The organism is Streptomyces sp. NPDC048182, from assembly GCF_043202555.1.
Lineage (GTDB): Bacteria > Actinomycetota > Actinomycetes > Streptomycetales > Streptomycetaceae > Streptomyces.
Map to the genome: position 1 here is coordinate 1 of NZ_JBIDAQ010000009.1, position 57671 is coordinate 57671.

Genomic DNA, 57671 nt, shown 5'->3' on the forward strand with positions numbered 1-57671 from the left:
TCAAGGAACGGTCGCTTCCTTTGTACTCACCCTCTCGGGCTTTCCTCCGGGCTTCCCTTCGGTCTTGCGTTTCCGACTCTATCAGATCTTTCCGACCCGATTTCCTCGGTGCTTTCCAGGTTCTCGCTTTCGCGTTTCCCTTTCCGGCGGTTCCGACTTTATCAGAGATTCTGAGTCGGATTTCCCGCCCCCTGGGCGACTCCGACCCACGAAGTGATCGGGTGCCCTGCCGAGCGCAGTTGCAAACCTACTGGAGCGGGCCGCCCCGATGCAAATCGGGGCGGCCCGCTCCTCGTTGACGCCGACTCGGGAGCCGACGGGTCGTCAGACCTCCACGACGACCGGCAGGATCATCGGCCGGCGTCGGTAGGTGTCCGACACCCACTTGCCGAGGGTCCGGCGGATCAGCTGCTGGAGCTGGTGCGGCTCCACCACGCCGTCCTGCGCCGAACGCTCCAGCGCCTCCGTGACCTTCGGCAGCACCGCGGTGAACGCCGAGTCCTCGATGCCGGAGCCTCGGGCCTGGACATGCGGGCCACCGGTGATCTTGCCGGTGGAGGAGTCGATGACGACGAAGACCGAGATGATGCCCTCGTCCCCAAGGATCTTGCGGTCCTTCAGGGCCGGCTCGCCCACGTCGCCGACCGAGAGGCCGTCCACGTAGACGTAGCCCGCCTGGACCTTGCCGACGATCTTCGCCTTGCCGCCGACCAGGTCCACGACCACGCCGTCCTCGGCGATGACGATGCGGTCGTGCGGGACGCCGGTGAGGGCGCCCAGTTCGGCGTTGGCGCGCAGGTGGCGCCATTCGCCGTGCACCGGCATCAGGTTGCGCGGGCGGCAGATGTTGTAGAAGTACAGCAGCTCGCCGGCCGACGCGTGGCCCGAGACGTGGACCTTGGCGTTGCCCTTGTGGACGACGTTGGCGCCCCAGCGGGTGAGGCCGTTGATCACGCGGTAGACCGCGTTCTCGTTGCCCGGGATGAGGGACGAGGCCAGGATCACCGTGTCGCCGTCGACGATGCGGATCTGGTGGTCGCGGTTGGCCATGCGGGACAGGGCGGCCATCGGTTCGCCCTGGGAGCCCGTGCAGACCAGGACGACCTCACTGTCCGGGAGGTCGTCGAGGGTCTTGACGTCCACCACCAGGCCCGGCGGGACCTTCAGGTAGCCGAGGTCACGGGCGATGCCCATGTTCCGGACCATGGAACGGCCGACGAAGGCGACCCGGCGGCCGTATTCGTAGGCGGCGTCCAGGATCTGCTGGATGCGGTGGACGTGGCTGGCGAAGCTGGCCACGATGATCCGCTTGTTGGCATTGGCGAAGACCTGGCGCAGCACGTTGGAGATGTCGCGCTCGGGCGGGACGAAGCCCGGGACCTCGGCGTTCGTGGAGTCGGAGAGGAGGAGGTCGATGCCCTCCTCGCTCAGCCGGGCGAAGGCGTGCAGGTCGGTGAGGCGGCGGTCCAGCGGGAGCTGGTCCATCTTGAAGTCACCGGTGTGCACGACCATGCCGGCCGGCGTGCGGATGGCGACGGCCAGGGCGTCCGGGATGGAGTGGTTGACCGCGACGAACTCGCAGTCGAAGGGGCCGACGCGCTCGCGGTTCCCCTCCGCCACCTCGAGGGTGTACGGGCGGATGCGGTGTTCCTGGAGCTTGGCCTCGATGAGGGCCAGGGTCAGCTTGGAGCCGATCAGCGGAATGTCCGGCTTCTCGCGGAGCAGGAAGGGGACGCCGCCGATGTGGTCCTCGTGACCGTGGGTGAGGACGATGCCCTCGATGTCGTCGAGGCGGTCCCTGATGGACGTGAAGTCCGGCAGGATCAGGTCGATGCCGGGCTGCTCCTCTTCGGGGAAGAGCACGCCGCAGTCGACGATCAGCAGACGGCCGCCGTATTCGAAGACCGTCATGTTGCGGCCGATCTCGCCCAGGCCGCCGAGGGGAGTGACCCGGAGGCCGCCCTTGGGGAGCGCCGGGGGCCGGCCCAGTTCGGGGTGCGGATGACTCAAAAGACTCTCCTCACCACACGCGCCACGTACCGGTAGGGCACGTGGCGCGCGTGACGTTCGTGCAGAAGCAGTTGTCTGGGTGGGTGGTGCGGGCACCGGTGGCCCGCGTATTCAGTTGTGAAGTCCGTGCGCCGCGGTCGTGCTTCGTGCGGTGGTGCCAAGTCCGTTGTCAGAGCTGTACCCCGCCGGCGGCAAGATCGATCTTGAGCTGCTCGGTCTCCTCGTCGGTGAGGCCGATCATGGGCGCGCGCAGCGGGCCCGCGGGCAGTCCCTGGAGGGCGAGGGCGGCCTTGGTGGTCATGACGCCCTGGGTGCGGAACATGCCGGTGAAGACCGGGAGCAGCCGCTGGTGGATCTCCAGTGCCTTCTGTACGTCACCGGAGACGAAGGCGTCCACCATGGCGCGCAGGTCGGGGGTGACGACATGGCCGACGACGGAGACGAAGCCGACGGCGCCGACGGAGAGCAGGGGGAGGTTGAGCATGTCGTCGCCGGAGTACCAGGCGAGGCCGGAGCGGGCGATGGCCCAGCTGGCGCGGCCGAGGTCGCCCTTGGCGTCCTTGTTGGCGACGATGCGCGGGTGTTCGGCGAGCCGGACCAGGGTCTCGGTGTTGATCGGGACGCCGCTGCGGCCGGGGATGTCGTAGAGCATGACCGGCAGCTCGGAGGCGTCGGCGATGGCCCGGAAGTGCTGGTACAGGCCCTCCTGCGGGGGCTTGTTGTAGTACGGCGTGACCAGGAGCAGGCCGTGGGCGCCGGTGCGCTCGGCGGCGTGGGCCAGCTCGATGCTGTGCCGGGTGTTGTTCGTGCCGACGCCGGCGACGACGTGGGCCCGGTCGCCGACGGCCTCCAGGACGGCTCGTACGAGGTCCGCTTTCTCCGCGTCGCTGGTGGTCGGGGACTCGCCGGTGGTGCCGTTGACGATCAGGCCGTCGTTGCCCGCGTCCACCAGGTGGGTGGCGAGCCGCTGGGCGCCGTCGAGGTCGAGTGCGCCGTCCGCCGTGAACGGCGTGACCATGGCGGTGAGGACCCGCCCGAAGGGGGTCTGCGGAGTGGAGGTCGGAGCCATGGGTTACACGCTACTCGTTGCTCTGGGCGGGGTCTGCCCTCGGGGGAGGCCGCAGGTCGGGACAGAGGAGGAGGAGCCCGGCACTGCCTGCTCGGGGGTTCAAGCAGTGCCGGGTCCCTTTGATCAGGCTAGATGAACTTCTCGGAACGCCGCAATACGGACACTTCAGGCGGCTGATGCGCACATGCGTGCCCGCGCGGCGTCGGGGCGTGTCAGGGGGCGACGCGACCGTTGGCGTTGAACGCGGCGTAGGTGAGCGGCATGAGCCGGGCCCACTCGGCCTCCATCTTCTCGCCGACCATCTCGATCTCGCGCTGCGGGAAGGACGGCACCTTCGCCAGCTCGTGCTGGGTGCGCAGGCCGAGGAAGTGCATCAGCGAGCGCGCGTTGCAGGTGGCGTACATCGAGGAGAAGAGGCCCACGGGCAGCACGGCACGGGCGACCTCGCGGGCGACGCCGGCGGCGAGCATCTCCTGGTACGTCCGGTAGGCCTGGACGTAGGAGTCCTCCATGGCACGGCTGACCAGGTCGTGCTGCTCGGGGGTGCCCTCGACGAAGACGTACTTGCCGGGGCGGCCCTGCTGCACCAGCTTGCGGTCGGTGCCGGGGGCGTAGAAGACGGGCTGGAGCTCGCGGTAACGGCCCGACTCCTCGTTGTAGGAGTTGTGCACGACGATGCCGTTGGCCAGGAAATTGTGCCAGGGGCCCTCGACGGAGAGGTCGTAGGTCATCTCCTCCCCGTCGTCCTCGATGCCGAGGATCCGGTCCGCGACCGCCTTCGCGACCTTGCCGCCCCGCCGTGCCAACGCCTGCTCTCCAGCACTCTTGACCGCATGGCAGGGCTCACAGGCGGGAGCGAGGTTCTTCTCGTCGAGAGCCCGAGTCAGGTCACGTACCACGGGGACGACGTGGTCGAGAGCGAGCTGGTCGCGAGGGAAGTCCTGCCCGCAGAGATGACAGGCGTCGACCTCCTTGATCAGCTCCTTGCGCCGCATGGCGGTCCACACTCCGATGCCTCGCCGCAGGCTGGGCGGAACGAGGGCTTGCGACGGGCGCGGACCGGTGCCCGCGGCCATGACCGAGTCGCCGACGGTGAGCTCTCCCGCCTTGCACCATCCCTCGGGCGTGAGCACCGCGTGGTCCACCGTGCAGCGGAGAACCTTTCCCGAAGCAGTGGTAATCCTGATCAGCTGTTTGACGCCGGACTGGATGACGTCGACGATCCTGGCGCGCTGGGCGAGCATCGTCTCCTCGTCGTAGCAGCGCACGTGGTTGCGGCGGACGGACTCGAGCTTGCGCAGACGAGTGCTGGGGTGCAGCTCGCGGAATTCCGACACGGCCGATTCGGCCGCCTCGCGGCTTTCGTGGAGCCCCAGGTAGTGGTTGGTCTCGCCTCGCCTGACCTGCGCCATCCATTTACCGGCCCGGCCGTGCCAGGTGACCCCGCCGGCGGAGTGAGGCAGTCGGTCCTCGACTCCGGTGTGCCAGAGGCTGTACAGCTCCGCGATGGTGCGTCGGCGAAGGTTGCCGGCTTCACTCTCCAGTGTGATCTCGGTGTCACCGGCGATGCACCAGCCCACGCGGTGGCGCATGAATTCGCGGAAGACGAAGATCGGGGCGCTGATGAGGAAGGTCATCGAGTTGTGCTCGAAGGGGCTGCCGTGGCGGTCCCGCACCAGGTAGTTGATCAGGCCCTTGGAGCGCTCGGGGTCCTTGCTCAGCTCGTCCAGGGACTGTTCGCCCTGGGTGGAGACCCGGGCGGCGAAGAGCACGTCGGAGTCGGTGGCGCTGCTCTTGACCAGCTCGACGGTGACGTCGCTGCGCAGTTCGATCTTGTGGTCGTCGGCGGGGGTGTCGCTCACGGTGTGCGGGGCCTTCCATCGTCTCGCTCTGGGCGAAAGCCACTCTACGGCGGACCGGTGACAGCCCTTCGCCGCCCGGCCAAACGGGGCGATCGGTGCCGGTCCGCATGTAAGTCGGTGAAACAGGGCACCAGCGGGGGAGTTCGTTCGTCTGTATCAGTGACAGCGATCCTCGAACCCCCGATCCAGAAGGAGACGCACCTCCATGTTCCGCCGGCGCGAATCCGTCCCGTTTGCCTTCGTCGCCGAAGCCGACGCGTTCCGCAGTAACGTCGCTCCCCCGCCCCGCCAGAAGGGGTCCCGCGGCGAGCGTGCCGGGCGCTGGCTGTTCGGGCTGACCGTCACCGCCGGGCTGGCCGGCGCCCTGCTGATAGGGCTGCCCGCCATGTCCGCCGACCACCCGGGCTCGCACAAGGATCCGTCCCAGGCGTCTCGGACCTCCGACGGGCATTGACGCGGGCGCCACCCGGGCCCCGATGGTGGTGACCGGGGACACAGATCGGTAGCCTCACCGGGCACAGCACATGCCACGGAGCGAGTGAGGACCAGCCGTGCCCCTGCCCTTCCTGACGGCCGACCCTGCCTTCGAGGCGGCCGACGACGTCGCGCTGCCGTACGACGACCGCGACCAGTGGCGCCGGCCCTACCGGCCCGGCCCCTATCGGGTGGGGGCGGCGGCGGTGATGCTGCTGTTCGCCTCGTTCGTGCTGTTCGCGGCGGTCGTCATCGCGGTCACCGACTCGGTTTCCGGGGCCGTCGCCGTCTTCGGCTTCGCGCTGGTCGTCATCGCCGCTGCCCTGCGGCTGCTGCGCGTGGGCGTGTGGGTGAGCGCGCGCGGGCTGCGCCAGGTGGGTTTCCTCAGCACGCGTACCGTGGCCTGGCAGCAGGTGGGCGGCGTGCGCACCGTGCAGCAGCCGGTGCGCTGGCTGGGGCTGCCGCGCACGGTGCAGGGGCAGGCGCTGCTCCTTGACCGGCGGGGCGACCGGTCGGCCGAGGCCCGGCCCGCGCTGCTGACCTCGCACAACGCGGACTTCCTCGCGCGGGAGGACGCCTTCGACCGGGCCGCCGACGCCGTGGAGGCGTGGGCCGCGGAATACCGGCGGGGCTGAGCCCCGTACGAGGGTCGGTCAGGCGGGTTGGACCGGCTTGCCGTCGTGCAGGGCGATCGCCCGCTGCATGGCCTTGCGGGCGCGTGGGGTGTCCCGGGCGTCGTGGTAGGCGACGGCGAGGCGGAACCAGCTGCGCCAGTCGTCCGGGGCCGACTCCGTCTCGGCGCGGCGCCGGGCGAAGACCTCATCGGCCGAGTCCCGGTCGATGCGGCCGGCGGCGGTCCGCTTCAGCTCGTCGACGGGCAGCGCGCCCTCGGCGTCCAATTCGGCCGCCAGGGCGTTGGCCCGGCGTACGAACTGGGTGTTCTTCCACAGGAACCACAGGCCGATGAACGGCAGGATCAGCACCGCCACGCCGAAGGTGACGGTGACGGGCGCGCCGTCCTCGATGAGGAGCACGCCGCGGCTGCCGACCAGGACGAAGTAGAAGACCAGGACGGCGGCCGTGACTATGTAGGTGATCTTCGCGCGCATCTCAGACGTCAGTCTCGGTTCAGGTTTCTGATTCAGGTCTCTAGCTCAGGTCCAGGAAGTGTTCCAGGCCGAAGGTGAGGCCCGGGGTGCGCACCACGCGCCGTGCGCCCAGCAGGATGCCGGGCATGAAGCTGCTGTGGTGCAGGGAGTCGTGCCGCAGGGTGAGGGTCTCGCCGTCGCCGCCGAGGAGGACCTCCTGGTGGGCGAGGAGCCCGCGCAGCCGCACGGCGTGGACCGGGACGCCGTCGACGTCGGCGCCGCGTGCGCCGTCCAGGGCCGTCGCGGTGGCGTCCGGCGCCGGGGCGGAGCCGGCCTTGCGGCGGGCCTCGGCGATGAGCTGGGCGGTGCGGGTGGCGGTGCCGGACGGGGCGTCCACCTTCTTCGGGTGGTGCAGCTCGATGACCTCGACGGACTCGAAGTACGGGGCCGCGAGCTGCGCGAACCGCATGGTCAGCACGGCCCCGATGGAGAAGTTCGGCGCGATGAGCACGCCGGTCTCCGGGGAGGCTTCGAGCCAGCCGCGCAGCCGCGTGAGGCGGTCCTCGGTCCAGCCGGTGGTGCCGACGACGGCGTGGATGCCATGGCGGACGCAGAAGTCGAGGTTGTCCATCACCGAGTCGGGGGTGGTCAGCTCGACGGCGACCTGGGCGCCGGAGGCGGTGAGCGCCTCCAGGGAGTCGCCGCGGCCGAGGGCGGCGACCAGCTCCAGGTCCTCGGCGGCCTCCACGGCCCGCACGGCCTCGGAGCCGATCCGGCCCTTGGCGCCGAGGACGGCCACGCGCAGCTTGCTCATGTTCCTGCTTCCTGCTTCCTTGCCGATGGGTGTCAGGACCGACGGGTGTCAGGCGACGGCGTCGTGCAGCCGGGCAGCCTGCTTGTCCTTCAGCGGGCCGATCACCGACAGCGACGGCCGGCGCCCCAGGACGTCGCGGGCGACGGCGCGGATCTCGTCGGGCGTGACCGAGGCTATCCGGGCCAGCATCTCGTCCACCGACATCTGCTCGCCCCAGCACAGCTCGCTCTTGCCGATGCGGTTCATCAGCGCGCCGGTGTCCTCCAGGCCGAGGACCGTGGAGCCCTGGAGCTGGCCGACGGCGCGGCCGATCTCGTCGTCGGTCAGGCCGTGCTCGGCGACGTGGTCCAGTTCGTCGCGGCAGATCTTCAGCACGTCGTGCACCTGGGAGGGCCGGCAGCCGGCGTAGACGCCGAAGAGGCCACAGTCGGCGAAGCCGGAGGTGTAGGAGTACACGCTGTAGGCCAGGCCGCGCTTCTCGCGGACCTCCTGGAAGAGGCGGGAGGACATGCCGCCGCCCAGAGCGGTGTTCAGGACGCCGAGGGCCCAGCGGCGCTCGTCGGTGCGGGCGAGGCCCGGCATGCCGAGGATGACGTGCGCCTGCTCGGTCTTGCGGCCGACCAGCTCGACCCGCCCGGCGGCACGCAGGGTGCGCCGGCCGGCGCGCGGGGCGATGGGCGCGGCGACCGCCTCGCGGAAGGCGCCGGCCTTGTCGAAGGCGGCGCGGACCTGGCGTACCACCTTGTCGTGGTCGACGTTGCCCGCGCAGGCGACGACCAGGTGCGTGGGGTCGTAGTGCTTCTTGTAGAAGCGGCGGATGCGGTCGGCGGTGAGGGCGTTGACCGTGTCGACGGTGCCGAGGACGGGGCGGCCGAGGGCGTTGTCGCCGAACATGGTGTGCGCGAACAGGTCGTGCACCATGTCACCGGCGTCGTCCTCGGTCATGGCGATCTCTTCGAGGATGGCGCCGCGCTCGACGTCGACGTCCTCCTGGCGGATCAGCGAGCCGGTGAGCATGTCGCAGACCACGTCGATGGCGAGCGGCAGGTCGGTGTCGAGCACGCGCGCGTAGTAGCACGTGTACTCCTTGGCCGTGAACGCGTTCATCTCGCCACCGACCGCGTCGATCGCGGCGGAGATGTCGAGGGCGGAGCGGCGCGCGGTGCCCTTGAAGAGCAGGTGCTCCAGGTAGTGCGTGGCGCCGTTCAGGGCGGGCGTCTCGTCGCGGGAGCCGACGTGCGCCCAGATGCCGAAGGTGGCGGAGCGGACGGTGGGCAGGGTCTCGGTGACGATGCGCAGGCCGCCCGGGAGGGTGGTGCGGCGGACCGTGCCGGCGCCGTGCTCGCCCTTGATGAGGGTTTGGGTACGGGCGACGGCCCGCGCCTCCGAGGAGGTGCGGGCCGTCGCCTGGGAGCCACGGGACGTCACTGGTCGGCGTCGTCCTTCTTCTCGTCCGCGCCGTCCTCGCCCTCGACCACGGGGATCAGGGAGAGCTTGCCGCGGGAGTCGATCTCGGCGATCTCGACCTGGACCTTCTGGCCGACTCCGAGCACGTCCTCGACGTTCTCCACGCGCTTGCCGCCGGCGAGCTTGCGGATCTGCGAGATGTGCAGCAGGCCGTCCTTGCCCGGGAGCAGGGAGACGAACGCGCCGAAGGTGGTCGTCTTGACGACCGTGCCCAGGTAGCGCTCGCCGACCTCCGGCATGGTCGGGTTGGCGATGCCGTTGATCGTGGCGCGGGCGGCCTCGGCGGCCGGGCCGTCGGCGGCACCGATGTAGATGGTGCCGTCGTCCTCGATCGTGATGTCGGCGCCGGTGTCCTCCTGGATCTGGTTGATCATCTTGCCCTTGGGGCCGATGACCTCACCGATCTTGTCGACCGGGATCTTGACGGTGATGATCCGCGGCGCGTTCGGGGACATCTCGTCCGGCGTGTCGATCGCTTCCATCATCACGTCGAGGATGTGGAGGCGGGCGTCGCGGGCCTGCTTGAGGGCCGCGGCCAGGACGGAGGCGGGGATGCCGTCCAGCTTGGTGTCGAGCTGGAGGGCGGTCACGAACTCCTTGGTGCCGGCGACCTTGAAGTCCATGTCGCCGAAGGCGTCCTCCGCACCGAGGATGTCGGTGAGGGCGACGTAGTGCGTCTCGCCGCCGATCTCCTGGGAGATCAGACCCATGGCGATGCCGGCGACGGGGGCCTTGAGCGGCACACCGGCGTTCAGCAGGGACATGGTGGAGGCGCAGACCGAGCCCATGGACGTCGAGCCGTTGGAGCCGAGGGCCTCGGACACCTGGCGGATCGCATAGGGGAACTCCTCGCGGGTCGGCAGCACCGGCACGATGGCGCGCTCGGCGAGGGCGCCGTGGCCGATCTCGCGGCGCTTCGGGGAGCCGACGCGGCCGGTCTCGCCGACGGAGTACGGCGGGAAGTTGTAGTTGTGCATGTAGCGCTTGCGGGTCACCGGGGAGAGGGTGTCCAGCTGCTGCTCCATGCGGAGCATGTTCAGGGTGGTGACGCCCAGGATCTGGGTCTCGCCACGCTCGAACAGCGCCGAGCCGTGCACGCGCGGGATGGCCTCGACCTCGGCGGCCAGGGTGCGGATGTCGGTGACACCGCGGCCGTCGATGCGCTTCTTCTCCTTGATGACGCGCTCGCGCACCAGGGACTTGGTCAGCGCGCGGTACGCGGCGGAGATCTCCTTCTCGCGGCCCTCGAACTGCGGCAGCAGCTTCTCGGCGGCCAGACCCTTGACGCGGTCCAGCTCGGCCTCGCGATCCTGCTTGCCGGCGATGGTGAGCGCCTGCGTCAGCTCGGGGCGGACGGCGCCGGTGAGCGCGGTCAGGACGTCGTCCTGGTAGTCCAGGAAGACCGGGAACTCGCCGGTCGGCTTGGCGGCCTTGGCGGCGAGGTCGGCCTGGGCGCGGCACAGCACCTTGATGAAGGGCTTCGCGGCGTCGAGACCGGCGGCGACGACCTCCTCGGTGGGGGCCTCGGCGCCGCCCTCGACCAGCTTGATGGTCTTCTCGGTGGCCTCGGCCTCGACCATCATGATCGCGACGTCGCCGTCCTCCAGGGCGCGGCCCGCGACGACCATGTCGAAGACGGCGTCCTCGAGCTCGGTGTGCGTCGGGAAGGCCACCCACTGGCCGCGGATCAGCGCGACGCGGACGCCGCCGATCGGGCCGGAGAAGGGCAGGCCGGCCAGCTGCGTGGACGCGGAGGCGGCGTTGATCGCCACGACGTCGTACAGGTGGTCGGGGTTGAGGGCCATGATCGTGGCGACGACCTGGATCTCGTTGCGCAGGCCCTTCTTGAAGGACGGGCGCAGCGGGCGGTCGATCAGGCGGCAGGTGAGGACGGCGTCCTCGGAGGGGCGGCCCTCGCGGCGGAAGAAGCTGCCGGGGATCTTGCCGGCGGCGTACATCCGCTCCTCGACGTCCACCGTGAGGGGGAAGAAGTCGAGCTGGTCCTTGGGGTTCTTCGAGGCGCTGGTGGCCGACAGCACCATGGTGTCGTCGTCCAGGTACGCCACGGCGGAGCCGGCGGCCTGCTTGGCCAGGCGGCCCGTCTCGAAGCGGATGGTGCGGGTGCCGAAGGCGCCGTTGTCGATGACGGCCTCGGCGTAGTGGGTCTCGTTCTCCACCAGTGGGTTCTCCGTTACTTGTCTGCGTGTCGTCTTTTGTCCCGCTCGCCCGTGTGGCGGGGGACGGTGGCGGAGAAGCGCCTCGTTCGTGCGGGCCGGTCTTCGATCGAAGCCCTCGGGTCTCTCGCCCGGGGGCCACTACCGAGGACCGGCGGCGGCGAGGTGCGCTTCCCCTCGTACTGTGTGCTCTTCTCGTACTGCTTCTGCGTCGTACGTCGTGCGGTGTTCCGCTACCACATTACAAAGCGGATGCTCCGGCGCGCACGTACAGCAAAGGGAGCGGCCCCCGAACGATGGGAACCGCTCCCTCCACGATGTCCTACTTGGCGCCCGCCGCACCGCGGCGGATGCCGAGGCGCTCGACCAGCGCGCGGAAGCGCTGGATGTCCTTCTTGGCGAGGTACTGGAGCAGGCGGCGGCGCTGACCGACGAGGATCAGCAGGCCGCGGCGGGAGTGGTGGTCGTGCTTGTGGGTCTTGAGGTGCTCCGTCAGGTCGGAGATCCGACGGGAGAGCAGCGCGACCTGGACCTCGGGGGAGCCGGTGTCGCCCTCCTTGGTACCGAACTCGGAGACGATCTGCTTCTTCACTGCGGCGTCGAGCGACACGCGTACTCCTCTTAGTGTGTGCGTGGGCCTTCGAGCGCCCCCGGTCTGCTTCTCGGGGGGACTTCCGTGACTCGGAAGGCGGGGATCCGTCGGTCGCGGCCTCCGGGGCCTTCGCTCCGGGGGCGCGTACACATACGGCCGTCACACAGCGTACCAGCCGGGCGGGCGCCGTTTCCCCACCGCTGTGGATACGGACATCGGCGAACCGCTGACCAGCGGCGACGGCGCCCAGTAGGCTGACGCCCAGCCCGCCCGCACAGCAGGAAGGACCGGAGCCGCGATGGCCGACGCCCAGGACGCAGAACTGAAGGCCCGCAAGGATCGGGAGAGGGACGAGTTGTACGCCCTCGACATCTCCGGCGTCGAATGGCACTGCGCGCCCGGCACCGAGGAGCACGAGGAGCGGGTGGAGATCGCCTACCTCCCCGAGGGCGCCGTGGCCATGCGGTCCTCCCTCGAACCGGAGACCGTGCTGCGCTACACGGAGGCCGAGTGGACGGCCTTCGTGCTCGGTGCGCGGGACGGCGAGTTCGACCTGGAGCCGAGCGTGCGCAACGGCGGGCTGCCCGCCCCCGAGGACGCGGACGCGGACGCGCGTGCGGACACGGAGGGTGCGCGGTAGCGGTCGGCCGGCCGCGTACGCGGGGTGGTGGGACCCGGCCCGGACGGGCGGGTTCCGCCACCCCGTCGTCGTTTGCGGGGGTTTCGGGGGAAGTGCGACATGGCGGGCTCACGCTGACCTGTGGACGGGCCTGCCGTGGCGGGGTACCCGGTGATTAGGCTGGGTCCGGGGTGACGCCGGATCCCGTGGAGGGGCGTCGGCGTCCCGGGGGGAGAGCCGGTGGAGCCGGACGGTCCCCGGGCGGCCTCGGACGACATCGACGGACAGCAAGGGCCGCTCCCCGCACGGCGCGTAGGGGCCGGCCGCATCGGGAGGAACTGTGAGCAGCGATCGGGACGGGATCCGCGGGGGCTGGGGGACACCCGGCGATGACCAGCCCGACGCGGAGTCCGCTACGGGGTCGACGTCGGAGTCCGCCGCGGAGCCGACGTCGCCGGCGCCCGGGTCCTCGGCGGCCTCGCGGGCGGAGTCGGCCGCCGAGACGACCGGTGAGTTCACCATCGACTACGCGCCGCCCGCCTGGTACACGCAGAACGCGGGGGACTCCGCCCCGCCCAGCAGGCCCCGGCCGGTGCCGCCGCTGCCGGGGCTCACGCCGCCGGCGCACGCGATCGACCCGAGCGGGCCGTCCGCGCTGCCGCCGCAGGCCCCGCCGGCGCCGGCTCCCTTCACTCCCCCGCCCCCGCCGCCGGTCGCCCCGGGCGCGCCCTTCACACCGCCCGCGCCGCCGGCGCCGCCGGCCGGGGGGCCCGCGGGGGTGCCCAGGCTTCCGGTGGGGAGCGGTTTCGAGCCGCAGCGGCCGGCGGTGGCGGAGAGGCCGACCGGGCCGGCGGAGCCGGGGGTGCGGGCGGTGCCCGAGCCCGGGGCTTGGGCTGGGGCTGGGGCTGGGGCGGTGGCTGAGCCGGAGCCTCTTGCCGAGCCCGTGGCTGAGCCTGAGCCCGTTGCCTCGCCTGATCCCGAGTCCGAGGCCGACCTCGTGACCCACCGGGCGCAGGTGACCGAGCCGAAGCCCGCGGCCCAGCCGGAGCCGGTGGCCGAGCCGGTGGCCGCGGTCCGGCCGGAGCCCATTGCCGAGCCCGTGGCTGAGCCGGAGCCGTTCGCCTCGCCCGATCCCGAGTCCGACCTCGTGACCCACCGGACGCAGGCGACCGAGCCTGAGCCCGCGGCCCAGCCCGGGTCCTTTGCTGAGTTCGAGCCCGACCCCGAGGCCCAGCCGGCGCCCCTTGCCTCGCCCGAGCCCGCGGCCAAGCCGGAGCCCGCGGCCCAGCCGGAACCGGTGGCCGAGCCGGAGGCAGATGCGGAGGCCGTGACAGTCGAGGAGCCGGAGGTCGAGCGGTCCTCCTCGGCGCCCGAGGCGGTCGAGTCCGACGCCGGCTCGGCGACGGCCGTGCCGAGCATTCCGGTGGGCGGGTACGGATTCCCGGCCCCGGTCACCCGCCCCGCCGAGGAGCCGGCGCGGCGGGACGAGCCCTCCGACGAGGCCGAGCCGGAGAACGGGGACCTCGGGGGCGGCGCCACCATGCGGTTCTCCGCGGCGGCGCTGCGCCGGGAGATCGCCGAGCACGCCTCCGCCGATGGGCGGGACGAGCCGAAGCAGCCCGAGGCAGCGGACGAACCCGCCGAGGTGACCGACGAGGCCGCGGACGGCGACTACCGAGGCGGCCGGCAGGCCGTCGCGGACGTCGCTCCCGAGCCCGAGGACGCGGTGCCGGCCACCGCCGAGGAGCCCCAGGACGCGCCGCCCCCGGCATGGGGCAGCACGCCCCCGGCGCCCCCGTCTCCCCCGGCGTACCCGCCCACCGCCCCCGCGCCCGCCGACCAGTGGCCCGCGCGGGAGCCGGCGCCCCCGGCCCCCGAGCGTCCGCACGTGCCCGCCCAGCAGCCGCCCTTCCAACCGCAGGCCCCGCAGCCGGCGCCCGCAGCCTGGCACCCGGCGCCCGCCCCTGCCCCGGCCGCTCCCGCCTACGGCTTCCAGCACCCGGCAGCCGGCCCGACGGCCCCCCAGCCCCAGCCCCAGCCGCAGCCCCACTCCCCCGCCCCCCAGCCCGGCGCGTACGGCTTCCCGCAGCAACCGCAGGCCCAGCAGGCCCCGCAGCCCCAGCCCCCGGCGTCGCCCCAGCAGCCGTTCGCCGGGCAGCAGCCGCCCCAGGCCACCCCGCCCCGAGCGCCGGAGCAGCCCCAGCAGCCGCTCCCGCACGCCCCGCAGCCCCACCCGCAGTCCCGACCCCAGCCGCACAGCGACCCCGCGCAGCCGCCCCAGGCCGCCCAGCCGCCCCACCTGCCCCAGCAGCCGCACCCTGAGGCCCCTCAGGCCCCCCAGCCCCCCGCGGACCCCCGGCTCGGCACCGCCTGGCCGCAGCCCATACAGCACGACCAGCGCCAGCCCACCAACCCCGGTGCGGCCCCGCTCGGTTACACCGCGGCCGTGGAGCTGTCGTCCGACCGGCTGCTCAACAAGCGGCAGAAGGCGAAGAGCAGCCGCCCCGCCGCGGGCGGTTCGCGGTTCCGGCTCGGCGGCAAGAAGGAGGAGGCCGAGCGGCAGCGGAAGCTGGACCTGATCCGCACCCCGGTCCTGTCCTGCTACCGCATCGCCGTCATCAGCCTCAAGGGCGGTGTCGGCAAGACGACCACCACCACCGCGCTGGGCTCGACGCTCGCCACCGAGCGCCAGGACAAGATCCTCGCCATCGACGCCAACCCGGACGCCGGCACGCTGGGCCGCCGGGTGCGCCGCGAGACCGGGGCCACCATCCGCGACCTCGTCCAGGCGATCCCTTACCTCAACTCGTACATGGACATCCGGCGCTTCACCTCGCAGGCCTCCTCCGGCCTGGAGATCATCGCCAACGACGTCGACCCGGCCGTCTCCACGGCCTTCAACGACGAGGACTACCGGCGTGCGATCGACGTGCTCGGGCGGCAGTACCCGATCATCCTGACCGACTCCGGTACCGGTCTGCTGTACAGCGCCATGCGCGGGGTGCTCGACCTCGCCGATCAGCTGATCATCATCTCCACCCCGTCCGTGGACGGCGCGTCCAGCGCCAGCACCACGCTGGACTGGCTGTCCGCGCACGGCTACGCCGACCTGGTCTCCCGGTCCCTCACCGTCATCTCCGGGGTGCGCGAGACCGGCAAGATGATCAAGGTGGACGACATCGTCGGGCACTTCCAGACCCGGTGCCGGGGCGTGGTCGTGGTGCCGTTCGACGAGCACCTGGCCGCCGGCGCGGAGGTCGACCTGGACATGATGCGGCCCAAGGTGCGGGAGGCGTACTTCAACCTCGCGGCACTGGTCGCCGAGGACTTCGTCCGCCACCAGCAGTCGCACGGCCTGTGGACGTCGGACGGCAACCCGCCCCCGGTCGCCGCGCCGCCCATGCCGGGCCAGTACCACCCCGGGCAGCAGCCCCAACCCCAGCAGCAGCCCCACCCGCAGCAGCAACAGCCGTACCCGCAGCAGCCGCAGCAGCCCGGCCAGCCCTACCCGCCGCAGCCCCAGCAACCCCAGCCCCCGCAGCCGTACGCACAGCCCCAGCCCCAGCCCCAGCCGGGCCAGCCCTACCCGCCGGCCGGCTACGGCTACCCGCAGCAGCCCCAGCCCCCGCAGCAGTAGGACCACCCCACGACGCCGAAGGGCGGCCGGTGCGCGTCAGCGCCGGCCGCCCTTCGGCGTGGGAGAACAGGGGGTCAGGACGGCACGTCGGCCGCCGCGACCAGCACCCGGCACCGGTCCACGTCCGCCGCCATCTGCTCGAGCAGCGCCTCCAGCGTGTCGAACTTCGCCTGCCCGCGCACGAAGGCCAGGAAGTCCACGGCCACGTGCAGCCCGTACAGGTCGAGCCCGACGCGGTCGATGGCGTACGCCTCCACCGTGCGCTCGGTGCCGTCGAACTGCGGGTTGGTGCCGACCGAGATCGCCGCCGGCATCGCCTCGCCCTGGGCGTGCAGCCAGCCGGCGTAGACGCCGTCGGCGGGGATCGCGGTGTGCGGGAGGGTCTCGACGTTGGCCGTGGGGAAGCCCAGTTCCCGGCCGCGCTGGGCGCCACGGACGACGACGCCCTCGACGCGGTGCGGGCGGCCGAGGATCTCGGCGGCGCCCCGGACGTCGCCCTCGGCGACCAGGCGCCGGGTCAGGGTGGAGGAGAAGGGCTCCCCGCCGCCGGCCTCACCCGACACGTACAGGTCGACGACCTCGACCTCGAAGTCGTAGACCTTGCCCTGCTCGGCGAGGAACTCCACGTTGCCGGCGGCCTTGTGGCCGAAGCGGAAGTTGGGGCCCTCCACGACCGCCTTGGCGCGCAGCCGGTCGACCAGGACCTTGACCACGAAGTCGGCCGGGGAGAGCTTGGAGAACTCGGTGGTGAAGGGCAGCACCAGGACCGCGTCCACGCCGAGGCGGGCCATCAGCTCGGCGCGCCGGTGGTGCGGGGCCAGCAGCGGCGGGTGGCTGCCGGGGCGGACGACCTCGCTGGGGTGCGGGTCGAAGGTGACGACGACGGCGGGCACGCCCAGGTCGCGGGCGCGGTCCACGGCGTGCTGGATGATCAGCTGGTGCCCGCGGTGGACACCGTCGTAGGAGCCGATGGTGACGACGCTGCGCCCCCAGTCCTCGGGGATGTCCGCCAAGCCACGCCAGCGCTGCACTGTGTCTGCTCCTTGTCGCAAACTCGTGGTACCTCGTACGCAGCTCTAAGAGTGCCATGCCGTGCCGTCCCCGCCCGCATCGGCATGGGCGCTGTGACCGGCCGCACGCCGGTCGCCGGTGGCGCGGGGCGCCCCGGCTCAGGCGGGCACCCGGGCGGCCGCCGCCAGGTGGTCGATGGTGCGGCGGGCGCTGGGGCCCACCAGGGCGGCCCACTCCAGCGGGGCGTCGGCCAGCCAGCCGGTGAGGTGGGCGGCGAAGCCGGGGACGTGCCGGGCGAGGTCGACCAGGCCGCGGTCGAAGCGGGCCGCGCCGTCGGGGGTGCGGACGAGCAGGAGGCCGGTGCGGTGGACGAGGGCGCGCCGGGTGTCGCCCTCGCCCGCGGCGGCGGCGGCGTGCAGCAGGGCGTCCAGGACGGCCGGGTCGTGTTCCCGGGCCAGCAGGTGTTCGCGCAGCTCGCGGCGGAGCGGGGCGCAGGCGGGGGTGCCGTCGGCGGCGAGGACGCCGGCGAGGGCGGCGCGTACCGGTTCGGGGCCGTCGTCCAGCAGGGCGGTGACCAGGGGGAGCAGGGTGCGGGCGGCGGGTCCCGCTGCGGTCAGGCGGCGGTCGACGTGGGCGGCGAGCCGGCCGGGGAGCGCCGGCTGCGTGGTCGCGGCGGGTCCGAGGAGGGCGGCGACCCGGCGGGCCAGCGCGGGGGTGGCGGCGTCCAGGAGGGCGTGCAGGGGCTCCTCCGCGTCCGGGCGGCCCAGGCGGACGCGGAAGGCGTCGAGGACGGGGTCGGGGTGGGTGGGCAGGGCGGCGGCGATGGCGGACGGCGGGAGGTGCGGGTCGCCGGCGGCGAAGCGGGCGAGGGCGCGGGTGAGGTGGCGGTCGCGGCTGCCGGGGTCGTGGACGAGCAGGGCGAGGGCGCCGCCGAGCAGCGGGGTGTCCCGCAGGGCGTCGTCCGGTCCGTCGCCCGTGCTGCCGAGCAGGGCGAGGGCGGCGTGCCGCAGCAGGGTGCGGTCGGCGTCGGTGCGGGCGTGCGGGGCGGCGCGCAGGCCGTGGCGGGCGGCGGCGCGGCGGCGCTCCGGGCGGGTGTCGCGGGCCCAGCGCTCGGCGGCCCGGCACAGCGCGGAGGGCTCCTCCTCGGCGAGGACGGCGAGCAGTTCGTCGGCCCTGGGGTGCGCGCTGTCGGCGAGGGCCTCGGTGAGGCCGTCCATGCCGCGGTGGCGGTGGGTGTGCAGCAGGGCCTGCGCGGCTCTGGCCACGGTCGCGTGCGGGGTGGCGGGCAGCGGCCGGTCGTCCTCGAACCAGCGCACCAGCAGCGGCTGTACGGCCGCGGTGTCGGCGGCGAGCAGGGCGGCGACGGTGTCGATGTGCCGGGGCCCCGGCTCGTGCGGGGGGCCGTCGGCGAGGACGAGGCGGCGCAGCAGGTCGAGGCGGGTGGCGGCGGGCAGCCGTAGGGCGGTCCAGAAGGCGGGCCCGAACTCGGCCTGCGGCGGCCGGCCCCGGCTGCCGCTCAGCGCGAGGCCGTCGGCGAGCAGGCGCAGCACCTCGGCGTACGGGGTCGCGTCGGGCACCCGGGTCAGCACCTCGGCGAGCAGCCGGGTGGCCCACCAGGAGGGCGGGTCGTCCTCCAGGGTGTGCGTCAGCTCCTCCAGGGTGAGGGCGAGTTGCGGGACGCCGTGCTGCCGGGCGAGGGAGAGCAGGGCCTCGGTGACCGGGCCGATGCGGTGGTACGGCAGCGGCGGGGCGGGGGCGCCGCGGCGGTGGACCAGGGCGCGCAGGGCCTCGGGCAGGTCCAGGTGCGTGCCCTGGATCCAGTCGGCCAGCTCCTCGTGGGCGAAGCGGTGGCCGTCGCCGGCGGGGACGAACAGGCCCTCGGCGAGGACTGCGGCGGCCCAGCGCTCCTCGGGGAACACCTCGGCGAAGGCGTCCCGGTCCAGGCCGCCCTGCCCCGCGCCGAGGCTGCGCCGGGCGGCCTCGTGCACCCGCCCGGAGACCTTGGCGGCGAGCCGGCGCACGGCGGTGCCGTGCAGGCCCTCGTCGGCGGCGAGGCGGACCGCGACGCGCAGGCAGGTGAGGTCGAGGTGGGCCGCGAAGACGGCGTCGCGGTCCACGGGGACGGGCGGCGGGGGCTCGGGCAGCGCGGCGTGGACCTCGGCGAACAGGCGCAGGGTGAGCGGGTGGCGGGCGTCGGCGCAGGTGAGGGCGCCGTCCGGGACGCCGTGCCGCACGCGCGCCCGGCGGGCCTCGGTGTCGCTCAGGTCGCCGAGGCGGAGGCAGGGCGGCAGCGCCTCGGCCGGCCGGCCGGCGTCGGGGTGCCGCGGGGTGTGCAGCAGCTCGGCCGGGAACTCCGCCCCGGCCCGTTCCCAGTACTCCGGCCGGCAGGCCACGACCAGCCGGGTGCCGGTCTCCGCCAGCCACGCGGCGGTGGCCTCGGTCCACGCGGGCAGCCGGTGGGCCAGGGCGGGCGGCATCTCCTCGGGCCCGTCGAGGAGGACGAGCAGGGGGCGGCCGGCCTCCCGGGCGACCTCGGCGAGCCGGTCGACGGAGACGGGGACGCCGGGCGTGCCGCGGATGAGCGCGCGGTGTGCCGCCGCGCCGAGCGACGCGTCGTCGTCGTGCAGGTCGGCGCCGCGCAGCCGGAGCGTGGGCGCCGGTCGCGTGCCCTGGGCGCGGCGGGCGGCGAGGTCGGCGAGGAGGGTGGTCCGGCCGGTGCCGGGGGCCCCGACGAGGCCCAGGACGCGGGTGGCGCCGGCGCCGAAGGCGGCGAGCTCCCCGGCGGCCTCCTCCCGTTCGACGGGCTCCGGCCCGCCGTCGGGCGCCGGCCCGGGGACGGCCGCGGTGAGCGCGAGGACGCCCGCCGGGTTGAGGTCGAGGCCGAAGGCGGGCACGGTCGCGGCGTTCTCGGCGAGCAGCTCGGCGAGGGGTCCCGGGACCGTCGGGGGCAGGGGCAGCGCGAGGCCCAGGTCCCCGTGGCCGGTGTCCAGGGCCGTGCCCAGGACACCGAGGACCGCTCCGGTGGCGGGGTCGAGGACCGGACCACCGGCCGCGCCGCCGCCGAGGCGCAGGGCGTCGCGGCCCGCGGTGCCGACCGCCAGTTCCAGGACGCCGGGGACGTGGTGGAAGCGGTCGGTGGCCGTGTAGGTGGCCTCGGTGGTGTTCAGGACGCGCGCCTCGCGCCAGGAGTCGGCGGCGATGCGGACGTAGGCGCCGGGGGCGATCTCCTGCCGGGCGGCGACGGGGAGCGGGGCGAGGCCGAGGCCGCCGGTGCGGACGAGGGCCAGGCCGAGGGCGGGCAGCGAGGTGACGTCGGCGGTGGAGACGACGCGGCGGCGGCCTGCGAGGGTGTGCAGCACGAGCCGGCGCAGGCCGTCGACGGCCTCGTGGCTGGTGATCACCGTGCCGTGGTGGTCGGCGGCGAAGCCGGTGCCGCGCGGGCGCCCCGCCAGGTCGTGGATGCGCACCAGCGCCTCGTCGGGCCCGCAGGGCCCCAGCCCCACCGCCCCCCGCGCCACCTCTTCCGCGCCGTCCGCCGTCGTCCGGGACCGGTTCCGCGACGTCATCGTCGTCCCTCCCCGCCGTGCATCCGTACACCCGTGCTCCGCGTTCGACGGTAGGGGCGCGATGATCAGCGGGACAGATCGCCAGGCGAACGCGCCCCCTCGCACTCCCCCGTTTCACTCCGAGCGCCTGCCCGGACGGGTGAGTGGAAGGGGGCGAGTCGGACGGCGTCAGCCGAACACGGCCAGGCTCTTCGCCTTGCCCTTCTGCTCCTCCACAAGGGCCAGCAGCCGCCCCTCCGCGTCGAAGACGGCGACGGCACCGGCGCCCGCGTACTCCTCGGGCATCTCCAGGCGCACGCCGTTCAGCAGCAGCCGTGCCCGGTGGGCGTCCACCGTCCAGCGGCGGAAGGCCGCGCCGGCCGCCTCGGCGACCGGCATCACGGTCAGCTCCTCCTGGAGCTGGTCCAGGGTGCGGGCCGCGTCCAGCTTGTACGGGCCGACCCGGGTGCGGCGCAGCGCCGTGAGGTGGCCGCCGACGCCGAGGTCCTCGCCCAGGTCGCGGGCGAGGGCGCGGATGTAGGTGCCGGAGGAGCAGACGACCGAGACGACCAGGTCGAGGACCGGCGTGCCGTCCTCGGCGACGGCCTCGCGGACGTCGTACACCGCGAAGGAGGAGACCGTGACGGGGCGGGCGGGGATGTCGAACTCCTCGCCCTCGCGGGCCCGCTTGTAGGACCGCACGCCGTTGATCTTGATGGCGCTGACCTTGGACGGCACCTGCATGATGGCGCCGGTCAGCTTGGCGACGGCCGCGTCGATCTGCTCCCGGGTGACCTTCGAGGCGTCCTGCGACCTCGTGATCTCGCCCTCGGCGTCGTCGGTCGGCGTCGTCTGCCCGAGCCGGATGGTGCCCAGGTACTCCTTCTCGGTGAGGGCGAGGTGCCCGAGGAGCTTGGTGGCCCGCTCCACGCCGAGGACCAGGACGCCCGTCGCCATCGGGTCGAGCGTGCCGGCGTGCCCGACGCGCCGGGTGCGGGCGATGCCCCGCATCTTGGCGACGACGTCGTGCGAGGTGAAGCCCGACGGCTTGTCGACGATGACGAGGCCGTCGGGCGTGGTGTGCTTCTCGGTCATTCCGCGGCGTCGTCCGTCTCGTCGTCCTCGTCGCCCGGCTTGCGGTACGGGTCCGCCTCGCCGGCGTAGTCGGCGCCCGCGGACGCCTCGCGCACCTTGGCGTCGGACTGCCGGGCCCGGTCGAGGAGGTCCTCGATGTTCTTGGCGTTGTCCGGCAGGGCGTCCATGACGAAGGCGAGCGTCGGGGTGAACTTCACGCCCGCCGCCCGGCCCACCTCGGAGCGCAGGATGCCCTTGGCGCTCTCCAGGCCCGCCGCGGCGGCCTTGCGCTCCTCGTCGTCCCCGTAGACCGTGTAGAAGACGGTCGCCTCCCGGAGATCACCCGTGACCCGGGTGTCCGTGATGGTGACGTGCGAGCCGAGCCGCGGGTCCTTGATCCCGCGCTGCAGCTTCTGGGCCACCACCTCTCGGATGAGGTCCGCCAGCCTCTTCGCCCGCGCGTTGTCGGCCACTGGTCCGTCTCCCGTTCTGTCTATCTCTGATCGTGCTTCTAGTCGTCGTCGCCGTGGAAGCGCCGTCTCACCGACAGCAGTTCCACCTCGGGGCGGCCGGCGACCAGCCGCTCGCACCGGTCGAGTACGTCATTGACGTGCCCCGCGTCGCCGGAGACCACCGCCAGGCCGACGACGGCCCGGCGGTGCAGGTCCATGTGCTCGACCTCGGCCGCGCTCACCGCGTGCTTGCGGATGAGCTCGGCGACGATCGGGCGGACGACGGAGCGCTTCTCCTTCAGCGAGTGCACGTCGCCGAGGAGGAGGTCGAAGGACAGCGTCCCCACATACATAGGTGCGACCGGTTCACCCGCCGGCTCGGGATCGATGGCCCCGCCGCTGACGGGCGGGGACATCAGAACCGTACAACGGACGGCCGGGGCCGCTCGACGGATATTGCTCCGCCGACCGGCCCCGGACCGTACGCCTTCGAAGTCGGGGTGGTTACACCCGCGGCTTCTCGCGCATCTCGTACGTCGCGATGACGTCGTCGACCTTGATGTCGTTGAAGTTTCCGAGGTTGATACCGCCCTCGTAGCCTTCGCGGATCTCGGTGACGTCGTCCTTGAAGCGACGCAGACCCTCGATGTTGAGGCTCTCCGCGATGACCTTGCCATCGCGCAGCAGGCGCGCCTTGGTGTTGCGCTTGACCTCGCCGGAGCGGATGAGGACACCCGCGATGTTGCCGAGCTTGGAGGAGCGGAAGACCTCGCGGATCTCCGCCGTGCCCAGCTCGACCTCTTCGTACTCCGGCTTGAGCATGCCCTTGAGGGCCGCCTCGATCTCCTCGATCGCCTGGTAGATGACCGAGTAGTACCGGACGTCCACACCCTCGCGCTCGGCCATCTGCTGCGCACGCCCGGCGGCGCGCACGTTGAAGCCGATCACGATGGCGTCGGAGCCCATCGCCAGGTCGATGTCGGACTCCGTGACCGCACCGACGCCGCGGTGCAGGACGCGGATGTCGACCTCTTCGCCGACGTCCAGCTGGAGCAGCGAGGACTCGAGGGCCTCGACCGATCCGGACGCGTCACCCTTGATGATCAGGTTCAGCTGCTGGACCTCGCCGGCCTTGAGCACCTTGTCCAGGTCCTCCAGGGAGACGCGGCGGGTGCGCTTGGCGAACGCGGCGTTGCGCTCGCGGGCGGCGCGCTTCTCCGCGATCTGGCGGGCCGTACGGTCCTCCTCGACCACGATGAAGTTGTCACCGGCGCCCGGGACGTTGGTCAGGCCGAGGACCTGGACCGGCGTCGAGGGACCGGCCTCGGCGACGTTGTTGCCGTTGTCGTCGAGCATGGCGCGCACGCGGCCGTAGGCGTCGCCCACCACCATCGTGTCGCCGACCCGCAGGGTGCCGCGCTGGACGAGGACCGTCGCCACGGCACCGCGGCCGCGGTCGAGGCGGGACTCGATCGAGATGCCCTGCGCGTCCTGGTGCGGGTTGGCCCGCAGGTCCAGGGACGCGTCGGCCGTGAGGACCACGGCCTCCAGGAGCGAGTCGATGTGCAGACCCTGCTTGGCGGAGATGTCGACGAACATGGTGTCGCCGCCGTACTCCTCGGCGACCAGGCCGTACTCGGTCAGCTGACCGCGCACCTTGGTCGGGTCGGCGCCCTCGACGTCGATCTTGTTGACCGCGACGACGATCGGGACCTCGGCCGCCTTGGCGTGGTTGAGCGCCTCGACCGTCTGCGGCATGACGCCGTCGTTGGCCGCGACGACCAGGATCGCGATGTCGGTCGACCGGGCACCACGGGCACGCATGGCGGTGAACGCCTCGTGACCCGGGGTGTCGATGAAGGTGATCTTGCGCTCTTCTTCGTTGACCTCGGTCGCGACCTGGTAGGCACCGATGTGCTGGGTGATGCCGCCGGCCTCGCCCGCGATGACGTTCGTCTTGCGGATGGCGTCGAGCAGGCGGGTCTTGCCGTGGTCGACGTGACCCATGACGGTGACCACCGGCGGACGGACGACCAGGTCCTCCTCGGAGCCCTCGTCCTCGCCGAACTCCAGGTCGAAGGACTCGAGCAGCTCGCGGTCCTCCTCCTCCGGGCTGACGATCTGAACCGTGTAGTTCATCTCGCCGGCGAGGAGCTGGAGCGTCTCGTCGGAGACGGACTGGGTCGCGGTGACCATCTCGCCCAGGTTCATCATGACCGCGACGAGCGACGCCGGGTTGGCGTTGATCTTCTCCGCGAAGTCGGTGAGCGACGCACCGCGCGACAGGCGAATGGCTTCGCCGTTGCCGCGAGGCAGCATCACGCCGCCGACCGACGGGGCCTGCATGGCCTCGTACTCCTGACGGCGCTGCCGCTTCGACTTGCGACCGCGACGCGCGGGACCGCCGGGACGGCCGAAGGCGCCCTGCGTGCCACCGCGGCCACCGGGACCGCCGGGACGGCCGCCGAAGCCGGGACGGCCACCGCCGCCGCCGAAGCCGCCGCCACCGCCGCCACCGGGACGACCGGCGAAGCCGCCGCCGCCACCGGGACGACCGGCACCGCCACCGGGACCGCCGGGACGACCGGCGAAGCCGCCGCCGCCACCGGGACGACCGCCGCCGCCGGGCCGACCGGCACCGCCGGGACCGCGACCGCCACCGCCGCCGGGGCCCGGACGCGGGCCGGCAGCGGGACGCTGCGGCATCATGCCGGGGTTCGGACGCGGGCCGCCGCCGGGACGGGGACCGCCCTGGCCGCCCTGCGGACGGGGCATCCCGCCCGGGCTCGGCCGGGCGCCGCCCGGAGCCTGGGGACGGGGACCGCCCTGGCCGCCGGGGGACTGCGGACGGGGACCGGCGCCGGGGGCACCGGGGCCGCCGGGACGCGCGCCGCCCTGCGGACGGGGCGACTGCGGACGGGCCATGCCGGCGTTGCCGCCGGAGGTGAAGGGGTTGTTGCCCGGACGGGGACCGCCGGGGCGGGCGCCGGGACGCGGTGCCTGGCCGCCGGGGCGCTGGCCCTGGCCACCGGGACGGCCCTGGCCGCCCTGCTGGCCCTGACCCTGGCCCTGGCCGCCCTGACCCGGAGCACCGGGACGGGAGCCGCCGGGCTTCGGGGCGCCGGGACGCGCGCCGGGCCGCGGACCGGCCGGAGCGGCCGGGGACGAGGCGGCGGGCGCCGCGGGCGCCTCGGGCGGCGCGGTGAACTCGGGCGCGGCCGGGGCCGGACGCGGCGCCGGGCGCGGGCCCGGCGTCGGACGCGAACCCTGGGCGGGCGCGGGAGAGGCCGCCGGCGCGGGCGCCGACGGGGCCTCGGGCTGCTGGGCAGCCGCGGGCTTGGGGGCGGCCGGCCGCGGCGCGGCCGGACGTGCCGCCTGCGCCGGAGAGGGCGCGGACGGACGGGGGGCGGCCTTGCGCGGGGCCGGCTTGGCGGAAGCGCCGTTGCCACCGCCCTGCTGCAAGGCGTCTGTCAGCTTGCGTACGACGGGCGCTTCGATGGTCGAAGACGCCGAACGGACGAATTCACCGAGTTCCTGGAGCTTGGCCATGACGACCTTGCTCTCCACGCCGAACTCCTTGGCGAGTTCGTAGACCCGGACCTTAGCCACTTCGCTCCTTTGAGGTCCGGGTTGCGTCCGGACCGTCGCTAGTTCATGGGCGTACTCATCGCGTACTCATCGAGTGCTCATCGCAATCTCGACCTGCTTTCGACTCGCGAGGTACCAGGCCGCGCGGGGGGTTCCGCGCGACTCCTCTTACTCAGTGGGCTGCTCGTCGCAACCCTGTGTCTGCTCGACGTGGTGGCGCAACGCCTTTACGTCGAGCGGACCCGGGACGCGCAGCGCCCGGGGGAACGCCTTGCGGCGCACCGCCTGGTCGACACAGACCGGCACCGGGTGCACATAGGCACCCCGGCCGGGCAGCGTACCGCGCGGATCGGGGACGCATTCGCCCTCGATCGCCACGGTGCGCAGCAGCTCGCGCTTGACCGCTCGCTCCCGGCACCCCACGCAGGTGCGCTCAGGGCATGCCCGGGTACGTGTCCGGCCAGACACCGTTAAGTCTACCTCCCCGATCCGACCTCACCCCTTTGGGGCAAGAATCGAACACGTGCTGCGCAGAAGCTGTCGCGATCTCAGCCAACGGCGGCCGGGGTCTATTCCCCGTCCCGGTCCCGGCCGGCCCCGTCCCGATCCCCGCCGTCCCCGGTCTCCGGGGTCTCGGTGTCGGGCCGGATGTCGATCCGCCAGCCGGTGAGGCGGGCGGCGAGGCGGGCGTTCTGGCCCTCCTTGCCGATCGCCAGCGACAGCTGGTAGTCGGGCACGATGACCCGGGCCGAGCGGGCCGCCAGGTCGACGACCTCGACCTTGGAGACGCGGGCCGGGGAGAGCGCGTTGGCGACCATCTCCGCCGGGTCGTCCGACCAGTCGACGATGTCGATCTTCTCGCCGTTCAGCTCGCCCATCACATTGCGCACCCGGCCGCCCATGGGGCCGATGCAGGCGCCCTTGGCGTTCAGACCGGAACGGGTGGAGCGGACGGCGATCTTCGTGCGGTGGCCGGCCTCGCGGGCGATCGCGGAGATCTCCACGGACCCGTCGGCGATCTCGGGCACCTCCAGGGCGAAGAGCTTCTTCACCAGGTTGGGGTGGGTGCGGGAGAGCGTCACGGACGGGCCGCGCACGCCCTTGGCGACCCGGACGACGTAGCTGCGCAGCCGCAGGCCGTGCGCGTAGGTCTCGCCGGGCACCTGCTCCTGCACGGGCAGGATGGCCTCCAGCTTGCCGATGTCGACCAGCACGTTCTTCGGGTCGCGGCCCTGCTGGACCACGCCGGTGACGATGTCGCCCTCACGGCCCGCGTACTCGCCGAGCGTCGCGTCGTCCTCGGCGTCGCGCAGCCGCTGCAGGATGACCTGCTTGGCGGTGGTGGCGGCGATCCGGCCGAAGTCGGACGGGGTGTCGTCGAACTCCTGGGCCTCCTGGCCCTCCTCGAGTTCGTCCGCCTCCTCCTTCGCCCACACGGTCACGTGGCCGGTGTTCCGGTCGAGCCGCACGCGCGCGCGGCGGCGGCTTCCCTCGGTGCGGTGGTAGGCGATGAGGAGGGCCGACTCGATCGCCTCGACCAGCAGGTCGAAGGAGATCTCCTTCTCCCGCACCAGGCCCCGCAGGGCGCTCATGTCGATGTCCACGGCTACGCCTCCTCTTCTTCCGTCATGTTCTGCTCGTCATTGCTCTTGCGGTTGAACTCGACCTGGACCCGTGCCTTGTCGATGTCGGCGAAGGCGAGTCTGCGGGCGGTGGCCTTGCGGCCCTTCACGCCGGGGACCTCGAGGTCGAGTCCGTCCTCGTCCACGCCGAGGATGCGGGCGGTCAGTTCGCCGCCGTCGTGGAGCTGGAAGCGCACCAGCCGGTCGGTGGCCCGCACGTAGTGGCGGTGCTCGGTGAGGGAGCGCTCGGCGCCCGGGGTGCCCACCTCGAGGGTGTACTCGCCGTCGCCCATCGCGTCGGTCTCGTCCAGCTTCGCCGAGAGCGCGCGGCTCACATCGGCGATGCGGTCGAGGTCGGCGCCGGTGTCGGAGTCCACGACCACCCGCAGCACCTTCTTGCGCCCCACGGAGTCCACCGCGATCTCTTCCAGATCCAGACCCTGGGAGCCGACCAGCGGCTCCAGCAGCTCTCGCAGCCTCTCGCTGTGGGTGGTGCTCATCCGGGTGACTCCTCGGCCGCGTGTGCTGTTGTGGGACGGTGCGCGTGTCTGGTCAAAGGGTATCCGGTCGCGGGGGGTGTTGCCGTCCACCCGGGGGCTTCCCCGGGGCGGCCGGGTGCCGCCGAGTGGTGCCGGGGACGGGCCCGGGTACGGTGATCACGGGTTGCGCCGCGCCGCTTTCCCCGCTCTTCCGCGCTGCCCCGCGCCGCCGCCCGCCCGTTGCTTTGCGCCGCCTTCTCCACGAGCCCGCCGAGGACGTCTGCCGTGTCGTTGCCCGCATCACCGCGCCCGCCCCGTCGGCCGCGCAGAAGGAGCCTGCTCGCCTCGGCCGCCGGGACGGCCGGCGCCGCCCTGCTGGCCGGCTGCACCGGCGACGGGGACGGGGGCGGGAGCCAGGACGGGCCGTCGGCCGAGCAGCGGCTGCGCGCGCGTGCGGCACAGGACAGCCGGACGCTCGCCGGGCGGTACGCGGCGGTGCTGAGCGCGCATCCCGCGCTGGGGGCACGCCTCGATCCGCTGCGCGCGGAGGTCCTCCGGCACGCCCAGGCGTTCGGACCGGCCGCCCCCTCCCCCTCCCCCACCGGCACGGCGCGGGCCGCCGGGCCCGGGAAGAGCGCCGAAGCGGTGCCGCCGACCGAGCGCGAGGCCCTCGCCCTGCTCGCGGGCGCCGAGCGGGAGCTGGCCGACCGGCGGACGGCCGCGCTGCGGGAGGCGCCGGGCGAGCTGGCCCGGCTGCTGGCGTCCGTCGCGGCGGCCGGTGCGGCGCACGTGTACCTGCTGACGGAGGGTGGCCAGGGGTGAGCGACGCGGAGACGAAGAGGGAGCTGGGTGCTCTGCAGGCGGCGCTGGCGGCCGAGCACGCCGCGGTCTACGGCTACGGGGTGGTCGGCGGCCGGATCGGCGAGGCCCGGCGCACCGAGGCCCGCACGGCCTACGACGCGCACCGGGCGCGGCGCGACGCGCTGGCCCGCGAGGTGCGCGGCCTGGGCGGGCGGCCGGTCGCCTCGGCGGCCGGGTACGCGCTGCCCTTCGCGGTCCCGGACGCTGCCGCCGCGGTGCGCCTCGCGGCGGAGCTGGAGGACCGGGTGGCCGGGGTCTACTCCGATCTGGTGCGGGCGGCCGGCGGCGAGCGGCGGGCCCTGGCGGCGGGCGCGCTGCGGGAGGCGGCGGTCCGGGCAGTGCGGTGGCGGGGCGGCAGCGTAGCCTTCCCTGGTCTCGCCGAGCGGGCCGCCGACGCCCCGACGGCCTCGGCACCGGCTTCGGGGTCACCGACGGCGTAAGGCGTACGGCACGTCCGCACGGGAGAAGGGAACGGCTCGCGCATGGCTTTCGAACCGCCGGGGCGTCTGGTCAGGGCGCTCGGTGAGACGGCACCCGAGGGTGACGACTGGCTGGAGAAGCTGCCCGAGGCGGCGCGGCAGGCCGTGGAGCTGTGCGAGTCGACCGTCGAGCGGGTGCAGGTGCCGGGCGGACGCAGCAGCCTGGTCGTCCTGGTGCGCGGGGCGGACGGGGCGCCCGCGGTGCTGAAGCTGGCCCCGCGCCGGGCCCGGCCGGCCGCCGAGCGGGCGGCGCTGGCGCACTGGGGCGGGCGGGGAGCGGTGCAGCTGCTGGACGCGGACGCCGGTTCCGGTTCCGGTTCCGGTTCCGGTTCCGACGAGGGCGTACTGCTCCTGGAGCGGCTGCATCCGGACGTGTCGGTGCGGTCGCTGCCGGAGTCGAAGGCGCTGCTGGAGGCGGCGGGGACGCTGCGGCGGCTGTGGGTCGAGCCGCCCTCCGGGCACGGCTTCGAGACGGTGGCGGAGCGGACGGGGCGGCAGGCCGAGGCCATGCGGGCGACGGCCGGGGCCGGTTCGGACCTCGTACCGCTGGTGGAGGCGGCGCTGGCGGCCCGGGAGGAGCTGCTGGCCGATCCGCCGGAGCGGCGGCTGCTGCACGGGACGTTCCGGCAGAGCAAGGTGCTCGCCGGGGACCGGATGCCGTGGCTGGCCGTCGGCCCCGACCCGGTGGTCGGCGAGACCGCCTTCGACCTGGCCCGCCTTGTGCGGGACCGGGTGGAGGACCTCATCGCGCAGCCGTCCGGGCCGTCCACGACCCGGCGGCGGGTGAAGCGGCTCGCGGAGTCCCTGGAGGTGGACCAGGAGCGGCTGCGCGGCTGGACGCTGTTCCGGGCGGTGGAGTCGGGGGCGCGGGCGCGGCGGGTCGGGCGGGAGCGGGACGCGGAGCTGCTGCTGGAGTTCGCGGGGTGGCTGTAGCGCCGGTGCGTCAGGACATGGAGAGGCCCCGCCGGTGTCGGCGGGGCCTCTCTCGGTGTCGGGTCAGGCCGTCAGGCGGGCCAGGGCCTCCTCGACCGTCACTTCCTCGCGCTCGCCGGTGCGGCGGTCCTTCAGCTCGACCACGCCCTCGGCGGAGCGGCGGCCCGCGACCAGGATCTGCGGCACGCCGATCAGCTCGGCGTCGGTGAACTTCACGCCCGGGGAGACGCCGGCCCGGTCGTCCACCAGGACGCGGACGCCGGCCGCGGCCAGCTTCTCCGAGAGGTCGAGGGCCAGCTCGGTCTGGAGGGCCTTGCCGGCGGCGACCACGTGGACGTCGGCGGGGGCGACCTCCTTCGGCCACACCAGGCCCTTGTCGTCGGCGTGCTGCTCGGCGAGGGCGGCCACCGCGCGGGAGACGCCGATGCCGTAGGAGCCCATGGTGACGCGGGCCGGCTTGCCGTTCTGGCCGAGGACGTCCAGCTTGAGGGCGTCGGTGTACTTGCGGCCCAGCTGGAAGATGTGGCCGATCTCGATGGCGCGGTCCAGCTTGAGGCCGGTGCCGCACTTCGGGCAGGGGTCGCCCTCCTCGACGACGGCGACGTCGACGTACGCGTCCACCTCGAAGTCGCGGCCGGCGACCACGTTCTTCGCGTGCGTGTGCTCCTTGTTGGCGCCGGTGATCCACGCGGTGCCGGGGGCGACGCGGGGGTCGGCGATGTACGTCACCTTGTCCAGGCCCTGCGGGCCGACGTAGCCGCGGACCAGGTCGGGGCGGCCGGTGAAGTCCTCGGCGGTGACCAGCTCGACGGCGGCCGGGGCGAAGTGCGCCTCGACCTTGTCCATGTCGACCTCGCGGTCCCCGGGGACGCCGACCGCGACGATCTCGCCGTCCACCTTCACGAGGAGGTTCTTCAGGGTGGCCGAGGCCGGGACGCCCAGGGAGGCGGCCAGCGTCTCGATGGTCGGGGTGTCGGGGGTCGGGATCTCCTCGGCGGCGGGCGCGTCGGTGGCGTCGACCGGCTTCAGGGGGTACGTCGTCGCCTCGGTGTTGGCGGCGAAGTCGCAGTTCGGGCAGTCCGCGAAGGTGTCCTCGCCGGCGCCGGCCGGGGCGAGGAACTCCTCCGAGCGGGAGCCGCCCATCGCGCCGGCGGTGGCGGCGCAGATGCGGTAGTCGAGGCCGAGGCGCTCGAAGACGCGCTGGTAGGCGGCGCGGTGCAGGGCGTAGGACTCGGCGAGGCCCTCGTCGGCGACGTCGAAGGAGTACGAGTCCTTCATCAGGAACTCGCGGCCGCGCAGGATGCCGGCGCGGGGGCGGGCCTCGTCGCGGTACTTGTGCTGGATCTGGTAGAGGATGACCGGCAGGTCCTTGTAGGAGGACGCCTGGTCCTTCACCAGGAGGGTGAAGATCTCCTCGTGGGTCGGGCCGAGCAGGTAGTCGCCGCCCTTGCGGTCCTGGAGGCGGAACAGCTCCGGGCCGTACTCCTCCCAGCGGCCGGTCGCCTCGTACGGCTCGCGCGGCAGCAGGGCGGGGAGCAGGACCTCCTGGGCGCCGATGGCGTCCATCTCCTCGCGGACGATGCGCTCGATGTTGCCGAGGACCCTGCGGCCGAGCGGCAGCCAGCTCCACAGGCCGGCGGCGGTGCGGCGCACGTACCCGGCGCGGACCAGCAGCTTGTGGCTGAGGACCTCGGCGTCCGCCGGGTCGTCGCGCAGCGTCTTCGCCATCAACTGGGACATGCGCTGGACCGGTGCGTTGGCCATGGTTCTCGTGTCTCCTGCGGCGTGCTGCGTGAGGGTGATGGCTAGGAGGTTAGCCGGGGGGTCGGGCGCGGCGGAAATCCTTAAGGGGGAGGGGGGCGCCCATGACGGCGTAGGGGCGCGGGGCGCTCGGGAACAGCACGCGGCGGGCGAGGTCCTGGTAGCCGAGGGAGCGGTAGAGGGCGCGGGCGGGGCTCTCGATGTCGATCGCGGAGAGGATGGAGCGGGGCTCGGTGGCGGTCTCGGTGATCGTGGTGATCAGCGTGCGGCCGGCGCCCTGGTGCTGGTGGTCGGGGTGGACGTGCAGCTCCGTGATGACGAAGGAGTCGTCCAGCCAGGCGTCGTTGTCCTGGGCGCGGAGGTAGGGCTCTACGACGGTGGACCACCAGTGGGTGCGGTCGTTGGGCATGCCGTAGACGAAGCCGGCCAGTTCGCCGGTCGGCAGGGTGGCGCCGAGGGCGCGCGCGCCTGGGTGGGTCATGTGCCGGAGCACGATCTGGCGGCGTACGGCGACCTCGTCGGCCCCGAGCCCGAACGCGGCCGCCTGCACGGCCAGGGCCTCGTCCACGTGGGCGGAGAGGTCCAGGGGGCCGATCTCGAGATCCATGCGCTGGAGCCTAGTCGTTGTCGGTGCCGGGCGAGCGGGGGGTTGCGCGTACACCCCGGCCGCGGGTACGCCGTGGCCGCCGGCCGCCGCTGCGGGCAGTCGTGCCGCTGGGGCGGCACGGGTGGGCGCTGGGGGTCCCCCCTGCTCGAAGAGCTTGGGGGAGGCACCCCGCAGCGCCGGGCTGCGCCACGCCCCCCGAAGTGCCGGGTTGCGCAACGATGCCGGGTGCGGGTGCGTCGTGGCTGGTCGCGCAGTTCCCCGCGCCCCTAAGGGCATACAGTCACGTCGGCGTCAGAACAGGACGCTCATGAAGGTGCCCGTCTCCCGGAAGCCCACGCGGTGGTACGTGCGGCGGGCCAGGGTGTTGAAGTCGTTGACGTAGAGGCTGACGACGGGGGCGACGTCCGCGAGGGCGTAGCGGAGGACCGCTGCCATGCCGGGGGCGGCGAGACCGCGGCCCCGGTGTTCCGGCGCCACCCACACGCCCTGGACCTGGCACGCCCGGTCCGTCGCCGCCCCGATCTCCGCCTTGAAGATGACCTTGCCCTCGGGGTCGAAGCGGGCGAAGGAGCGCCCGGAGCCGACGAGTTCGGCCACCCGGGCCTGGTAGAGCAGGCCGCCGTCCCCGGCCAGCGGGGACACCCCCACCTCCTCCGTGAACATCGCCACGCACGCCGGCATCACCCGCTCCAGCTCGTCCTTGCGGACGCGCCGGACGTACGGGTCCGGCTCGACGTCGGCGGGCATCCGGTCGGTGACCATCAGCGGCTGCCGGCCGCGGACCTCGCGGGCCGGCCCCCAGCCGGGTTCGAGGAGCCGCCACAGCTGGGCCGTGGGGTCGGCCGGGCCGACGATGGAGGAGCAGCGCCGCCCCGCCCGCCGCGCGCGGTCCGCGAAGGCGCGCACGGCGCGCGGAGTGGCGCAGATCGGGACGAGGTTGGCACCGGCGTAGCAGAGCGACGTCAGCATGCCGTCCTCGTACCAGCCCCACATCTCGCCGCCGAGCCGCCACGGGTCGAGGCCGGCGATCTGCACCCGGGCCGTCACGAAGGCGTTGGCGACCGGCTCGCGGTCGAGGACGGCGAGCGCGGCGCCCACATCGCTCGGTTCGAGCACGCGGGAGGTGGTCTGCGTCAACACGTGCGGGGCCTCACCCTAAGATCTGCTGATCTCCGCACTGTACCTGCCAGAAACCTGGCCCGCCGCCCCCCGGGAAGGGGTCAGCCCGCGACCGCCACCGAGGGCTCGCCGGAGGCGACGCCGTCGGCCTCCATCTGCTCGGCGAGCTTCATGGCCTCGTCGATGAGGGTCTCGACGATCTTCGACTCCGGGACCGTCTTGATGACCTCGCCCTTGACGAAGATCTGGCCCTTGCCGTTGCCGGAGGCGACGCCGAGGTCGGCCTCGCGGGCCTCGCCGGGGCCGTTGACGACGCAGCCCATCACCGCGACCCGCAGCGGCACCTCCATGCCCGTCAGGCCCGCCGTGACCTCCTCGGCCAGCTTGTACACATCCACCTGGGCACGGCCGCAGGACGGGCAGGAGACGATCTCCAGACCCCGCTGGCGCAGGTTCAGCGACTCCAGGATCTGGATGCCGACCTTCACCTCCTCCACCGGCGGCGCCGACAGGGACACCCGGATCGTGTCGCCGATGCCCTGCGAGAGCAGCGCGCCGAAGGCGACGGCCGACTTGATCGTGCCCTGGAACGCCGGGCCCGCCTCCGTCACGCCGAGGTGGAGGGGGTAGTCGCACTGGGCGGCCAGCTGGCGGTAGGCCTCCACCATCACGACCGGGTCGTTGTGCTTCACCGAGATCTTGATGTCCCGGAAGTCGTGCTCCTCGAAGAGCGACGCCTCCCACAGCGCCGACTCCGCCAGGGCCTCGGGGGTGGCCTTGCCGTACTTCTGGAGCAGCCTGCGGTCCAGGGAGCCCGCGTTCACGCCGATCCGGATCGGCGTGCCGTGGTCCTTCGCCGCCTTCGCGATCTCCCTGACCTTGTCGTCGAACTGCTTGATGTTGCCCGGGTTCACCCGCACCGCCGCACAGCCCGCCTCGATCGCCGCGAACACGTACTTCGGCTGGAAGTGGATGTCCGCGATCACCGGGATCTGCGACTTCTTCGCGATCACCGCGAGGGCGTCCGCGTCGTCCTGCGTCGGGCACGCCACCCGCACGATCTGGCAGCCCGACGCCGTCAGCTCCGCGATCTGCTGGAGCGTCGCGCCGATGTCCGAGGTCCGCGTCGTCGTCATCGACTGCACCGACACCGGGGCGTCACCGCCCACCGCCACCGCCCCGACCTGGATCTGCCGGCTCTTCCGGCGCTCGGCGAGCCTGGTCGGAACGGACGGCATGCCGAGAGAAATCGCAGTCATCTGCTGTGCAACCCCAAGTCGTGGATCAGATCCGGCCCCGTTCAGCGGCGGGCTCCGGGGTTCGAGATTACGGCACGGACATGAACGCGGGACATCCGGCGTTCGGCGGTTCCCTCCTTCGGTCGCCGCCGACGCGTCCTCAGGTGATCTTCACCGGGTTCACCACGTCCGCCACCAGGACGAGCAGCGTGAAGCAGACGAAGACGCCCGCCACCACGTACGCCACCGGCATCAGCTTCGCCACGTCGAACGGGCCGGGGTCCGGGCGGCGCAGCACCCGGGCGAAGGCGCGGCGCAGCGACTCCCAGAGGGCGCCCGCGATGTGGCCGCCGTCCAGGGGCAGCAGCGGGAGCATGTTGAACAGGAACAGGGAGAGGTTGAAGCCGGCGATCAGCATGACGAACATGGCCAGCTGCTGGGTGGGCGGTATGTCCAGGGTGGTGATCTCGCCGCCGACCCGGGCGGCGCCGACCACGCCCATCGGGGAGTCGGGCTCGCGGGGGCCGTCGCCGAAGGCGGCGTCCCACAGGGCGGGGATCTTGCCGGGCAGGGCGGCGAGGGAGTCGACCGCGTCGCCGATGCGGTCGCCCATCCAGGTCACCGACTCGCCGAAGTCCTGCTTGACCACGCCGGTGGCGGCGCCGAAGCCGAGGAAGCCGGCGCTGACGTACTGGCCCTGGACGATCTGGCCGTGGGAGTCCTTCTTGGCGACCTGGTTGGTGGCGATCTTCGCATGCAGGGTGACCTGGCCGCCGTCGCGCTGGACGACGATCGGCACCTCGGCGCCGGGCTTGGCGCGGATCAGGTCGGAGAGGCGGTCCCAGTCGTCGGTGCGGACGCCGTCGAAGGAGAGGATCTTGTCGCCCGCCTTGAGGCCGGCCGCCGCGGCCGGGGAGGGGGCGTCGCCCTTGCGGCAGTCGTCGCGGTTCTCGCTCTGCGAGATGACGCACTTGGAGACCGAGCTGACGGTGGTGGTCTGCTGGGCGATGCCGAAGCCCATCAGGACGGTGAGGAAGAGCGCCACCGCCAGGATCAGGTTCATGAAGGGGCCGGCGAACATGACGATGACGCGCTTCCAGGGCTTGCGCGTGTAGAAGAGGCGCTTGTCGTCGCCGGGCTGGAGCTCCTCGAAGGCCGCCGAGCGGGCGTCCTCGATCATGCCGCGCCAGGGCGAGGTGGAGCGGGCCTCCAGGCGGCCGTCGGGGCCGGGCGGGAACATGCCGATCATGCGGATGTAGCCGCCGAACGGGATGGCCTTGACGCCGTACTCCGTCTCGCCCTTCTTGCGCGAGAAGATCGTCGGTCCGAAGCCGACCATGTACTGCGGCACGCGGATGCCGAAGAGTTTGGCCGTGGAGAGGTGGCCCAGCTCGTGCCAGGCGATGGAGATGAGCAGGCCGACCGCGAAGACGACTATGCCGAGGATGAACATCAGGGTCGTCATGCACGGGCCTCCGCCGTCTGTGCCGCCAGGTGCCGGGCCCGGGCGCGGGCCCAGGTCTCCGCTTCGAGGACGTCCGGGACGGTGAGGGAAGTTCCCGCCGTCGGCGTGCCGTGTTCCTCGACCACCCGACTGACGGTCTCCATGATGCCCAGGTACGGCAGCCGGCCGGCGCGGAACGCCTCGACGCACTCCTCGTTGGCGGCGTTGAACACCGCCGGGGCGGTGCCGCCGAGCTGCCCGACGTGCCGGGCGAGGGCGACGGCGGGGAACGCCTCGTTGTCCAGCGGGAAGAACTCCCAGGTGGAGGCGGTGCTCCAGTCGAAGGCGGGGGCGGCGTCCGGGACGCGCTCCGGCCAGCCGAGGCCGACGGCGATGGGACCGGCCATGTCGGGGGGCGTGCACTGGGCCAGGGTGGAGCCGTCGGTGAACTCGACCATCGAGTGGACGTACGACTGGGGGTGGACGACGACCTCGATGCGGTCGAAGGGGATGTCGTAGAGGAGGTGCGCCTCGATGACCTCCAGGCCCTTGTTGACGAGCGTCGCGGAGTTGATCGTGATCACCGGGCCCATCGCCCAGGTGGGGTGGGCGAGGGCGTCCTCGACGGTGACGCCGGCCAGCTGCTCGCGGGTGCGGCCGCGGAAGGGGCCGCCGGACGCGGTGACGACCAGCTTGCGCACGTCGGCGCGGGTGCCGGCTGCGAGGGCCTGGAAGAGGGCGGCGTGCTCGGAGTCGACCGGGATGATCTGCCCCGGCTTGGCGAGCGCCTTGACCAGCGGGCCGCCCACGATGAGCGATTCCTTGTTGGCGAGCGCGAGGGTGCGGCCCGCCTCCAGGGCGGCGAGGGTCGGGGCGAGGCCGATGGAGCCGGTGATGCCGTTGAGGACGGTGTGGCAGTCGGAGGCGGCGGCCTGGGAGGCCGCGTCGGGGCCGGCCAGGATCTCGGGCAGCTCCTCCCCCGCGCCGTACTGCCCGGCCAGCGCCTCGCGCAGCGCCGGGACGACGTCCTCGCGGGCGACGGCGACGGTGCGCACCCGCAGCCGGTACGCCTGCTCGGCGAGGAGGGCGACCCGGCCGCCGTTGGCGGACAGGGCGGTGACCCGGAAGCGGTCCGGGTGGCGCAGGACGAGGTCGATGGCCTGGGTGCCGACCGAGCCGGTGGAGCCGAGGATCACCACGTCCTTCGGACCGTCACCCGCGACCGGGTCGTGGACGAGGTGCGGGTCGGCGAGGGGTGCTGGGCTGTCGCTCATCCCCCCATTGTCGCCACAACCGCGGTCCGGCCGGACAGGGCGTCCCGTACCAGGGTGTCGCCGCACCTCCCGGGGTACGGCGGGAGGTGCGGCCGGGGTCATCGGACGGGCCGGCGGACGTTCTCCCGCTCGGACGGACCGGGTGTCGCGTCGGCGATCCAGGGGCCCTCGCCCGAGGGGTCGACGACGCCCTCCTCCAGCCAGGTGTAGACGCCGCCCAGGACGCCGTGGACGACCTTGCGGTCGAGGTCGTCGGTGTTGGTCCACAGGCGCGCGAACAGCTCGTCCACCCGGATGCGGGCCTGCCGGCAGAAGGCGTCGGCGAGCTGGTACGCCTCGCGGCCGTGGTCGCCGGCGCCGCGCAGGTGCTCGGCGCGGACGCAGGCGGCGCTCATCGCGAACAGCTCCGCGCCGATGTCCACGATCCGGCCGAGGAAGCCCTGCTTGGTCTCCATGCGGCCCTGCCAGCGGGACATGGCGTAGAAGGTGGAGCGGGCGAGCTTGCGGGCGGCGCGCTCGGCGTAGCGCAGGTGGCCGGAGAGGTCGGTGTGCCCGGCGGGGTGGAACTCGGCGAAGGAGCCGGGGAGTTGGCCGGGTCCCGCGACCAGCTTGGGCAGCCACTTGGCGTAGAAGACGCCCGCCTGGGCGCCCGCCTTCGCCTTGTCGGCCAGGGTCTTGTCGGGGTCGATGAGGTCGCCTGCGACGGAGAGGTGGGCGTCGACGGCCTCGCGTGCGATCAGCAGGTGCATGATCTCGGTGGAGCCCTCGAAGATGCGGTTGATGCGCAGGTCGCGCAGCATCTGCTCGGCCGGCACGGCGCGTTCGCCGCGGGCCGCGAGGGAGGCCGCCGTCTCGAAGCCGCGTCCGCCGCGGATCTGGACCAGTTCGTCGGCCATCAGGCAGGCCATCTCCGAGCCGTAGAGCTTGGCGAGGGCGGCCTCGATGCGGATGTCGTTGCGGTCCTCGTCGGCCAGCTGGGAGGAGAGGTCCACCACCGCCTCCAGGGCGAAGGTGGTGGCCGCGATGAAGGCGATCTTCGAGCCGACCGCCTCGTGCAGCGCGACCGGCTTGCCCCACTGCTCGCGGGCCGCCGACCACTCCCGGGCGATCTTCAGGCACCACTTGCCGGCGCCGACGCACATCGCGGGCAGCGAGAGGCGGCCGGTGTTGAGGGTGGTCAGGGCGATCTTGAGGCCGGCGCCCTCGGGGCCGATGCGGTTGGCGGCGGGTACGCGCACCCGGTGGAAGCGGGTGACGCCGTTCTCCAGGCCGCGCAGGCCCATGAAGGCGTTGCGGTGCTCCACCGTGACGCCCTCGGAGGCGGCCTCCACGACGAAGGCGGTGATGCCGCCCTTGTGGCCCTCCGACTTCGGCACCCGGGCCATCACCACCAGCAGGTCGGCGACGACGCCGTTGGTGGTCCACAGCTTCACGCCGTCCAGCACGTAGTCGTCGCCGTCCGGGACGGCGGTGGTGGCGAGGCGGGCCGGGTCGGAGCCGACGTCCGGCTCGGTGAGCAGGAAGGCGGAGATGTCGGTGCGGGCGCAGCGCGGCAGGAAGGTGTCCTTCTGCTCCTGGGTGCCGAACATCTTCAGCGGCTGCGGTACGCCGATCGACTGGTGCGCGGAGAGCAGCGCGCCGATCGCGGGGCTGGCGGAGCCGACCAGGGCGAGGGCCTTGTTGTAGTAGACCTGGGTGAGGCCGAGACCGCCGTACTTCGTCTCGATCTTCATCCCGAAGGCGCCCAGCTCCTTCAGGCCGGTGACCACGTCGTCGGGGATCTGCGCGTCCCGCTCGATCACCGCCGCGTCGATCTTCGTCTCGCAGAAGTCGCGCAGCTTGGTGAGGAACTCCTCGCCGCGCCGGGCGTCATCGGCGGCGGGCAGCGGGTGGGGGTGGACCAGGTCGAGGCGGAGCCGGCCGAGGAACAGTTCCTTGGCGAAGCTGGGCTTGCGCCAGTCCTGCTCCCGGGCGGCCTCCGCGACCTGCCGGGCCTCGCGTTCGGTGACGGTGGACCGGGCGGAGGGTGTGGAGGACGGTGTGGTTGGTGCGGACATGGGGCACCTCGCCGAGCGATCGGGGTCACGGTTGCGTGCAAGGGCTACGTGTTACCTGTAGGTGCTACTCGATCGTATGTACCCGATCCGCGACCGCCCCGCCACCCGTCGTACCCGCCGCTGCGGGGAAACGCACCGGCGGCCTGAGCCCCCGCACAGTGGGCTCAGGCCGCCGGATCCTTCGGTGCGGTCAGAGGGCGAGGCCCGTCAGGACCAGCACCCGCTCGTAGGTGTAGTCGTCCATGGCGAACCGGACGCCCTCGCGGCCGACGCCGGACTGCTTGGCGCCGCCGTACGGCATCTGGTCGGCGCGGTAGGAGGGCACGTCGCCGACGATCACGCCGCCGACCTCCAGGGCGCGGTGGGCGCGGAATGCGGCCTGCACGTCGTGGGTGAACACGCCCGCCTGGAGGCCGTACTTGGAGGCGTTGACGGCGGCGAACGCCTCGTCCTCGCCGGTCACCTTCTGCACGCTGAGGACGGGTCCGAAGACCTCCTCGCAGGCCAGGGTGGTGTCGGCCGGCAGGTCGGTGAGGACGGTCGGCGCGTAGGAGGCGCCGTCGCGCTCGCCGCCGGTGAGCAGGGTGGCGCCCGCCTCGACGGCCTCCTTGACCCAGCGCTCGACGCGCTCGGCGGCGGCCTCGCTGACCAGCGGTCCCACGTCGGTCTTGTCGTCGTTCGGGTCGCCGGTGACCTGGGCCTCGACGGCGGCGACGACGCGCGGCAGCAGCCGGTCGTAGACGGCGGCGTCGGCGATCACGCGCTGGACGGAGATGCAGGACTGGCCGCCCTGGTAGTTGGAGAAGGTGGCGATGCGGGTCGCCGCCCAGTCCAGGTCGGCGTCGCTCGCCCAGTCGCCGAGGACGACGGCCGCGCCGTTGCCGCCCAGCTCCAGGGTGCAGTGCTTGCGCGGCACCGAGTCCATGATCGCGTAGCCGACGGTCTCGGAGCCGGTGAAGGAGATGACCGGCAGCCGCTCGTCCTGGACCAGGGCCGGCATGCGGTCGTTGGGCACCGGCAGCACGCTCCAGGACCCGGCGGGCAGCTCGGTCTCGGCGAGCAGCTCGCCCAGGATCAGCCCGGACAGCGGGGTGGCGGGGGCCGGCTTGAGGATGATCGGGGCGCCGGCGGCGATGGCCGGGGCGATCTTGTGCGCGCACAGGTTCAGCGGGAAGTTGAACGGCGCGATCCCGAGGACGACGCCCTTGGGGAAGCGGCGGGTCAGCGCGAGCCGGCCCTGGCCGCCGGCGTCGGTGTCCAGGCGCTGGGCCTCGCCGCCGTTGAAGCGCCTGGCCTCCTCGGCCGCGAAGCGGAAGACGGAGACGGCGCGGCCGACCTCGCCGCGCGCCCACTTGATCGGCTTGCCGTTCTCGGCGGAGATCAGCCGGGCGATCTCCTCGGTCCGCTCCACCAGGCGCTTGCCGACGTGGTCGAGGGCGGCGGCCCGTACGTGGGCGGGGGTGGCGGCGAACTCGTCGCGCACCGCGTACGCGGCGGCCACGGCCTCCTCGGTCTGGGCGTCGGTGGGCAGGCTCACCGTGCCGACCACGCGGCCGTCCCAGGGCGAGGTGACGTCGAAGCCGGCCTCGCCGGTGGCCTGGCGGCCGGCGAGCCAGAAGGCGTGGGTGGAAGTCATTGCGAGGTCCCGGCCCTTCCGCGTTGGGGGTGTCTGGAGGCGTGCTGGGACCACCGTAGGGGCCGGGCGGCGAGGGGTCGTTTGTCCGAGCCGTACGGAACGGCGGGCGGAGTGTGCCGGAATGGCATACGCCGGTTCAGCTGTCCGGAGCCGTCGCCTTCAGGGCCAGCCACAGCTCCATGCGGACGTCCGCGTCGTCCAGGGAGCGGCCGAGGATCTCCTCGACCCGGCGCATCCGGTAGCGCAGGGTGTGGCGGTGGACGCCGAGGTCGGCCGCCGCGGCGTCCCACTGGCCGTGCCGGGAGAGCCAGGCCCGCAGGGAGGCGACCAGGTCGCCGCGGCCGGTGGCGTCGTGCTCGCGCAGCGCCCGCAGCAGGCCGTCGGCGAAGGCGCGCACGGCGTCGTCGGCGAGCAGCGGCAGCACCGAGCCGGCCGCCAGCTGCTCGTGCTCCACGCAGACCCGGCCGCGCCGCCGGGCCACCGAGAGGGCCTGTTCGGCCTGCTTGTACGCGGCGGACGCGGCGATCGGCCCGGACGGCGCCGACAGCCCGACGGTCAGCCCCTCGCCGTCCCCGCCGCCGGTGTCGGCCGGGCCGCCCTCCAGCGCCGCCGCGTGCGCCAGGCAGGCGGCGACAGCCGCGCCGCCGTCGGTGGCCAGGACGACCAGGCGGTCGCCGTCGGGGACGGCCAGGACCGCCTCGCCGGCCCGGGCGGCCGCCGCCTCGACGACCTCGCCCAGGGTGCCGAGCGGGCCGGCGCCGCGCCCGGCCGGCGCCTCGGCGACGATCATCCGGAACGGGGCGTCGAGGAGCCCCCCGTACAGGTCACCGGCGACCGCGCGGGCGTGGTCGGGCTCGCCGGCCAGGAGCATGCGCAGGACGGCCGCGCCGAGGCGCTGCTCGGCGGCGTGCAGGGAGCGGGAGCGCTCGGTGGTGAGGGTGAGCAGGGCGACCGCCGAGTGGACCGCGTACCGCTCGGCGGTGCCGGGCGCCCCCGCGGTGCCGACGGCGAGCGCGGCGCGGGGGCGGCGGGTGGTGCCGATGGAGTGCAGCTCGACCCGGTCGGTGTCCCGGCCGCCGCCCTCGGGCTGCGCCGGCCCGCCGACCACGGCGGACGCCGGTGCGGGGCGTTCGCGCAGCCGCTCCACGTCGGCGGTCAGTCGGGCGGCCCGGCGCCCTGCCCACTCCGGCGCGGCGGCGACGACCGCGCCCGAGGCGTCGTAGAGCGCCGCCCACCCGTCGACCTGCGCGGCCAGCGCGGCCAGCACGCCCTCGGGGCCGTGGCTCAGCGCCTGCCGGGTCAGCTCGCGCTGGGCGGCGAACCCGGCGGTGACCGCCCGGTACTGGTCGGCGGCGATGGCTGCGGAGACGGCCTTGCTGATGGCGAGGAAGGGGGTGCGGCGCGGCACCTCCAGGAGCGGCAGCCCCTCGGCGCGGGCGGCGTCGACCAGGGCGTCGGGCACGGCCTCGTAGTTGACGCCGACCGCGAAGCCGAGCCCGACCACCCCGGCGCCGGCCAGCCGCTTGACGTACCGGTGCATCGCCTCGGGGTCCTCGGCGTCCAGCTTGAGGGCGGTGACCAGCAGCAGCTCCCCGCCCTCCATGTAGGGCACGGGGTCGGCCAGCTCGCTGACGTGCGCCCAGCGGACGGGCACGTCGAGGCGGTCCTCGCCCGCGCGCACGGTCAGCTTGAGCGCGGAGTGGTGGACGAGCGAGGCGAGCGTGGGTGGCATGGGCCCTTCAGAGCGGGGTTCGAGGCTGCTGCTTGTTACCCGCAGCTTGCGGTGATCTTTTGGCCGCCGCGTATGAACGGCCTGCCTCGATTCTGCCTCACCGTACGGTCCCCCGCCCCCGGCCCGGCTCAGCCCCGCAGGTCCACCAGGAGCGGCGGCGCGTGCTCCCCCGAGACCGAGGTCAGCGAGAGCACCGCGTGCCCGGCCGGCATCGCGTGCGCCAGCTCGGAGGCCGACCAGCGCTCCCGCTCGACCTGCCGGACGGTGACCGCCCGCGCGGTGGGCGCCTTGCCGGTGATCACCCGGCGCAGCATGTGCACGGCCTTGCCGGCCGGGGTCTCGGCGATGATCTGCCGGTCGGTGACGTCGCGGGCCTCGGTCCACTCCTTGCCCCACACCTCGGCGAAGTCCTGCCCGTCCCAGGGGGTCAGCCCGGCCAGCGCCATCCGGCAGCCGACGGCGCCGAGCAGCGGGCCGCGCAGGGGACGCGGCGCGTCGTCCAGGGTGCGCAGGGTGAGCACCGCGCCGGCGCCCGAGGAGCGCAGCCGCTGGATCGAGCGGACCGCCTCGGGGGTGACGACGCCGCTCGCGTCGTCGAGCACCAGGCAGGCGAAGAGCGACCGGTCCTCGCGCACCGCGACGCTGGCCGTGAACTGGGCGAGCACCAGGCGGGCCAGGATCCGCGAGGCGTCCGCGTGGCCGCGCTCGGGCAGGTCGATACGGACCCGCACCGGGTGGTCGAGGGCCTTGAGGGAGAAGGGCCGGGACTGCCCGGAGGTGTCGAAGAAGGCGGCGAAGGCGGGCCGGTCGAGCAGCGCCACCCGGTCGGCCAGCACCCCGGCGACGTCCCCGGGATGGCCGAGCTGCCGCTCGCGGGCGTCCAGTTCGCGCAGCAGGGAGGCGTGCCCGGCCGCCTCCAGGCCCCGGCGCAGCTCGGCCAGCGGCCCGGGCGCCCCGTCGAGCAGCTGCCGCAGCTCGGGTACGCCGGGGAAGCGGCCGTGCACCGCGCGGTACGGGCCGAGCAGCTGGGCGAGGACGGTGGTGGAGCGCCGGCTGTCGCTGCCCGGGTGCGGGTCGGCGAGGTCGCCGGCCAGGGCCTCGGCGAGGACGGCGGCGGCCTCGTCGGGGTCGGTGGTGCCGCCGTACAGGTCGAGGTCGTAGACGGAGTCGGGGTGGCCGATGCGGACGACGACGTCGTACGCCTCGGCGGGGCCGATGCCGGCGCCCGCCGCGCCGACCACCACGACGGCGGCGCGGCCGGCCAGCGCCTGGAGGCACAGGGCCTCGGTGAGCGGGCGGACCAGGCCGCCGGTCTTGCCGGAGCCGGCCGGGCCGACGGCGAGCAGCGAGGTGCCGAGCAGGTCGGGGCCGAGGGCGAGGCCGGTGCCGCGGTAGACGTAGGGGTTGCGGACGTCGTCGGCGGTGGTGCCGAGCCGCACCTGGTGGGTGAGCAGGTCGTGCCGGGCCTGCCGGGCGGGCAGGTCGCGGGTGCCGGAGGGGTGCGGACAGGCGGCGGCGCCGGCGTCCATGACGGCGCCGGTGAAGGTGGCGAGGCTGTGCCGGCCGTTGCGGACGCCCTGCCAGGCGCGGGCGATGCGGGCGTGGTCGACGTCCCGCATCATGCCGGTGCGCGCGTCGGCGGCGAGCCGGTCGGCGGCCTCGGCGGCACCGGCGGCGCGCAGGGCGGGCCAGGCGGCGGGGTCCTCCTCGGGGGCCGGGGGACGCACCGCCGGGGCGCTCTGCGGGCGCCAGGCGGGCGGGCCGTAGCGGCGCCAGATCTCACCCCAGCGGCCGAGGCGGCCGACGGCGACCATGATGACGGCGGCGGTCAGCGCGTAGTAGGCGTAGACGACCACGACCGCGCCGATGCTGTGCGGCTGGACCCAGGAGTCGGGGATCATCGCGTAGAGCGGGAGCAGCCACCAGCCGCCGAGGTAGCCGTTCCACAGCAGCGACCAGATCAGCCAGCCGATGAGGAAGGCGATCAGCGCCCCGCTCAGCAGCTGGCGGCCGGGGATCCGCTCGGGCTCCTCCGCCGGGCGCGGCCGATGCCCGAAGCGCCACACGCCGGGCAGCGCCTCGGGGCGCGGGGTGCGCAGCCAGGCCAGGAAGTCCGCGCCGTCCGGGAGGGGCGGGACGCCGGGCGCCCGGGCCGGGCGCGGGGGCGTCGAGGGGATCGCCGGAGGTCCCGCCGGGCGGGGTACGGGATGCGCGTGCGTGCCCCGCGCGTCGAGGTGCCCGTCACCGCGGTTCCCGTCGCTGTCCATCGCGTGTGCCCCCTGAGCAGCCGCTCCGTCCGCCATCAGCGAGCCAATCTAACGCCCCGTCGGGGGGAGTCCACCGCTTACGCGGCCGGGCCCGCGCGGACGTGTCCGTAATGCCCCGACCGCCGGCACCTGTCCACCACGGACAATGGGCGGCGCGGACAACGCCCACATGGAGCATGCCCACCCCGCGCGGGCGGTCCTAGCCTGCGAGAAAAGAACGCACAGAACGCACATGTCCGCATGACCCTCCAGGAGCCCCCCATGAGCGCACTTCCGCAGGAGCGCCGCGTCGTCACCGCCATCCCCGGACCCAAGTCGCAGGAGCTGCAGGCCCGCCGGACCGCCGTGGTCGCGCAGGGCGTGGGCTCCGTCCTGCCCGTCTTCACCACGCGCGCGGGCGGCGGCATCATCGAGGACGTCGACGGCAACCGCCTGATCGACTTCGGCTCCGGCATCGCCGTGACCTCCGTCGGCGCCTCCGCCGAGGCGGTCGTACGCCGGGCCTCCGCGCAGCTCGCCGACTTCACCCACACCTGTTTCATGGTCACGCCCTACGAGGGGTACGTGGCCGTCGCCGAGGCGCTCGCCGAGCTGACGCCGGGCGACCACGCCAAGAAGTCGGCGCTGTTCAACAGCGGTGCGGAGGCCGTCGAGAACGCCGTCAAGATCGCCCGCGCGTACACCAAGCGGCAGGCGGTCGTCGTCTTCGACCACGGCTACCACGGCCGGACCAACCTGACGATGGCGCTGACCGCGAAGAACATGCCGTACAAGCACGGCTTCGGTCCGTTCGCGCCCGAGGTCTACCGGGTGCCGGTGGCCTACGGCTACCGCTGGCCGACCGGTCCGGAGAACGCCGGCCCGGAGGCCGCCGCCCAGGCGATCGACCAGATCAGCAAGCAGGTCGGCGCGGAGAACGTGGCCGCGATCATCATCGAGCCGGTGCTCGGCGAGGGCGGCTTCATCGAGCCGGCCAAGGGCTTCCTGCCCGCGATCAGCAAGTTCGCCGAGGACAACGGCATCGTCTTCGTCGCCGACGAGATCCAGTCCGGCTTCTGCCGCACCGGCCAGTGGTTCGCCTGCGAGGACGAGGGCATCGTCCCGGACCTGATCACCACCGCCAAGGGCATCGCCGGCGGTCTGCCGCTGGCCGCCGTGACCGGCCGCGCCGAGATCATGGACGCCGCGCACTCCGGCGGCCTGGGCGGCACCTACGGCGGCAACCCGGTGGCCTGCGCGGGCGCGCTCGGCGCCATCGAGACGATGCGGGAGCTGGACCTCAACGGCAGGGCCAAGCGCATCGAGGAGGTCATGAAGGGCCGGCTCGCGGCGATGGCCGAGAAGTTCGACATCATCGGCGACGTCCGGGGTCGCGGCGCGATGATCGCCGTGGAGCTGGTCAAGGACCGCGCCACCAAGGAGCCCCACCCCGAGGCGACGGCCGCGTTGGCCAAGGCGTGCCACGCGGAGGGGCTGCTGGTGCTGACCTGCGGCACCTACGGCAACGTGCTGCGCTTCCTGCCGCCGCTGGTGATCGGCGAGGACCTGCTGAACGAGGGCCTCGACATCATCGAGCAGGGGTTCGCGCGGGTCTGACGTGTGAAGAAGGTGTGCGGGGTGGATGGCAGGACGCCGGTGGCCCTGTCCTCCGCCCCTCCCCTGCCGTAGCTTCTACGCAGCAGAGCCGAGGCTTCCCCGGCTTCGACCTGGTCGTGCTTCGCGCACACACTGACCGGACGGTCGTACGCCCCACACCCCCCGGGGTGCGCGGCTTCCGGTCGCGCTTCACCGAAGGGCCGACGCACTCCCCCCCTTGCGTCGGCCCTTCGGTGTGTTTGCGAAGCTGTGCGTCATGCCGCTGCTGCTCGGTCCCGTCCTCCTCCTCGCGCTCTTCGCGCTGATCACCTGGCAGGTCGTGGCCGGGGGGCCGCTGGTCGGGGCGGACGAACGGGTGAGCCGGGCGCTGGTCCATCCCGACCGGTTCTCGGAGCTGCTGTCCGACCTGGGCAACGCGGGGGTGGCGGTGCCGGTGCTGGTCCTTGTGCTGGCATACGTGGCCTGGCGGGGGCGGGGGTGGCGGGCGCCGCTGGTGGGTGCGCTGGCGATGGCGCTGGTGCCGGTCGTGGTCGTGCCGCTGAAGTCCTGGACGGAGCGCCCCGGCACGCCGGCGGTGCCGCCGGGCACGGGGTACTTCCCGTCGGGGCACACGGCCACGGCGCTGGTGGCCTACGGGGTGGCGGCGCTGCTGCTGCTCCCCCTGCTGCGTCGGCCGGCCGCCCGCCGGTGCGTAGTGACCGTCGCCGGCCTACTGATCCTCGCCGTCTCCTACGGGCTGGTCCGGCGCGGCTACCACTGGCCCCTGGACGTGCTGGCCAGCTGGTGCCTGGGCGCCCTCCTACTCCTCGGCGTCCAATGGGTGACCCGGCGTCATGGTCACCGACGTTGACGCAGCCCGGCGCAGCGGGGTGCCGCCGCGCCCACCCGTGCCGCCCCAGCGGCACGACTGCCCGCAGCTCGGGCGGGCGGGACTGCATGCCCTAGGGGCGCGGGGAACTGCGCGACCAGCCACGATGCACCCGCACCCGGGGACGGCGCTCAGCCATTCCACCCCTCCCCCGCCAAGCCGGCCGCAGCCTCGTGCATAGACAGCTCCAGCAGCGACGGGTCGGTCAACGTACCCGTGCCGTCCGGCGGGATCAGCCAGCGGATGCCGGACGGGGACGGTCGGCCCGGGTACGGGACCACGATCCACGTGCCCTCACCCGCCGTGCGGATACCCGTACCGAGCCAGCGGCCGGCCGTACCCGGCGGAACGAAGAACCCCGTGCGGGCGTCCCCGAAGTCGACCAGCACCGGCCCCGGCTGGTCCAGGACGCGGGAGAGCACGTCGAGGGTCGGATAGCCGAGCCGGCTCGGCAGGATCAGCACGTCCCAGGCCCGCCCCGCGGGCAGCAGCGCCACCCCGTGCGGATCGCGCTCCCACGCGCGCACGCACGCCCCGGGATCCGGTGCGACGGATGCCAGCCAGCGGACCGCCGTCTGCGCACCAGGCATGAAGAGACCTCCCTCTCGGTCGTGGACGCGGGGTGCGTCACGAGGGAGAGGGAGGTCACCCGGGCAGCATTACGCGGGTATCGACGCCTTCTTCACTAGCTGTCGAAGCCCAGCCCGACCCGGTCCATCGCCCGCAGCCACAGATTGCGCCGCCCGCCCCGCTCGTCCGCCCGGGCCAGCGACCATTTGGTGAGGGCGATCCCCGTCCAGGCGAACGGCTCGGGCGGGAACGGCAGCGGCTTCTTGCGCACCATCTCCAGCTCGGTCCGCTCCGTGCGCTCGCCGGAGAGCAGGTCCAGCATCACCTCGGCGCCGAACCGCGTCGCCCCCACGCCGAGGCCCGTGTACCCGGCGGCGTAGGAGACCCGCCCCTGGTGGGCCGTGCCGAAGAAGGCCGAGAAGCGGGAGCACGTGTCGATCGCGCCGCCCCACGCGTGGGAGAAGCGCAGGCCCTCCAGCTGCGGGAAGCAGGTGAAGAAGTGCCCGGCGAGCTTGGCGTAGGTCTCCGGCCGGTCGTCGTACTCGGCGCGCACCCGCCCGCCGTAGGGGTAGATCGCGTCGTAGCCGCCCCACAGGATCCGGTTGTCGGCGGACAGCCGGAAGTAGTGGAACTGGTTGGCCGAGTCGCCGAGCCCCTGCCGGTTCTGCCAGCCGATGGACGCCAGCTGCGCGGGACTGAGCGGCTCGGTCATCAGGGCGTAGTCGTACACCGGCACGGTGTAGGACCGGACCCGCTTGACCAGGTTGGGGAAGATGTTCGTGCCCAGGGCGACATGCCGCGCGCGAACCCGCCCGTACGGCGTGCGCACGGCCATGCCCGGCCCGCTGCGGACCAGGTCGACCGCCGGGGTGTGCTCGTACACCCGCACGCCCAGCGCGAGGCAGGCCCGCTTCAGGCCCCAGGCCAGCTTGGCCGGGTTGACCATGGCCACGCCCCGGCGGTCCCACAGGCCCGCCCGGAAGGTCGGTGAGTCGACCTGCGCGCGCACCGCGTCGCCGTCGAGCAGCTCGACGCCGTCGGCCAGGCCCCGGCGCTCCAGCTCCGCGTACCACTCGGCCAGCTCCTCGGCCTGGTACGGCTCGGTCGCCACGTCGATCTCGCCGGTGCGCTCGAACTCGCAGTCCAGGCCGTGCCGCTCGACGGCGGCCTCGATGGCGTCGAGGTTGCGCGCGCCCAGCTCCTCCAGCTTGGCGATCTCGTCCGGCCAGCGGGTCAGGCCGTTGGAGAGGCCGTGGGTGAGGGAGGCGGCGCAGAAGCCGCCGTTGCGGCCCGAGGCGGCCCAGCCGACCTCGCGGCCCTCCAGGAGGACGACGTCCCGCCCGGGGTCGCGCTCCTTGGCGATCAGCGCGGTCCACAGACCGCTGTAGCCGCCGCCGACGACCAGCAGGTCGCAGCTCTCGTCGCCGGTGAGGGCGGGCTCGGGGCGGGGGCGCTGGGGGTCGTCGAGCCAGTACGGGACGGGCTGGGCGTCGGAGAGGGATGTCGTCCAGTCGGCGACGCGGCTCATGGCGCTAGCGGCCATGATTTCAACTCCTTACGGGGCGTGAATTCACGCCTTGGTGCGGTTCCGGCGATTGCCGAGGGCCATGGAGGCCAGTACGAACAATACGGCGATGAGGAACATGGCCGTACCGATGACATTGATCTGAACGGGCGTTCCGCGCTGTGCCGAGCCCCAGACGAACATGGGGAAGGTCACGGTGGAGCCCGCGTTGAAATTGGTGATGATGAAATCGTCGAAGGAGAGCGCGAAGGCGAGCAGCGCGCCCGCGGCGATTCCGGGTGCCGCGATGGGCAGGGTGACCCGGTAGAAGGTCTGGAAGGGGCCGGCGTAGAGGTCCTGCGCGGCCTGCTCCAGTCTCGGGTCCATCGACATGACGCGCGCCTTGACGGCGGTCACGACGAAGCTCAGGCAGAACATGATGTGGGCGATGAGGATGGTCCAGAAGCCCAGCTGGGCGCCCATGTTCAGGAACAGGGTGAGCAGCGAGGCGGCCATCACCACCTCGGGCATCGCCATCGGCAGGAAGATCAGCGAGTTGACCGCGCCCCGGGCCCGGAAGCGGTAGCGGACCAGCGCGAAGGCGATCAGGGTGCCGAGGACGGTGGCGCCGAGGGTGGCCAGGACGGCGATCTGGAGGCTCAGCGAGAGCGAGCCGCACAGTCCCGCGACCCCGCAGGGGTCTTTCCAGGCGTCCGCCGAGAAGTGCTGCCACTCGTAATTGAAGCGGCCTTTCGGCTTGTTGAAGGAGAAGACCGTGACGATCACATTGGGCAGCAGCAGATAGGCCAGCGTGAGCAGGCCCGCAAGGACGACCAGATTGCGCTTGAACCAGGTGACGAAGGCCATCAGACCAGATCCTCCGTGCCGGACTTGCGGATGTAGACGGTGACCATGGCGAGAATGGCGGCCATCAGGATGAAGGAGAGCGCGGCGGCCGTCGGATAGTCCAGGACGCGCAGGAACTGCGACTGGATGACGTTGCCGATCATTCCGGTGTCGGCCGAGCCGAGCAGCGAGGCGTTGACGTAGTCGCCGGTGGCCGGGATGAAGGTCAGCAGGGTGCCGGAGACCACGCCGGGCATCGACAGCGGGAAGGTCACCTTGCGGAAGGTGGTCACGGGCCGGGCGTACAGGTCGCCGGCCGCCTCGTGCAGCCGCCCGTCGATCCGCTCCAGGGAGGTGTAGAGCGGCAGGATCATGAAGGGCAGGAAGTTGTAGGTCAGCCCGCACACCACCGCGAGCGGCGTGGCGAGGACGCGGTCGCCCGAGGTCCAGCCGAGCCAGCTCGTGACGTCCAGGACGTGCAGCGTGTTCAGGGCACCGACGACCGGGCCGCCGTCGGCCAGGATCGTCTTCCAGGCCAGGGTGCGGATCAGGAAGCTGGTGAAGAAGGGCGCGATCACCAGGATCATGATCAGGTTGCGCCAGCGGCCCGCCCGGAAGGCGATGAGGTAGGCGAGCGGGTAGCCGAGGACCAGGCAGAGCACGGTCGCCGCCGCCGCGTAGGCCACCGAGCGCAGGAACTGCGGCCAGTACGCGTCCAGCGCGTCCCAGTAGGTGGCGAGGTGCCAGGTGACCTTGTAGCCCTCCTCCAGGGAGCCCGTCTGCACGGAGGTGGAGGCCTGGTAGATCATCGGCAGCGCGAAGAAGACGACCAGCCAGAGGATGCCGGGCAGCAGCAGCCAGTACGGCGTGAACCGGCCCCGTTTGCGGCGCGGCTTCTGCTCGGGCGCGGCCGGGGAGAGCGGCGGCGGCGCCTCGGTGAGCGTGGCCATCAGGCGGCCTCGCCCTCGGCCAGGCCGGCGTCGATGGCCTGATCGGCGTCGAGCCCGAAGGTGTGCGCCGGGTTCCAGTGCAGGACGACCTCGGCGCCGGGCACCAGGCGGGAGTCCCGGTCGATGTTCTGGGCGTAGACCTCGAACTCGGGGCAGGCCGGGCAGTCCACGACGTACTGCGTGGAGACGCCGATGAAACTGGTGTGCGCGATGCGGCCGGTGACGCGGTTGCGGCCGTCCGGAATGGAGCCGGCGTCGTCGGCGTGGGTGAGGCCGATCTTCTCGGGGCGCACGCCGACCAGGACCTTGCCGCCGGCGGGGGTCGGCGCCGAACATCGGGTGCCGGGCAGCAGCAGCTTCTCACCGGCCGCCTTCACCACCACGTCGTCGCCGTCCACCGCGGCGACCTCGGCCTCGATCAGGTTGGAGCTGCCGAGGAAGTTGGCGACGAAGGTGGTGCGCGGGTTCTCGTACAGGTCGGCGGGGGCGCCGAGCTGCTCCACGCGGCCCGCGTTCATCACGGCGACCTGGTCGGCCATGGTCATGGCCTCCTCCTGGTCGTGCGTGACGTGCACGAAGGTGATGCCGACCTCGGTCTGGATGCGCTTGAGCTCCAGCTGCATCTGGCGGCGCAGCTTGAGGTCGAGGGCGCCGAGCGGCTCGTCCAGGAGCAGCACCTTGGGGTGGTTGATCAGCGCGCGGGCCACGGCGACGCGCTGCTGCTGGCCGCCGGAGAGCTGGTGCGGCTTCTTGCGGGCCTGCTCGCCGAGCTGGACCAGGTCGAGCATCTCGCCGACCTGCTTCTTCACGCTCTTGACGCCGCGCCGGCGCAGACCGAAGGCGACGTTCTCGAAGATGTCCAGATGCGGGAAGAGGGCGTAGGACTGGAACACCGTGTTGACCGGCCGCTTGTAGGGCGGCAGCGCGGTGACGTCCTGGTCGCCGAGGTGGACGGTGCCGCCGGTGGGCTCCTCCAGGCCGGCGATCATACGCAGGGTGGTGGTCTTGCCGCAGCCGGAGGCGCCGAGCAGGGCGAAGAAGGAGCCCTGCGGCACGGTCAGGTCGAGCGGGTGCACGGCGGTGAAGGAGCCGTAGGTCTTGGCTATGCCGGACAGGCGGACGTCGCCGCTGTGGTCCGTCGCCGCTGTCGTCGTGGTCTTCATCGTCGTCACGCCCCAGTGAGCTTTGCGAACTTGGCTTCGTAGGCCGTCTCTTCCTTCGCGCTGAGCGAGCGGAAGGGATGGGACTTGGCCTGCATGGCCTTGTCGGGAAGGATCAGCGGATTGTCCGCCGCGTCCGGGTCGATCTTCGCCAGCTCCGCCTTGACGCCGTCGACGGGACAGACGTAGTTGATGTAGGCGGCCAGCTGCGCGGCCGGGCCCGGCTCGTAGTAGTAGTCGATGAGGCGTTCGGCGTTGGTCTTGTGCCGGGCCTTGTTGGGGACGACCAGGTTGTCGCTGGACGTGATGTAGCCGCCGTCGGGGACGACGAAGTCCACGTCGGGGCTGTCCGCCTTGAGCTGGACGACGTCCCCGGCCCAGGCCAGGCAGGCGGCGAAGTCGCCCTTGGTGAGGTCGGAGGTGTAGTCGTTGCCGGTGAAGCGGCGGATCTGGCCCCGGTCGACGCCCTTCTGGAGGCGGGCGATCGCGGCGTCGAAGTCGTCGTCCGTGAAGCGGCCGGGATCCTTGCCCATGTCGATGAGCGTCATGCCGACGGAGTCGCGCATCTCGGTGAGGAAGCCGACCCGGCCCTTGAGCTTGGGGTTGTCGAGCAGGTCGGAGACCGACTTGACCTCGACGCCGTCCAGCGCCTTCTTGTTGTAGGCGATGACCGTGGAGATGCCGGTCCAGGGGTAGGAGTAGGCGCGCCCGGGGTCCCAGTCCGGGTTGCGGAACTGGGACGAGAGGTTGGCGTAGGCGTGCGGCAGGTGGGCCGGGTCGAGCTTCTGCACCCAGCCGAGCCGGATGAGGCGGGCGGCCAGCCAGTCGGTGAGGACCATCAGGTCGCGGCCGGTCTCCTGGCCTGCGGCGAGCTGCGGCTGGATCTTGCCGAAGAACTCGTTGTTGTCGTTGATGTCCTCGGTGTAGGCGACCTTGATCCCGGTGCGCTTGGTGAAGGCGTCCAGGGAGGGGCGGTGCCGGCCGCTGTCGTCGACGTCCATGTACTCGGTCCAGTTGGAGAAGGCGATGCGCTTCTCGTCGGCCGAGTGGTCGTCGGCGGAGACGCCGCCCTCGGTCTTGCCGGCCGCCGGGATGCCGCAGGCGCTCAGCGTCCCGAGGCCGCCGACCGCGAGGGCGCCGCCTGCGGAGGCGCGCAGCAGGGAGCGCCGGGTGAGGGCGGCCCTGCCGCTGGTGAAACTGCGCCGTATGGCGGCCGTCTGGGCCGGTGACAGGCCGTCGGGCTCGTACTGCCTCATGCGCGTGGTGACCTTCCGGGTGGGTCGGCCGTGGTCGGCGGCCTGCCGTGGGTGTGGCTGTCGGTGGTGGCTATCGGTCCCCGAAGACGGTGCGGTGCCAGTCCTTGCGGGCGACCGCGGTGTTGTCGAACATGACGTGCTTGACCTGCGTGTACTCCTCGAAGGAGTAGGTGGACATGTCCTTGCCGAAGCCGGACGCCTTGTACCCGCCGTGCGGCATCTCGCTGATGATCGGGATGTGGTCGTTGACCCACACGCAGCCCGCCTTGATCTCGCGGGTGGCGCGGTTGGCCCGGTAGACGTCCCGGCTCCAGGCGGAGGCCGCCAGGCCGTACGGGGTGTCGTTGGCGAGCCGGATGCCCTCGTCGTCGCTGTCGAAGGGCAGCACGACCAGGACCGGGCCGAAGATCTCGGACTGGACGACCTCGCTGTCCTGCGCGGCGTCCGCGATGAGGGTCGGCCGGTAGTAGGCGCCGTCCTTCAGGTCGCCTCCCGGCGCCTCGCCGCCGGCCACCACGCGCGCGTAGCCGCGGGCCCGGTCCACGAAGCCGGCGACGCGGTCGCGCTGGGCGTGCGAGACCAGCGGGCCGAGGTCGGTGCCGGCGGCGAAGGGGTCGCCGACCCGGACGGTGTCCATCAGGGCGGCGGTCCGCTCCACGAAGGCGTCGTACAGCGGGCGCTGCACGTACGCGCGCGTGGCGGCGGTGCAGTCCTGGCCGGTGTTGATCAGCGCGCCGGCGACCGCGCCCTGGGCGGCGGCCTCCAGGTCGGCGTCGTCGAAGACCAGGAAGGGCGCCTTGCCGCCCAGCTCCAGGTGGATGCGCTTGACGGTGGCGGTGGCGACCTCGGCGACGCGCTTGCCGACGGCGGTGGAGCCGGTGAAGGAGGTCATCACCACGTCGGGGTGGCCGACGAGGTGCTCGCCGGCCTCGCGCCCGGTGCCGGTGACGATGTTGACCACGCCGTCGGGGATGCCGGCCGCGGTGGCGGCCTGGGCGAACATCAGGGAGGTCAGCGGGGTCAGCTCGGCGGGCTTCAGCACGATGGTGTTGCCCGCGGCGATCGCCGGGAGGATCTTCCAGGCGGCCATCTGGAGCGGGTAGTTCCAGGGCGCGATGGAGCCGACCACGCCGAGGGGCTCGCGGCGCGTGTACGAGGTGTGGTCGCCGGAGTACTCGCCGGCCGACTGGCCCTGGAGGTGGCGGGCGGCGCCGGCGAAGAAGGCCGCGTTGTCGATGGTGCCCGGCACGTCGAACTCGCGGGTCAGCTTCAGCGGCTTGCCGCACTGGAGGGACTCGGCCTGGGCGAGGTCCTCGGCCCGGTCGGCCAGGACGGCGGCGAAGCGGTGCAGGGCGTCGGAGCGCTCGCCGGGGGTGGCGCCGGCCCAGCCGGGGAAGGCGTCGCGGGCGGCGGCCACGGCCGCGTCGACGTCGGCGGTGCCGGCGAGGTCGTAGGTGAGGACGTCGCGGCCGGTCGCCGGGTCGGTGATGGTGTGCGTCCGGCCGGAGGTGCCCTTCGTGAGACGGCCCGCGATGTACTGCGCGCCGTCCGCGAAGTGGTTGCCCGGGTTGTACATGTCGGCTCTCCTCGGTCTCCCCGTGGTGGGGGCCGGTGTGGCTCAGGCTCGATGTGAAGGTCGATCCTGGCAGGTCAGTACCCCACCAACAAGTGATTCCGTTGTTGCCTTTTGGTTAACCGACGGAATCTGTCGACCAGGTGTCGAGTCGGAGTGGTAAAGGACGGACGGAGTGTCCGTGGCGGGTGCGAGACTCGCGTGCATGACGTGTACCACGGCGCGGGGGCGGCGATGATCGACACGAGAGAAGCCTTGATCGACCGGCTCACCGGGTCCCCCGGCGGCCGGATCAAGTACCTCCACTTCTGGGGCCACACCCCCCGCCCGGACGGCAGGCTCGGCCCGAGCTGCCTCAGCCAGTGGTGGCCGTCGCCCTTCACGGTGGGCGGGGTGGCGTACGCGACGGCGGAGCACTGGATGATGGCCGAGAAGGCCCGCCTGTTCGCGGACCCGGAGGCGGAGGCCCGCGTCCTGGCCGCCGGCCATCCGGCGGAGGCGAAGAAGGCGGGCCGCCTGGTGCGGGGCTTCGACGAGGAGGTCTGGATCCGCTCCCGCTTCGGGATCGTCGTCGAGGGCAGCGTCCACAAGTTCGCGTCGGCCCCCGACCTGCGCGCCTACCTCCTGGGCACGGGCGACCGCGTCCTGGTGGAGGCCAGCCCGCTGGACCGCGTCTGGGGCATCGGCCTGGCGGCGACCGACGAGGCGGCGGCCGACCCGGCCCGCTGGCGGGGCCCGAACCTCCTGGGCTTCGCCCTGATGGCGGCGCGGGAGCGGCTGCGGTGACCGACGCGGCGGAGGGCGGGGTCTTCCTGGTCACGGGCGGCGGCACGGGCATCGGCGCGGCGACCGCGCGGGTGCTGCGGGAGCGGGGGCACGAGGTCGTCGTCAGCGGACGCCGCGGCGACCCTCTCCGGCGGGTCGCCGAGGAGACCGGCGCCGTGGCGCACCCGGCGGACATCACGGACCCGGGCGGGGTACGCGACCTGCTCTCGGCGACGGTGTCCCGCTTCGGCCGCCTGGACGGCCTGGTCCTGAACGCGGGCGTCGGCCGCGGCGGGGCGGTGGGCGACCTGTCGGACGAGACCTGGGACCTCGTCATGGACACGAACCTCACCGGCCCCTTCCGCCTCCTTCGGGCCGCTCTCCCCCATCTGCGCACGGCCCGGGGCGCGGTCGTCGCCGTCGCCTCGGTCTCCGCCCTGCGCAACGGACCGGGCAACGCGGCCTACGCCGTCTCCAAGGCCGCCCTGCTCCAGCTGTGCCGCTCCCTAGGCCCTGTCGTCAAATTCCCGTCTGCCCCGCGACGCCATGCACGCACTCTCGCCGCACCGGGCCCTGACCCAAGTACATCCAGTACGAGGCTCAGGGCCCGGCACGGCGAGAGCACGCACCTGACGCCGCGGGGCCGCCCTTCGGGCGACGACGGGAATTTGACGACAGGGCCTAGCCGTCGACTACGGCCGCGAGGGCCTGCGGGCCAACACGGTCTGCCCGAGCTGGGTCCGCACGGAGATGGCCGACCGCCGCATGACCCGCTTCGCGGAGGAGGCCGGCCTGCCGGGCGGCGTGGAGGGCGCCTACGAGGAGGCGACCCGCCTCGTCCCGGCCGGCCGTCCGGGCGATCCCGCCGAGGTCGCCGAGGCCATCGCCTGGCTCCTCTCCCCGGCCGCCTCCTTCGTCAACGGCGCCACCCTGACGGTGGACGGCGGCGCGACGGCCCTCGACGTGGGCACGGTGGCGTTCGACCACACGGTGACGCCCAGGGAGTCCGGCTGACCGTGCCCCCGGGCCGGGGTCAGGCCCGGGTGTAGCCGCCGTCGGCGAAGAGTTCGGCGCCGGTGACGAACGACGAGGCGTCCGAGGCCAGGAAGAGGGCGGCCTCGGCGATCTCCTCTGGGGCGGCCAGGCGCCCGAGGGGCACGGTGGCCTCGGCGAACCGGTCGGCGTCCGGGCCCGCGGCGCTCAGCAGGGCCGGGGTGCGGGTCGGTCCGGGGCTGAGCACGTTGACCCGGAAGCGGCGCTCGCGCGACTGCCGGGCCCAGTTGTGGACGAGGTTGCTCAGTGCCGCCTTCGAGGCGCTGTAGATCTCCAGTTGCGCATTGGGCCGTGCGCTGTTGCTCGACCCTATGACCACGATGGAGGCGTCCTCCGACAGCAGCGGCAGCGCCTTCTGCACGGTGAACAGCGGGCCCTTGACGTTGACGGCGAGCGTCAGGTCGACGTTCGCCTCGGTGTGGGCGCCGAGCGTGGCGTCGGCGACGATGCCGGCGTTGGCCACCAGCACGTCGATGCGACCGGCCTCCTCGCGGACCCGTTCGTAGAGCGCGTCCAGGTCGGCGAGGACCGAGACGTCGGACCGT

Annotated in this window: 45 protein-coding genes and 5 pseudogenes (1 of these 50 running past the window's edge); 13 read left to right on the forward strand and 37 right to left on the reverse strand. The window is 73.1% G+C overall.

What is annotated here, in order from left to right:
- Nucleotides 1-324: 324 nt before the first annotated feature.
- From ACGFZL_RS18700 to ACGFZL_RS18715, 4 genes and pseudogenes are all read right to left on the reverse strand, one after another.
- On the reverse strand, nt 325-2010 hold the full coding sequence (locus tag ACGFZL_RS18700) for a ribonuclease J (RefSeq protein ID WP_355176547.1): 1686 nt from the start codon (nt 2008-2010) through the stop codon (nt 325-327).
- A 169-nt stretch (nt 2011-2179) separates the two neighbouring features.
- The gene (gene dapA / locus ACGFZL_RS18705; RefSeq protein WP_355176549.1) at nt 2180-3079 is read right to left on the reverse strand and encodes a 4-hydroxy-tetrahydrodipicolinate synthase; all 900 of its coding nucleotides are present in this window, start codon (nt 3077-3079) and stop codon (nt 2180-2182) included.
- A gap of 212 nt (nt 3080-3291) precedes the next feature.
- A pseudogene (thyX, locus tag ACGFZL_RS18710) lies at nt 3292-3741 on the reverse strand (FAD-dependent thymidylate synthase); the annotation flags it as partial.
- A 60-nt stretch (nt 3742-3801) separates the two neighbouring features.
- Nucleotides 3802-4941 (reverse strand): annotated as a pseudogene (locus tag ACGFZL_RS18715) (FAD-dependent thymidylate synthase); the annotation flags it as partial.
- 205 nt (nt 4942-5146) lie between these two features.
- Between ACGFZL_RS18715 and ACGFZL_RS18720 the strand changes: the two are divergent.
- Entirely contained in the window at nt 5147-5395 is a 249-nt protein-coding gene (locus ACGFZL_RS18720) for a hypothetical protein (protein ID WP_355176553.1), read from the forward strand.
- A 97-nt stretch (nt 5396-5492) separates the two neighbouring features.
- A complete protein-coding gene (locus ACGFZL_RS18725) occupies nt 5493-6050 on the forward strand; it encodes a hypothetical protein (RefSeq protein WP_355176555.1) in 558 nt (185 codons plus the stop codon).
- Nucleotides 6051-6068: 18 nt separating this feature from the next.
- Here ACGFZL_RS18725 and ACGFZL_RS18730 read toward each other — a convergent pair whose 3' ends face one another.
- The 5 genes from ACGFZL_RS18730 to rpsO form a co-directional block, all read right to left on the reverse strand.
- A complete protein-coding gene (locus ACGFZL_RS18730; RefSeq protein WP_355176557.1) occupies nt 6069-6524 on the reverse strand; it encodes a hypothetical protein in 456 nt (151 codons plus the stop codon).
- A gap of 40 nt (nt 6525-6564) precedes the next feature.
- Nucleotides 6565-7317: a 4-hydroxy-tetrahydrodipicolinate reductase gene (gene dapB, locus ACGFZL_RS18735; RefSeq protein ID WP_393692987.1), complete on the reverse strand. Its 753-nt coding sequence runs from the start codon at nt 7315-7317 to the stop codon at nt 6565-6567.
- A 48-nt stretch (nt 7318-7365) separates the two neighbouring features.
- Nucleotides 7366-8745, reverse strand: coding sequence for a M16 family metallopeptidase (locus tag ACGFZL_RS18740; protein ID WP_393692989.1), 1380 nt, complete (start codon nt 8743-8745; stop codon nt 7366-7368).
- Nucleotides 8742-10961: a polyribonucleotide nucleotidyltransferase gene (locus ACGFZL_RS18745; protein ID WP_393692991.1), complete on the reverse strand. Its 2220-nt coding sequence runs from the start codon at nt 10959-10961 to the stop codon at nt 8742-8744. The genes ACGFZL_RS18740 and ACGFZL_RS18745 overlap by 4 nt, the downstream gene beginning before the upstream one ends.
- A gap of 319 nt (nt 10962-11280) precedes the next feature.
- The gene (rpsO, locus tag ACGFZL_RS18750; protein WP_064730122.1) at nt 11281-11568 is read right to left on the reverse strand and encodes a 30S ribosomal protein S15; all 288 of its coding nucleotides are present in this window, start codon (nt 11566-11568) and stop codon (nt 11281-11283) included.
- 280 nt (nt 11569-11848) lie between these two features.
- Between rpsO and ACGFZL_RS18755 the strand changes: the two genes are divergently transcribed.
- Nucleotides 11849-12190 carry a DUF397 domain-containing protein gene (locus ACGFZL_RS18755; RefSeq protein ID WP_355176565.1) on the forward strand — a complete coding sequence of 114 codons (342 nt, stop codon included), beginning with the start codon at nt 11849-11851 and terminating at the stop codon, nt 12188-12190.
- A 319-nt stretch (nt 12191-12509) separates the two neighbouring features.
- A pseudogene (locus ACGFZL_RS18760) lies at nt 12510-12671 on the forward strand (SCO5717 family growth-regulating ATPase); the annotation flags it as partial.
- 23 nt (nt 12672-12694) lie between these two features.
- On the opposite strand, the gene ACGFZL_RS18765 reads toward ACGFZL_RS18760, so the two are convergent.
- Nucleotides 12695-12862 (reverse strand): hypothetical protein, encoded by a 168-nt coding sequence (locus ACGFZL_RS18765; RefSeq protein WP_393693360.1) that lies wholly within the window; start codon nt 12860-12862, stop codon nt 12695-12697.
- Between the two features lie 322 nt (nt 12863-13184).
- On the opposite strand from ACGFZL_RS18765, the gene ACGFZL_RS18770 reads away from it, so the two are divergent.
- Nucleotides 13185-15806, forward strand: coding sequence for an AAA family ATPase (locus tag ACGFZL_RS18770; RefSeq protein ID WP_393693330.1), 2622 nt, complete (start codon nt 13185-13187; stop codon nt 15804-15806).
- Nucleotides 15807-15880: 74 nt separating this feature from the next.
- On the opposite strand, the gene ACGFZL_RS18775 is transcribed toward ACGFZL_RS18770, so the two are convergent.
- The 9 genes from ACGFZL_RS18775 to rimP all read right to left on the reverse strand — a co-directional run bounded on the left by ACGFZL_RS18775 (nt 15881) and on the right by rimP (nt 27598).
- Nucleotides 15881-16837, reverse strand: coding sequence for a bifunctional riboflavin kinase/FAD synthetase (locus ACGFZL_RS18775; RefSeq protein ID WP_393692993.1), 957 nt, complete (start codon nt 16835-16837; stop codon nt 15881-15883).
- A 138-nt stretch (nt 16838-16975) separates the two neighbouring features.
- Nucleotides 16976-20383 (reverse strand): trypsin-like peptidase domain-containing protein, encoded by a 3408-nt coding sequence (locus tag ACGFZL_RS18780; protein WP_393692995.1) that lies wholly within the window; start codon nt 20381-20383, stop codon nt 16976-16978.
- A 168-nt stretch (nt 20384-20551) separates the two neighbouring features.
- Nucleotides 20552-21457: a tRNA pseudouridine(55) synthase TruB gene (gene truB / locus ACGFZL_RS18785; RefSeq protein ID WP_393692997.1), complete on the reverse strand. Its 906-nt coding sequence runs from the start codon at nt 21455-21457 to the stop codon at nt 20552-20554.
- A complete protein-coding gene (rbfA, locus tag ACGFZL_RS18790; protein WP_355176575.1) occupies nt 21454-21909 on the reverse strand; it encodes a 30S ribosome-binding factor RbfA in 456 nt (151 codons plus the stop codon). The genes truB and rbfA overlap by 4 nt, the downstream gene beginning before the upstream one ends.
- 38 nt (nt 21910-21947) lie before the next feature.
- The gene (locus ACGFZL_RS18795) at nt 21948-22241 is read right to left on the reverse strand and encodes a DUF503 domain-containing protein (RefSeq protein WP_355176599.1); all 294 of its coding nucleotides are present in this window, start codon (nt 22239-22241) and stop codon (nt 21948-21950) included.
- Nucleotides 22242-22392: 151 nt separating this feature from the next.
- Nucleotides 22393-25497 (reverse strand): translation initiation factor IF-2, encoded by a 3105-nt coding sequence (infB, locus tag ACGFZL_RS18800; protein WP_355176577.1) that lies wholly within the window; start codon nt 25495-25497, stop codon nt 22393-22395.
- 147 nt (nt 25498-25644) lie between these two features.
- Nucleotides 25645-25944, reverse strand: a complete 300-nt coding sequence (locus ACGFZL_RS18805; RefSeq protein ID WP_355176579.1) for a YlxR family RNase P modulator — start codon at nt 25942-25944, stop codon at nt 25645-25647.
- A 101-nt stretch (nt 25945-26045) separates the two neighbouring features.
- A complete protein-coding gene (gene nusA, locus ACGFZL_RS18810; protein ID WP_393693000.1) occupies nt 26046-27080 on the reverse strand; it encodes a transcription termination factor NusA in 1035 nt (344 codons plus the stop codon).
- A gap of 2 nt (nt 27081-27082) precedes the next feature.
- On the reverse strand, nt 27083-27598 hold the full coding sequence (gene rimP, locus ACGFZL_RS18815; protein ID WP_355176583.1) for a ribosome maturation factor RimP: 516 nt from the start codon (nt 27596-27598) through the stop codon (nt 27083-27085).
- A 264-nt stretch (nt 27599-27862) separates the two neighbouring features.
- On the opposite strand from rimP, the gene ACGFZL_RS18820 reads away from it, so the two are divergent.
- The 3 genes from ACGFZL_RS18820 to ACGFZL_RS18830 are packed head-to-tail and all read left to right on the forward strand — an operon-like array spanning nt 27863 to nt 29850.
- On the forward strand, nt 27863-28399 hold the full coding sequence (locus ACGFZL_RS18820) for a hypothetical protein (RefSeq protein ID WP_393693002.1): 537 nt from the start codon (nt 27863-27865) through the stop codon (nt 28397-28399).
- The gene (locus ACGFZL_RS18825) at nt 28396-28878 is read left to right on the forward strand and encodes a ferritin-like domain-containing protein (RefSeq protein WP_355176587.1); all 483 of its coding nucleotides are present in this window, start codon (nt 28396-28398) and stop codon (nt 28876-28878) included. Before ACGFZL_RS18820 ends, ACGFZL_RS18825 begins: the two co-directional genes overlap by 4 nt.
- A gap of 42 nt (nt 28879-28920) precedes the next feature.
- The gene (locus tag ACGFZL_RS18830) at nt 28921-29850 is read left to right on the forward strand and encodes an aminoglycoside phosphotransferase family protein (RefSeq protein ID WP_393693004.1); all 930 of its coding nucleotides are present in this window, start codon (nt 28921-28923) and stop codon (nt 29848-29850) included.
- Between the two features lie 63 nt (nt 29851-29913).
- On the opposite strand, the gene ACGFZL_RS18835 is transcribed toward ACGFZL_RS18830, so the two are convergent.
- The 10 genes from ACGFZL_RS18835 to ACGFZL_RS18880 all read right to left on the reverse strand — a co-directional run bounded on the left by ACGFZL_RS18835 (nt 29914) and on the right by ACGFZL_RS18880 (nt 44985).
- The gene (locus ACGFZL_RS18835; RefSeq protein WP_393693007.1) at nt 29914-31614 is read right to left on the reverse strand and encodes a proline--tRNA ligase; all 1701 of its coding nucleotides are present in this window, start codon (nt 31612-31614) and stop codon (nt 29914-29916) included.
- Nucleotides 31615-31663: 49 nt separating this feature from the next.
- Nucleotides 31664-32218 (reverse strand): GNAT family N-acetyltransferase, encoded by a 555-nt coding sequence (locus tag ACGFZL_RS18840; protein ID WP_393693009.1) that lies wholly within the window; start codon nt 32216-32218, stop codon nt 31664-31666.
- 291 nt (nt 32219-32509) lie between these two features.
- A complete protein-coding gene (locus ACGFZL_RS18845; protein ID WP_355176595.1) occupies nt 32510-33358 on the reverse strand; it encodes a GNAT family N-acetyltransferase in 849 nt (282 codons plus the stop codon).
- 80 nt (nt 33359-33438) lie between these two features.
- Nucleotides 33439-34596 (reverse strand): flavodoxin-dependent (E)-4-hydroxy-3-methylbut-2-enyl-diphosphate synthase, encoded by a 1158-nt coding sequence (ispG, locus tag ACGFZL_RS18850; protein WP_393693012.1) that lies wholly within the window; start codon nt 34594-34596, stop codon nt 33439-33441.
- Nucleotides 34597-34735: 139 nt separating this feature from the next.
- Complete coding sequence (locus ACGFZL_RS18855) at nt 34736-36028, reverse strand: site-2 protease family protein (RefSeq protein ID WP_355175339.1); 1293 nt, start codon at nt 36026-36028, stop codon at nt 34736-34738.
- Nucleotides 36029-36036: 8 nt separating this feature from the next.
- Nucleotides 36037-37293, reverse strand: coding sequence for a 1-deoxy-D-xylulose-5-phosphate reductoisomerase (dxr, locus tag ACGFZL_RS18860; protein ID WP_355175142.1), 1257 nt, complete (start codon nt 37291-37293; stop codon nt 36037-36039).
- A gap of 98 nt (nt 37294-37391) precedes the next feature.
- Nucleotides 37392-39350, reverse strand: a complete 1959-nt coding sequence (locus ACGFZL_RS18865) for an acyl-CoA dehydrogenase family protein (RefSeq protein ID WP_393693015.1) — start codon at nt 39348-39350, stop codon at nt 37392-37394.
- Nucleotides 39351-39540: 190 nt separating this feature from the next.
- Nucleotides 39541-40986, reverse strand: coding sequence for an aldehyde dehydrogenase family protein (locus tag ACGFZL_RS18870; protein WP_355175146.1), 1446 nt, complete (start codon nt 40984-40986; stop codon nt 39541-39543).
- Between the two features lie 136 nt (nt 40987-41122).
- Nucleotides 41123-42718, reverse strand: a complete 1596-nt coding sequence (locus tag ACGFZL_RS18875; RefSeq protein WP_393693017.1) for a PucR family transcriptional regulator — start codon at nt 42716-42718, stop codon at nt 41123-41125.
- 128 nt (nt 42719-42846) lie between these two features.
- Nucleotides 42847-44985 carry an ATP-binding protein gene (locus ACGFZL_RS18880; protein WP_393693019.1) on the reverse strand — a complete coding sequence of 713 codons (2139 nt, stop codon included), beginning with the start codon at nt 44983-44985 and terminating at the stop codon, nt 42847-42849.
- Nucleotides 44986-45246: 261 nt separating this feature from the next.
- Here ACGFZL_RS18880 and gabT point away from each other — a divergent pair, with 261 nt between their 5' ends.
- A complete protein-coding gene (gene gabT, locus ACGFZL_RS18885) occupies nt 45247-46581 on the forward strand; it encodes a 4-aminobutyrate--2-oxoglutarate transaminase (protein WP_393693021.1) in 1335 nt (444 codons plus the stop codon).
- A 256-nt stretch (nt 46582-46837) separates the two neighbouring features.
- Nucleotides 46838-47431 carry a phosphatase PAP2 family protein gene (locus ACGFZL_RS18890; protein WP_393693023.1) on the forward strand — a complete coding sequence of 198 codons (594 nt, stop codon included), beginning with the start codon at nt 46838-46840 and terminating at the stop codon, nt 47429-47431.
- Between the two features lie 149 nt (nt 47432-47580).
- On the opposite strand, the gene ACGFZL_RS18895 is transcribed toward ACGFZL_RS18890, so the two are convergent.
- The 7 genes from ACGFZL_RS18895 to ACGFZL_RS18925 all read right to left on the reverse strand — a co-directional run bounded on the left by ACGFZL_RS18895 (nt 47581) and on the right by ACGFZL_RS18925 (nt 55311).
- Nucleotides 47581-48039, reverse strand: a complete 459-nt coding sequence (locus ACGFZL_RS18895) for a hypothetical protein (RefSeq protein WP_393693025.1) — start codon at nt 48037-48039, stop codon at nt 47581-47583.
- Between the two features lie 95 nt (nt 48040-48134).
- Entirely contained in the window at nt 48135-49562 is a 1428-nt protein-coding gene (locus ACGFZL_RS18900; protein WP_393693027.1) for an NAD(P)/FAD-dependent oxidoreductase, read from the reverse strand.
- A 27-nt stretch (nt 49563-49589) separates the two neighbouring features.
- Nucleotides 49590-50390, reverse strand: coding sequence for an ABC transporter permease (locus ACGFZL_RS18905; protein WP_355175160.1), 801 nt, complete (start codon nt 50388-50390; stop codon nt 49590-49592).
- Complete coding sequence (locus tag ACGFZL_RS18910) at nt 50390-51319, reverse strand: ABC transporter permease (protein WP_393693030.1); 930 nt, start codon at nt 51317-51319, stop codon at nt 50390-50392. Before ACGFZL_RS18910 ends, ACGFZL_RS18905 begins: the two co-directional genes overlap by 1 nt.
- The gene (locus ACGFZL_RS18915; RefSeq protein ID WP_393693333.1) at nt 51319-52482 is read right to left on the reverse strand and encodes an ABC transporter ATP-binding protein; all 1164 of its coding nucleotides are present in this window, start codon (nt 52480-52482) and stop codon (nt 51319-51321) included. Before ACGFZL_RS18915 ends, ACGFZL_RS18910 begins: the two co-directional genes overlap by 1 nt.
- Before the next feature lie 5 nt (nt 52483-52487).
- A complete protein-coding gene (locus ACGFZL_RS18920; RefSeq protein ID WP_393693032.1) occupies nt 52488-53735 on the reverse strand; it encodes a spermidine/putrescine ABC transporter substrate-binding protein in 1248 nt (415 codons plus the stop codon).
- A gap of 70 nt (nt 53736-53805) precedes the next feature.
- The gene (locus tag ACGFZL_RS18925) at nt 53806-55311 is read right to left on the reverse strand and encodes a gamma-aminobutyraldehyde dehydrogenase (RefSeq protein ID WP_355175166.1); all 1506 of its coding nucleotides are present in this window, start codon (nt 55309-55311) and stop codon (nt 53806-53808) included.
- Between the two features lie 231 nt (nt 55312-55542).
- Here ACGFZL_RS18925 and ACGFZL_RS18930 point away from each other — a divergent pair, with 231 nt between their 5' ends.
- From ACGFZL_RS18930 to ACGFZL_RS18940, 3 genes and pseudogenes are all read left to right on the forward strand, one after another.
- Entirely contained in the window at nt 55543-56094 is a 552-nt protein-coding gene (locus tag ACGFZL_RS18930) for an NADAR family protein (RefSeq protein ID WP_393693335.1), read from the forward strand.
- Nucleotides 56091-56579: pseudogene (locus ACGFZL_RS18935) on the forward strand (SDR family NAD(P)-dependent oxidoreductase); the annotation flags it as partial. The gene ACGFZL_RS18930 and the pseudogene ACGFZL_RS18935, both read left to right, overlap by 4 nt.
- Before the next feature lie 175 nt (nt 56580-56754).
- Nucleotides 56755-57087: pseudogene (locus ACGFZL_RS18940) on the forward strand (SDR family oxidoreductase); the annotation flags it as partial.
- A gap of 19 nt (nt 57088-57106) precedes the next feature.
- On the opposite strand, the gene ACGFZL_RS18945 reads toward ACGFZL_RS18940, so the two are convergent.
- On the reverse strand, nt 57107-57671 hold the 3' portion of the coding sequence (locus tag ACGFZL_RS18945) for an SDR family NAD(P)-dependent oxidoreductase (protein ID WP_393693035.1). It continues 173 nt past the right edge of the window; the window shows 565 of its 738 coding nt (coding positions 174-738); its start codon lies off the right edge, out of view — the gene reads right to left on this strand; its stop codon occupies nt 57107-57109.

Coding starts and splice junctions, on each gene's coding strand:
- ACGFZL_RS18870 (WP_355175146.1), bottom strand. CDS start 40,986: ATGACTTCCACCCACGCCTTCTGGCTCGCCGGCCGCCAGGCCACCGGC.
- ACGFZL_RS18895 (WP_393693025.1), bottom strand. CDS start 48,039: ATGCCTGGTGCGCAGACGGCGGTCCGCTGGCTGGCATCCGTCGCACCG.
- ACGFZL_RS18930 (WP_393693335.1), top strand. CDS start 55,543: ATGATCGACACGAGAGAAGCCTTGATCGACCGGCTCACCGGGTCCCCC.
- ACGFZL_RS18900 (WP_393693027.1), bottom strand. CDS start 49,562: ATGGCCGCTAGCGCCATGAGCCGCGTCGCCGACTGGACGACATCCCTC.
- rimP (WP_355176583.1), bottom strand. CDS start 27,598: ATGAGCACCACCCACAGCGAGAGGCTGCGAGAGCTGCTGGAGCCGCTG.
- dxr (WP_355175142.1), bottom strand. CDS start 37,293: ATGAGCGACAGCCCAGCACCCCTCGCCGACCCGCACCTCGTCCACGAC.
- ACGFZL_RS18720 (WP_355176553.1), top strand. CDS start 5,147: ATGTTCCGCCGGCGCGAATCCGTCCCGTTTGCCTTCGTCGCCGAAGCC.
- ispG (WP_393693012.1), bottom strand. CDS start 34,596: ATGACTGCGATTTCTCTCGGCATGCCGTCCGTTCCGACCAGGCTCGCC.
- ACGFZL_RS18755 (WP_355176565.1), top strand. CDS start 11,849: ATGGCCGACGCCCAGGACGCAGAACTGAAGGCCCGCAAGGATCGGGAG.
- dapB (WP_393692987.1), bottom strand. CDS start 7,317: ATGAGCAAGCTGCGCGTGGCCGTCCTCGGCGCCAAGGGCCGGATCGGC.
- ACGFZL_RS18795 (WP_355176599.1), bottom strand. CDS start 22,241: ATGTATGTGGGGACGCTGTCCTTCGACCTCCTCCTCGGCGACGTGCAC.
- ACGFZL_RS18835 (WP_393693007.1), bottom strand. CDS start 31,614: ATGGCCAACGCACCGGTCCAGCGCATGTCCCAGTTGATGGCGAAGACG.
- dapA (WP_355176549.1), bottom strand. CDS start 3,079: ATGGCTCCGACCTCCACTCCGCAGACCCCCTTCGGGCGGGTCCTCACC.
- ACGFZL_RS18915 (WP_393693333.1), bottom strand. CDS start 52,482: ATGAAGACCACGACGACAGCGGCGACGGACCACAGCGGCGACGTCCGC.
- ACGFZL_RS18925 (WP_355175166.1), bottom strand. CDS start 55,311: ATGTACAACCCGGGCAACCACTTCGCGGACGGCGCGCAGTACATCGCG.
- ACGFZL_RS18730 (WP_355176557.1), bottom strand. CDS start 6,524: ATGCGCGCGAAGATCACCTACATAGTCACGGCCGCCGTCCTGGTCTTC.
- ACGFZL_RS18905 (WP_355175160.1), bottom strand. CDS start 50,390: ATGGCCTTCGTCACCTGGTTCAAGCGCAATCTGGTCGTCCTTGCGGGC.
- ACGFZL_RS18855 (WP_355175339.1), bottom strand. CDS start 36,028: ATGTTCATCCTCGGCATAGTCGTCTTCGCGGTCGGCCTGCTCATCTCC.
- ACGFZL_RS18890 (WP_393693023.1), top strand. CDS start 46,838: ATGCCGCTGCTGCTCGGTCCCGTCCTCCTCCTCGCGCTCTTCGCGCTG.
- gabT (WP_393693021.1), top strand. CDS start 45,247: ATGAGCGCACTTCCGCAGGAGCGCCGCGTCGTCACCGCCATCCCCGGA.
- ACGFZL_RS18840 (WP_393693009.1), bottom strand. CDS start 32,218: ATGGATCTCGAGATCGGCCCCCTGGACCTCTCCGCCCACGTGGACGAG.
- ACGFZL_RS18865 (WP_393693015.1), bottom strand. CDS start 39,350: ATGTCCGCACCAACCACACCGTCCTCCACACCCTCCGCCCGGTCCACC.
- ACGFZL_RS18780 (WP_393692995.1), bottom strand. CDS start 20,383: ATGACGTCGCGGAACCGGTCCCGGACGACGGCGGACGGCGCGGAAGAG.
- ACGFZL_RS18910 (WP_393693030.1), bottom strand. CDS start 51,319: ATGGCCACGCTCACCGAGGCGCCGCCGCCGCTCTCCCCGGCCGCGCCC.
- truB (WP_393692997.1), bottom strand. CDS start 21,457: ATGACCGAGAAGCACACCACGCCCGACGGCCTCGTCATCGTCGACAAG.
- ACGFZL_RS18880 (WP_393693019.1), bottom strand. CDS start 44,985: ATGGACAGCGACGGGAACCGCGGTGACGGGCACCTCGACGCGCGGGGC.
- ACGFZL_RS18875 (WP_393693017.1), bottom strand. CDS start 42,718: ATGCCACCCACGCTCGCCTCGCTCGTCCACCACTCCGCGCTCAAGCTG.
- ACGFZL_RS18830 (WP_393693004.1), top strand. CDS start 28,921: ATGGCTTTCGAACCGCCGGGGCGTCTGGTCAGGGCGCTCGGTGAGACG.
- ACGFZL_RS18920 (WP_393693032.1), bottom strand. CDS start 53,735: ATGAGGCAGTACGAGCCCGACGGCCTGTCACCGGCCCAGACGGCCGCC.